The sequence below is a fragment of the Microbacterium sp. NFH-22A-Y genome, from assembly GCF_021401375.1.
Lineage (GTDB): Bacteria > Actinomycetota > Actinomycetes > Actinomycetales > Microbacteriaceae > Microbacterium > Microbacterium hominis.
The window spans coordinates 1-57324 of record NZ_JACBGF010000001.1; the positions used below are offsets into that span (position 1 = coordinate 1).

Here is a 57324-nt window from a genome sequence, read left to right on the forward strand (position 1 = left end):
CCCGTCGGCCTCGGCAACATCCCATCGATCAGAGACCACTGAGCATCCGTAAGCAACCGAAACCGCGTCACCGCTCCAGCGTCTCAACCGATCCCCTCAACCTTTGTCAGACACGCCCTAGTCTTGACCGTGCCGGTGATCCACGCGGAGAAGTGGCAGGCCGTCGCGGCGGAGTTGGAACGCACGCTCGCGTTCCTCACCGGCGACCGGTGGACTCTGCAGTTCGCCCGACTCGCCGCCTCCGAGACGAGTGGTGTGCTGGTGCCCGACACGGCCGCTCGGACGGTTCTGGTCAGCGGCGGCGCGGACTCCGCATCCGGCGCGCTGGTGTCCGCGGCATCGCTCCGGTCCGGGGAAGGGCAGCGGCTTGTCTCCCACTCAAGCTCGGGTGCGGGAGCGAGCGCCCCGCAGCAGCGTGTCGCCGCCGCCCTGGAGGCGCTGTTCAGCGGGACGACCATCCACCATTACCAGGTGCATTTGCAACGCAGAACACATCGCCTCAACGGCACACGATTTCGACGGGAACCGTCGAGCCGCTCGCGATCGTTGCTGTTCCTCGCGCTCGGGCTGGCAGTGGCAAGCCAGAGTGGCCGCGGCCTGTGGATCGCCGAGAACGGCTTCGCCTCCATCAACCCCCCACTTGGCCCAGAGCGGGTGGGAGCATTGTCGACCCGCACGACGCAGCCTTGGTTCCTCTGGCGCGTGGGCTCACTGTTGACAGATCTGGGCGGGTACGGCGAAATTGAGAATCCCTTCCAAGCCTTGACGAAGGGCGATGAGTACCGACGCGTCGTCGAGCTGGTCGGCGCGGATCGTGCCGCGGCATTCCTCAGCGCAACGAACTCCTGCTCGCACAGCGACCAGCAGTACTTGGGTCAGGTCGCCAGTGGTTCGCACTGCGGAAAGTGCTTCGGCTGTGTCCTTCGTCGCGCCGCGTTTGCCGCGGCAGATCTTTCCGATGCCACCCCGTACCTCGCCGACCGCGGAGGACGCTTCGCGAAGTATGCGGAGCAGCGGTCGATCGAAAACGCGGTCCGAGACTTCGTCGATGCGGGCGTGGACGAGAGCTTCCTCATGACAACCCCACTGCCCCCAGCCCTCACCGTCGCCGACGCGCGGACCCTATACGCACGGGGCTTGGCCGAGTTGGAAAACTATCTGGGATGAGACGCCTACCTCCCCTGGACACGCACGCGCACGTCGCGTTGGACATCGCGCCGTTCGAGCTTGAAAAGCTGGGCGCGGTTGTCCTGATCGCTACCCGGTCACTCGACGAATACGCGCAAGTGGAGTCGCGTTCGGATCGCGCCAGCGTATGGGGGGTGGGGTGTCACCCGGGTCTCGTCGGCGCCGATCGTGGATTCGATCCGGATCGCTTTGCGACCATGCTCCAGTCGACCTCATATGTTGCGGAGGTGGGACTCGATGGCGCGTCCCGCGTTCCACGCGACACCCAGCGGGCGACGTTCGAACGCATCGTTAAGGCGGTCGAGACCTCCCCTCGGATCGCTTCAATTCATAGCTACCGGGCGACCAGCGCTGTACTTGAGGTGTTGCGTGCATCTCACCTGCGTGCGGGGGCCGTTCTGCACTGGTGGTTGGGCACGCCTGAAGAGACTCGGGAGGCTGTCGCGTTGGGCTGCTACTTCTCGGTCAACTATTCGATGACCCGCTCGCCCGACGTGCTCCGAGCTATCCCGCGAGAACGTCTACTTGTCGAGACCGATCATCCCAGCGGTGATCGTTTCTCCCAAAGCCCACGCCGACCAGGCCGGGTGGAACCGGTCGAGGCCGGGATAGCGCGGGCGCTCGGCCTCGCGCCCGCGGTTGTCCGTACTGTCGTCTGGTCGAACTTCGCCGCGCTGGTCGACGACACAGGAGTCGATTCCCTGCTCCCCGCCGCGCTTCGACAAATGATCCAGTCCGCGAGGTGAGACGCGTGGTTCCGCGCGCAGACGGTCGGGCGGGCCTAGCCCGTAGGTGACCGTCGCCGTCAGGACGCGGAACGCTCCTCGGCTGTGCTCTGCTCCTCCACGTACTGGCTCGCCGCATTCCACCAGGGATTCCCGCGGACCCGGTACAGGATGGTCCGCTCTCCGGGCACGCGCTCGACGAACTCGATGAAGTTCGCTCGGCGGAGCTTCTGGATCAGTGGGTGCACGATGCCAGGGGAGAGCCGCGTGGCGTCGGTGATCGTCTTCGATGAGAACTTCTCGCCGCGTAGCCCGGCGATCTCGACCATGACGCTGTACATGTAGCTGTTGCCGAAGACGAGCCGGGATTCCTCCGGCGCGATGGGCTCCAACATGGTCATGTCCTTGAGTGTCGCACACGCGGCCGACGTGGGCTTCAGGCCGGCCTGTGGGCGTTGATTTTGTGGTCCCTATATTTGTATCCCTGACGGTGACTTGTTATCTATGTGACGTCCACTACAGTGAATGTCACATTCACTAGTATTCGTGACTCGCATATACCGAATTAACCCGTGATAGCAAGAGTGAGATCCTGAATCGTATTTCGCGAATCTATGGCGGCAGCGTGCATTCTCCCGGACCGATTCGACCCTCACGCTGGCTTCATGACGGAGCGCGAGCAACTCGGGACGCGGGGCGGAGCGTTCCCGGCGGATGTCGGGCTGATGGTTCGCAAAGCGGGTGGCGAGGTGGACGTTGTTCCGCTGCAGTCAGCTCGATTGAGCGTCTTCGACGCCGCCGTCCCGTGGCGTGATTTCCGCTGGTACCGGGGGCAGCGGCATTTCTCGGGCAGCTACTGGTCGGCAACCATGCAATCGCATGTCGGATACGAGTCGCGGCTCGAGTACGCGAACCTGCTGTTGGCCGACTTCGACCCTCGCGTCGACTGGATCCTGTCTCAGCCGTTCCTCCTCGAGGGGGAGGACAAGGGCACACGCCGTCGCCACATTCCCGACTATCTGATCGTCCACGCGGACCAAACCGTCTGCGTGGTGGATGTGAAGCCCGCCGCGAAGCTCACCATCCCGAAGGTGCGTGACTCGCTGAGCTGGTCGCGGCGCGTGATCGAACCCCACGGGTGGGAGTACCGCGTCCAATCCGAGCCGGATGAGGTGTTGCTGCGCAACGTCGAGTTCCTTGCCGGCTACCGCCGACCCTTCCAGTTCGCCGACGGCGACGTCACCGGCGCGCTCGGCGAGCTGAGATCGCCCATGGCGTTCGGCGAGGCGGTGCGCGCGATTCCGGCCGTCGCCGGCGGGCTTCTCGCAGCACGCGCGCTTGTCCTGCACCTGCTGTGGGCTCGCCGGCTGAGCACCGACCTGACTCGACTTCTGAGCGCCACGAGCATCGTGACGCGGGCCTGAGATACCACCCCCTCAACACCTGAAGGAGATAGCGATGAGCAGCACGTGGACCCTGAAACCCGGCGTGGACATCGTCTACGACGGCGATGCCTGCACCGTTGCGGAGATCTGCGAGGGCGCGGTCATCGTCCGTACCCGAACTGGGCAGGTTCGGCGCCTGCGGATGATCGACCTCCTGCGCCCCCGCGCTGAGGGAGGTACGACACGCATCCCCGGAAACAGTCGCGATGAGGACGCGGCTCCACTGGGTGTCGTCTGGGCCGATGCCAGCGACGCGGCCCGCGCGGTGTCCGCCGAGCGCGCTGATCATGTGCGAGAGGTCCTCACCGGCTACCGGTCGGGGGCGGCCGAGATCGCACGTGAGGGCGAACCGAAGCTCGCCTACCATCCGGAGCGTCGCATCGAGGAGCGGATCGCGGCGAAGGCGCTCGAGCTCGGTAAGGGTCGCCGGACCGTCGCGAGGTGGGTGGCGCGGTATAAGGATGCCGGCGAGATCGGACTGATCGATCACCGCAAGGCGCAGCCGGGCAATCTGCTCGTCAACTTCGACGACCGCTGGGTCACGGCGGCACGTGAGGTCATCGATGAGCAGACGCCGGAGTCGAAGGTCGCGAAAAGCATCATCATCGCGAGAGTCAACGCCCGAGCCGACCGCACCCACGGGCCAGGTATCGTCGCCGCCCCTTCTCGAAGCGCCGCATACAAGATCCTCGACGAGCTCTCCCGTGGCCGCGCGACCTTCTCCGGGAGCACCAAGCGCAAGCGCTCCAACGCGAACCGGCCGCCCGCTCCGTACGGACGCCTGCACGCCACCGCGCCCGGCCAATACGTTCTCCTCGATACGACGCCGCTCAACGTCTTCGCCGTGGCCCCGGTGACGGGCAAGTGGGTCGCCGCAGACCTCACGGTCGCGATCGACCTCTACTCCCGCTGCATTCTCGGCATGCGGCTGACGCCCGGCTCAACGAAATCCATCGACGTATCCGGCGTGCTCATGGAAGCGTGCCAACCCTTCGACACTCCCGCGGAGTGGGGCACGAGCGCACGATGGCCCTTCCACGGTGTCGCCGGTTCCGTGCTCGTCGACCCGACGCGCATCCGCGTCCCGCGGTTCGTCCGTGCGGGGATCCTGCCCGACACGATCATCGTCGACCACGGCGCACCGTACCTCTCGGAGCACGTGACCAGCGCGTGCGCACGCCTGGGCATATCCATCCAGCCGGCCCGCGTCTACCAGCCCACCGACAAGAGCCCTGTCGAGAGGTTCTTCCGCACCCTCGACACGTTCCTCCAGGAACTCCCTGGCTACAAGGGCGCGGACGTCGGCGGCCGCGGCGACGACGTCGAAGCCGACGCGGTCTACACGGTCCCGCAGCTGGAGCAGATCATCCGCGAATGGGTCGCGACGGTCTACCACCTCCGACCCCACGACTCCCTCGAGGATCCCCGCCTCCCCGGCGTCAAGCTCAGCCCCGCCGAGAGATACGACCAGGGGCTCGCCGTTGCCGGGCAACTGCGGATGCCGATCGACCGGAGCGTTCTCCTCGAGCTGCTGCCGGTGGTGAAACGGCAGTTCAATCACTACGGCGTCGAGATCCACAAGCTGCGCTACACCGGAGACTCGGTCGCGAAGTACCGCAACCGCGCCCGGTCGATCCACCGAGACAAGGGCACGGAGTGGCCGTTCGTGGTCAACCCCGACGACTTGACGCAGATCTACTTCCACGACCCCGAGGACGGCACCTGGCACACCCTCGAGTGGGAGCACAAGGGAGCCTTCGACACACCGTTCAGCCTCGACGCGCTGGAGTACGCGAAGAAGATCGCGATCCGCCAGGGTCGCCCCTCTCAGGTCGACGACGTCGCCGCGCAGCTGCTCGAGGACTGGGGCGCGGGACGCGCGCTCACCCCATCGGAGAGGCGGATGAGTTCCCGCATGGCCGCGCAGCTCAACGAGAAGGATCCCGCGGCTGACGGGGTGTGGTCGCTGCGCACCGTGCAGCGGATGCTCGAGGCCGAACTGAACCCCACCACAGATCTCGGACGGGAGCTCACCGGCGAGGTCCGCGACCCACGCAAGCGCGTCGACATTCCCGAAACGGGCGATGACGACGACGAGGACGACATCGACGAGCCCACGATCCGATCCGACTACCACTTCGAGCCGATGGAGATGATCCAATGACCGCCACAGTCCCGGGCGAGCACGACGCGCCTCGCCGGCAGCGGAGCCTGTCGACCTACGAGGGATGGAAGGACTTCGCCGAACGTCCCCCGCGCGATAAGCCCGCGTTGCTAACGACCGAGCAGCTCGGATCGCTCGGCCCGGACGAGTTCGCGCGGTACAACGCGGACCGGCGGGCGTGGCACGCGAACATCCTGCTGCGCACCCGGCAGGTGCACGGGGTGCACCTGCAACTGGGCGACATCCTGGACAGCAACCTGCAGGACTCCGACCGGGTCAAATCCGCCGCCGCCCTCGACGCCCCACCGGCCCTCGGGAAGTCGACGGTGGTCAACACGTTCGGGCGCGACTTCCACCGTCAGCGGATCGCGGAAGTGGGCGAGTACCTCGACGAGGATCGCGACATCCTCCACCTCCCGGTCTGCCACATCACCGTCCCAGGGCGCCTCACGATCAAGGGCCTGCACATGATGATCCTCGGGTTCTACGCCCACCCCGCGACCGCGGGCATCCTGCACCGTTCGATGGCCGGCCGAGATCTGGCGCGGGCGGCCGCGGACTGCATCGAACGGCACGACACCCGCCTCGTGATCATCGACGATCTGCACTTCATCCAGATGCGCACCCGCGACGGTGTCGAGGTCGCGAACCAGCTGAAGTGGCTGTCCAACGAGTACAGCGCCACCTTCCTGTTCGCCGGCGTCGCGCTCCGCGAACGCGGCCTCGTCGGCGAGGGCGCGACCGGGAAGGAAGCGGCGATGGCGCAGACGTTCCGCCGCTGGACCGTGCTCAGCCTCGACCCGTACAGCCTGCGCACCAAGCAGACCCGCCAGGAGTGGGACAGCCTGCTCTGGCACATCGAACAGGCCCTCGTGCTCGCGGACGCGCACGAAGGGATGCTCGTCGACATGTCGCGGTACCTGTTTGCCCGCACCACCGGCAACATCGGCTCGCTCATGGACCTCATCCGCCGCGGCGCGTCCCGCGCCATCCGCACCGGCGCCGAGCGGATCGACCGGAAGCTCCTCGACGACATCCGCATCGACGAGGGAGCAGAAACGGAGCGCACCGAGCTGCAGGCCAAGCACGACCAAGAGGATCGGGCACGCCGTGAGCGGCGCCGACGCCGACTGAAGAGCGACGGCGCCGAAGAGACCGGCGAGGAGGCCGCCTGATGAGCGAGACGGCCGGTGCCGTGCGCGTCCTTCCGTTCCGGGTCCGCCCCTTGCCGGATGAGCCGTTCGACTCCTGGCTGGAGGCCTCGGCGGCCGCGAACCGCGCGACTGTCGCGGAGATGGCGTGCGCGCTCGGCCTGGTGGAGCAGGAGGGCGGCAGGGCGGTGTCAGCGACATCGTGGATGGCCGCGCAGTGGGCGACCGAGCTCACCGATGAGCAGGCGTCCCGGCTGGAGCGGTCGACGGGGATCCCGGCGGCGCAGTTCCAGGAGATGACGCGGATGCGGTTCGCACGCCACGCGATCCGCTACACCCGGCAGGGACGGATCAGCTTCCGCTGCCCCGTCGGCGGGATGGCGGGACGGTACTGCCCCGAATGCCTGGCGGACTCCGGAGGCAGGTGGCGGATGTCGTGGCAGTTCCCATTCACCTTCGCGTGCGTCAGACACCGCCGCATCCTCGCCGACAACTGCCCGGTGTGCCACAAGCCACCGCGTCACACCGGGCACCCGCTCGCCGGGATCCCACATCCCGGGCACTGCCACAATCCCGTCGCCGGTGCCGGGACGGGCCCGATCGCGAGCCGCTGCCGCGGCGACCTCACCGCGCATCCCGAACGCATCGCCGCACCCGACCCGGCGCTCCACGCACAGCGCCGAATGATGCAGATCCTCTCCACCGGCGAGGGCCGGTTCGGGATCTATGCGGACGCCCCGCAACCCGCGATCACCGTCCTCGAAGACATCCGTCTCCTCACCCGCGCCGCAGGAGTTACGCTCTGCGATGGCGGCGACCTCGACATGCCAGAGCTGGAAACGGACCTCCTCGCGGCGGTGCCTCGAGACAAGCATGAGTGGACGTGGGCGGGACCGCCCACAGCGGCCGGCGGCGCGGTCGGTACGACGATCGCGATCGCCGCACTCGAAGACCCCGACCGTGCGGTTCGGCTGCTGGCTGGGCGCCTCGCGGTGAGCACGTCGTACACCGGTCAGACGCCGCAGCTGCAGCGACTGATCGCCGCGTCCCTCGGACGCACCCGACGACCGACGCTGTTCCTACAAGCTGCGCCAGCCTCGGACGTAAACCCGGAAGAGCGGGCACGGAAGGTGCCCGCACAACTCTGGGATGAATGGACGAACGCGCTCACCCCACGCCGCATCAACGGCGACGTCGCCGCCTCCGCGCTGGCCGCGGCCGTCGTGTTCACCGGCACACGGCTGACCCACTCCGCTGCCCTCGCCCTCCTGGACTCGACGGCGCCCATTCGTCAGGTCACTCATGTGATGCGCGAGTTCGGGAGGCCGGGCGCGGAGACGCCCGCCCTCGCGGCGATCCTCAACCTCGCCGCCTACCTCGACAGCCACGAGACACCGATCGACTACGCACGCCGCCGCAGACTCGACTGCACTGAACTCCTTCCCGAAGAGGAATGGCAGCAGCTGTGCGCCCGACTGAATGTCCAACCCGGCTCCGGCGCCCGACACCGCCATGCGCGCGCCCACCTCTACCGGGCCATCACCGGCAACTCGATGCGACGCGCACCGGAAGCATGGGACGCGGCCGGGATATCTCCGCGGACGGTCACGACGTTCACGAAGACGCTGCCGGACACCGTGCGCCGCGAGCTGAACGATATCGGCCGCGCCTTCCTGCTCCGCCGAGGGATCGACGAGCCACTCAGCTGGGCGCCCCCGCTGTCGACGCACATCGAACCCGCCGTCCGCAGCGACCCCGTCGGTGAGTGGGCGACGGCCAGACCCGTCCGTGGCGCACTCGACACACCATCTCGCAGCCGCGAACTCATCGCCCAATACGGTGAGGGCGCGACCACCTATGAGCTCGCACGGCGGACGGGAGTATCGCGGCAGACGGTGTCGCGTGTGCTCGCCGACGGCAACAGCACCCTCCGCCGCGGACGGCCCACCACGTTCGTCATCGACGAGGCTTGGCTGCGCGAGCGGTACGAGAAGGAAGGGATGACGCTGCGACAGATCGCGGCGCTCGTCGGCTGCAGCGCTCCCACGATCGCGCACCGCATCCAAGCGGCAGGCATCACGATGCGACCCGGCCCACACGACCGCACCCCTCACCCACTGGCCGGCCGGTCACGGCTCCTCCAGCGCGCCCTCGTCGGCCGCCACCCCATCGAACGCGCGCGCCGATTCCTCATCGCCACACAGCACGACAACGTGCGCGCCGCCGCGGCGACCATCCGCACGACCCAAAGCTCACTGAGCGCCCAGCTCGCAAGCCTCGGCGCCGACGTCGGCGGGGGCCTGTTCGTTGCCGCGGCACGCAACAGGCCGATGCGCCTCACCCCACTCGGCGAACGGCTCGCTCGCGAGCTCCATCGCGCCCTCGCCGCCGACCCCCATACCCAGACCACATCACCTACCGAAGAGAAGAAGGCATCATGACCGAGAAGAAGCGGACCTCCAGTCGTCTGCAACGGGCAGCACGGGAGCGCATGAAGGTGACAGGGGAGAAGTACACCGCGGCGCTGATGGCCGTGACGGAGGACGCCGGGTCACAGACTGAGCTCAGCTCCCCGCCGACCACGCCCGCTGGTTCACTGCGCGCGTCCGTCGACCCCGAGGCGCGGCGGTGAGCCCCGGCTCTACCGAGGATGGCGAGCCGGTCCTCCAGCCCGACACGATGCAGTGGAACAACTCCGGGTGGACCGAAAAGCCGTGGTCGGCACCTCACCTGGCGCCGCTGTTCACCGAGCTCACGTCAGCGAAGAGCGCGCCGAGCTGGGCGCGTCGCGCTGTGAAGATCATCCACCGGTACACCCGCGAGCACGGCGAACCGCCGACGTTCCGCGAGCTGTTCACCGAGCTCGCCGCACAAGACCCCGACTACGCCGACCACGAGGAGGCGTGGTCGTCACGCGCAGTCCGGAGCCTCGTGATGGTGCATTGGCGAAGGCAGGGATGGGTGCGCTACCGGACCGAGACGCGCACTCTCCGATCCGGCCCCACCGCGAACGGCGACCTGTTCCCGGCTACCCGTCCGCCTCGTCGGGAGGGAGCGCGGCGAGAAGCTCCTCGAGAACGATGACGAGCTCGTTGTATCCCTGTGTGTAGAACAGCGCGTCCGAGCCCGGGGTTTCGCCGCCGACGATATCGGCGAGCACGGTGCGCGCTTCCCGAGTTGCGGCCTGCAGTCGTGTCTCGATGTCCGGCAGGCTGCGGATCCATTCGTCGATGACGGTGAAGCGGATGGGCGTGAAGTCGTGGGCGTCGACGCCGACGTGGAACTCGTGCCCGTGGGGGCCGTGATCGCGGGCATGCGTGTGACCGTGCAGCAGCGGAACGCCCTCGTCGCCGCGTGGGCGGTGCGTCGTATGCCGGTCGGTGCCGTGCGAGTCGCCGCTGTAGGGATAGTGGGATGCCAGGATCCGGTACCCGCGGCGGGTGCCCTCGATGACCTCGGGGAGTATGCTCCACCCGGCCGCCTCGTACAGCGGGGCGAATCGTTCGATCGCGCGCCTTGACTGTGTTGCCGGCGAAACTCGGTCGTGGTTGCCGGGCACGAGAAATCGTCGCCCGTTCAGGTGCTCGGTCAGCCCGACAGATTCCTCGATCGGTCCGAGCGCGAGGTCACCGAGATGAAGGACGATGTCGTCCGGTCCCACGACCTCGTTCCACCGTCGCACCAGCTCCGCGTTCATCTCTTCCACGGTCGCGAACGGGCGGTCGGCGAGTTCGCTGATCCGTGCGTGGCTGAAGTGCTGGTCCGAGGTGACGAAGTCCACCTGGTCGAAGTCAAACCACGGATACTGGCTCACACCGGCCTCCTTCGATGAGCGTGGCCCTCGAGAAATCTAGGGATATCTATCGTTTCGCTAGACGGGTGTAGATGTTCCTAGAGATCATCGAGGTCGACCCCGAAGCGCGCCGCCAGATCCTCGAGCGGTTCACTGCTCATGCCGTCGCGCTCACGCACGACGCGCTCGACCTCGCGGTCGTCGATCGCTTCGACCAGCTCCTCGAGCACCCGGTCGATGTCGCCACCGCTTGCCGCGGCGAGTCTCGCCATTTCCCTTGCCGCGTCAGCGAGCGTGTAGAGCCGCTCCCATGGGTGGTCTCCGTGACGGGCGATCGCGACGGTCTCACGTGTGTAGGCGCGTTCGTCCCCGGCGACGAGCCAGTGCTCCTCGCCCTCAGCTGTGATGAAGAAGTCGACCACACACTCCCCACACGGCATTTTGTAGACGCCCGGTTCGGTGGGTGCCGTCTCGGTCGCACGCGTGATCATCTCGCGGATGACGCCTTCCCAATCGACCGCCGGTTCATCGTCGCCCATGGGGACCTCCCGAAGTAGAACAGAGAAGTGTCTCACTTCGGCACCGCGGCGTCTAGGGCTCAGCCCCGTCGCGTTCGCGCATCAGTTCGCTTGACCACCGATGGTCTACCCGAGCTGGTGGGCAAGAATCACAGCCTGCACGCGGTCGCGGACGCCGAGCTTGGCGAAGATTCGGTTGATATGCGTCTTCACCGTTGCGGGTGAGAGATGCAGTGCCTGGCTGATCTCGCCGTTGGAGAGGCCGAGCGCGATCGCGTTGAAAACGTCGCGTTCTCGGGGGGACAGAACCGAGAGGCCCTGTCCGCCCGGGACGGGCTGGTCGCGGCCGGTGTAGGCGTCGATGAGCTGCCGTGTGATGCGGGGCGTCACGATGGCATCGCCTCGAGCGACGACGCGTACGGCGTCCACGAGTTCTTGGTGTGTCGCAGTTTTGACGAGGAACGCACTCGCCCCCGCGCGGAGTGCCCCGAAGGCGTACTCGTCCAAGTCGAACGTCGTGAGTACGATCACGCGGCTCCGCAGCCCGCCGTCGACAATTGCGCGGGTGGCGTGGATACCGTCTTGACGCGCTGTGGGTGACGGAACGCCGCACCCGACTGTCGGCCGGCTATCTCGACCGGCGGTTCGCGGAGCTGCGGGACGAGGCCGGCTTGTCAAAGGCCCTGACTCTGCACAGCCTCCGGCATTCGTACGTGACGCACCTGCTCGAGTTCGGCTACGCCGACCGATTCGTCCAGGAGCAGGTCGGGCACATGCATGCTTCGACGACCTCGATCTACGCCTCCGTCAGCTCGGACTTCAAGAACCGGGTACTCGCGGACGCATTGAAGGCCCTCATCGAAGGAGAAGCAGATGACCGTTGAGCTCGAGACCGCATGGAGCCTCCGCAGCGTGATGGCCTCGCGCGGGATCTTCCAGACCTCCAAGCTGAAGCCGTTGCTCGAGGAGCGGGGCGTCGACCTGTCCCGGGAACAGGTGTACCGACTGGTGACGCAAGCACCGCAGCGGGTTCGCATCGACGTGCTCGCCGCGCTGTGCGACGCGTTGGAGTGCTCGCTCGACGACCTCGTGCAGGTCACCCGCCGGGAGGCTGCGGCCCCGGTCGCGGTGGGTGAAGAGGCGACGCGGGGTGCGATCGGCGATCTGCGGCCCGTGCGGGCCACGATCCGTCGCCCGCGCTCGAAGTAGGCCGCGGTGGCGAAGCCTCCGCAGGAGCCCAGGGTTGCTGAGGTCGCCGGGCTCGTCCACGCGATCGCGCCGGAGATCCCGGTGGAGCGCCTTGTTGAGATCGTGGCTGAAGTCGCACCCGTGCCGCTCACCCAACGGCGTCTCGAACTCGCACTCCTCAAACAACCTGGAGTCCTCGAAGGGCGACACCGGAACGTACCGGTGACGGTGCAGGATCTGGCCCACGCTCTCGTGAACGAGGGTGCCGGGCGGGTCGTCTTGCCTACATGCGATTCCTGTGGACGTGCCGTTCGGATGCCTCACAAGACGCAGACCGGCGGTCGCCACTGCTCGCGCTGTGAACGGAATGCCCGATCGGTCGCGTGTGCCAGATGCGGACGAGTTCAGCCCGTGCAGCGCACCGTCGATGGGCAACGGTTCTGCCGGGACTGCTGGCGAGCCGATCCGCGGTCGTTCGGCGACTGCTCGCGATGCGGGCAGAACGCCACGATTATCGTCCGTCGCCCCGCGCTCGTCTGTCTCGCGTGCTACACCGCGCCGGTCAAGATGTGCGAGCTCTGCGGGGAGCCGGGCCGCGTAGCGACGCACCTGGACGGCCGACGGGTCTGCGCCCGCTGCTACTACGCGATGCGACGCCCCCAGCCGTGCCCGGAGTGCGGGCGGAAGGTGTTCCTCACTGGCTTCATGAATGGGCACAAGGTCTGCGCCGAGTGCGCAGGAGCTCCCGTGACGATGGCATGCCCGGGATGCGGGACGATCGAAGAGGTGCGCAAGCACCGGCTATGCGTAGAGTGCCGGCGACCTATCGCCATCCAGCAACTGCTTGCTGACGACAGCGGAGAGATCCGCCCCGAGCTGCACCCGCTCGCGGAGTATCTGGTGACGCACCACGGCAGTGCGATCTCCCTCGAGCGGTGGCTGTACAAGAGCCGCTGTGCGGTCGTCCTCCGTGAGCTCGCCGATGGCACGCTGCCCCTCACCGCGGACGCGATCATGACCAGAGCGCACGCCGGCCAGTCCGTGGCATTCCTGCTCTCGCTCCTCATCCGCTCAGGCGTGCTGCCCGATTTCGACATCCAAGCGGCGAGGTTCGAGCACTGGTTCCAACGGTGGCTTCCGACCGTCCCCCATCCCGAGGACCGGCTCCTCCTACGGCGGTACTGCACCTGGGAGCTGCTGCCGTCGGGCAGATCACTCAGGGGCAGACCAGCTACGGCCGTCCGATCCGGCTCCACCTATCAGAAGGTGCGTGCGGCGCTGAAGCGGTGCGCGGCCCTCCTGCAGCAGATCCGCGCGAGCGGCGAAACGCTGACGACATACCCGCAGCGATCTCTCGACGGCTTCCTCACCGGTTCGCCCTCACAACGGGATGCCCTCGCGCCGTTCACCCGGTGGCTGCGACGGCACCGCCTGAGCCGCCTCCGGGTCGAGTTCCGCAGCCATCGCCTCGAAGGGCGCGACTACGCCGCCGACCATCGGTGGACGATGGCACGCGCGTTCATCACGCGAGACGACATGGATCCCGTGACGCGAGTCAGCGGATTGCTCGTCCTGTTCTACGGGCTCCACCTGACCCGCATCGCAGCGATCACCCGCGCACAAGTCGATACGACCGCGCGCCCCATGACGCTGACGGTCGGAACTGAACCGATCGAGCTGCCCGAAGTCCTCGCCGAAGCAATGGTCCAGCTGCTCGACGGCAACCGCTCCGACACTTGGCTCTTCCCGGGCAGGAACCCGGGCCGACCGATCACCCCCGGGCCGCTCAGCCGTCGACTCCGTCAAGAAGGACTCCTCGCCGGCAGCGCTCGTGTCACCGCGCTGATGGACCTCACCCGACAACTGCATCCTCGAATCGTGTCCGACCTGCTCGGCATCACGGCGTCATCAGCTGCCGCCTGGGCACGCCTCTCCGGGGGCGAATGGTCCGACTATCCCGCGCTGCGCTCAACCTCGACCTGAGCACCAATGGCCTCCCGCTACGCTTGCGCCTCCAGTGGGACTGCCTGAATTATCGGACAGACCCCCGGGCTTGGCTACAGATAGCGGCAGACCTGATCCGAGCTGCACGTGTCGGGCTCGACGTGCTCGGCCTGGTCGCGGAGCCCGGCGAGGGTGTCGCGCAGGTCGTGGAGCTGCCTGAGCTGCTGGTCGATATCGGTGAGGCGTGCGTCGAGGAGGTCGCGGACGTGGCTGCAGGGCGCTTGGCCGTGGTCGCGGATGTGGAGGATCTGCTGGATCTGGGCGAGGGTGAGTCCAGCGGCTTGGCCGCGGTGGATGAAGTCGATTCGGGCGATGGTCTCGGCGGTGTAGTTGCGGTAGCCGCTGGGCGTGCGCCCGGCCGGCGGCAGGAGCCCCTGGTCCTCGTAGAACCGCAACGTCTTCGCCGTGGTGCCGGCCGCGTCGGCGAGCTCTCCGATCCGCATTCCCCGCCCCCCCTTTTCGCTGGTCGCAAATTTCGTGCTTGACCTTCCCCTGTGGTGGAAGGTTCATGATGAGTGTATCAGCGGGATGTTCCAAGATGTCCAGGGAGGAATAAGGATGCCATCGAGGTTTGATCTGGCCGTGATTGGGTCGGGTGGCGCGGCATTCGCCGCGGCGATCCGCGCCACCACACTGGGAAAGTCGGTGGTGATGATCGAGCGCGGCACGTTGGGCGGCACGTGCGTGAACACGGGGTGCGTTCCGTCCAAGGCGCTGCTCGCGGCCGCCGAGGCCCGCCACGTGGCCGCGGATGCGGGCTCCCGGTTCCCGGGGATCGCCGCCACCGCTGGCCCGGTAGACATGCACGGGCTGGTGGGTGGCAAGCAGGACCTGGTCGAGGCGATGCGGAGTGAGAAGTACATCGACGTGGCAGAAGCCTACGGCTGGCCGGTCCGCCAGGGCGAGGCGGCGTTCGCCGGCACGCCGGATGCGTCGGTCCTCGAGGTCACCGCCGCGGACGGCACCGTCGAAACCATCGAGGCCGCCCACTACCTCATCGCCACAGGCTCCCGCCCGTGGGCTCCTGCCATCGAGGGGCTGGACGGCGTCGACTTTCTCACCTCGACGTCGGCGATGGAGCTGTCCGAGGTGCCTGACTCGCTGCTGGTGCTCGGCGGGGGCTATGTGGCGCTGGAGATGGCACAGTTGTTCGCCCGGCTCGGCTCGAAGGTGACTCTGCTGGTGAGGTCCCGGCTGGCGTCGAAGGAGGAGCCGGAAGTCTCCAAGGCGTTGCAGGAAATCTTCGCCGACGAGGGCATCCGAGTGGTCCGCCGCGCCATCCCCACCCGCGTCACCCGCGACCCGGGCACCGGCCAGATCGTCGCCGCGGCCGAGGTCTCGGGCGGCGTGCAGGAGTTCCGTGCCGACGAGATCCTCGTCGCGCTCGGCCGCGCCCCGGTCACCGACGGGCTCAACCTCGAGACCGTGCAAGTGAAGACCGGCGCGGCCGGAGAGGTCGTGGTCACCGACCAGTTGCAGTCCTCCAACCCTCGCGTCTGGGCGGCTGGGGATGTCACCGGGCACCCCGAGTTCGTCTACGTCGCAGCCCGGCACGGCACGTTGGTCGCCGAGAACGCCTTCACTGACGCCAGCACGTCGGTCGACTACACGCGGATGCCGCGGGTCACATTCACGAGCCCTGCCGTCGGCGCGGTCGGGATGACCGAGAAGGAGGTCATCGCGGCCGGGATCCGCTGCGACTGCCGTGTCCTGCCACTGGAGTACGTGCCCCGCGCGCTGGTGAACCGGGACACCCGCGGGTTCATCAAGATGGTCGCCAACGCGGACACCGGCGAGATCCTCGGCCTGACCGCGGTCGCCAAGGACGCCGGCGAACTCGCCGCCGCAGGTGTCCACATCCTCGGCAAGACCATCACCGAGGTCGCCGACGCGTGGGCCCCGTACCTGACCACGGCCGAAGGCATCCGGATCGTAGCCAAGGCCTTCACCACCGATGTGTCGATGCTGTCCTGCTGCGCCTGACCGCGCGCCAGACAGCGGATCCACCCCATCAGAAACTGGAGCCTCGCCCGCTCCTCGATCGGCCCGCCCGGGTCGAATCGATCTCCCCGGCCAGCGGCGACACGATCCGCGTCACCGTCGACTCGACCGCCGGTGTCACTAGCGTGGAACCGGCGACCGCGGTGGTGTCCTTGGTCAGCCCCGAGGCCATGCACTCGATTCGCTCCTCGTTCTGCAACCAGGTCCACTACTTCGCTTCCCGCGAGGACGCCGCCGGATGGCTCACGGAACACCCGATGGCCCAAATCCTCACGGTCGCCGATGCCTTCGAGGTTGGCAGCACCCTGATCACCGAGATGCTCGAGCGCCCCCGGACCGGTGCCGACGAACTGTCTGGAAGCTGCTGCGGTCCCGAGACCTGCTGCTGAGACGGCACCACGAGAGGACAGAACACCAATGCCTCCCAACCAGGACGACCAGCGAGGCGGCCGTGGCCTGCTCCTTGGGGCCGTCGCCGCACTGCTCGTGGTCGGCTGCTGCGCCCTCCTTCCACTTCTCGTCGTCGGAGGCACGATCACAGGGATCGGCACCCTCCTCCGCAACCCGTGGGTGATCACGGGCGGTGCCGCACTCCTGATCCTCGCGGTGGTTGCAAGCATCGTGATGACAGCGCGTGCCAGGCGACACCGCCGCGAAAACGACCCCGACTGCTGCCCGCCCCTTCGCCCGACCATAACGAAGACAGACCCGAGGCGAAGGGAAACCGGAACCAAATGATCATGGCCATTAGACCCCGGCATGCGGCCCGCCCGATAGGCCCCTAGCCAGCAGGCAAGTCGCCGATCAACGCGCGCGAACTCTGATGTGAAATCTAAAGGTCATCCGCATGGTCCCGGATCAAGCCGTCACGCGGCGGCGACGTCCTGCGCGGTCACGTGCTTGCCTTCCGCGTCGACGCGGCGCGCAGGCCGTTGAGGATCACGATCACCTCGGCGATCTCGTGCACCAGCACCACCGCCGCAAGCCCCAGGACGCCAAAGAGGGCGAGCGGGAGCAGGGCGGTGATGATCAGCAGCGACAGGATGATGTTCTGGTTGATGATGTGCCGCCCCCGACGGGCATGGGCGAACGCGCGCGGGAGAAGCCGCAGATCGTGACCGGTGAAGGCCACGTCGGCCGACTCGATCGCGGCGTCGGAGCCCGTCGCGCCCATCGCGATCCCGATGTCCGCGGCGGCCAGCGCAGGGGCGTCGTTGATGCCGTCGCCGATCATCGCGACCGGCCCCTTCGCACCGAGCTCTGCGATCGCGGCGGCCTTGTCTTCGGGGCGCAGCTCGGCGCGGACGTCATCGATCCCTGCATGCGCAGCGAGGGCGCGGGCGGTGCGGGCGTTGTCGCCGGTGAGCATGGTCACCCCGATGCCCTGGGTCGCGAGGGTGCGGACCACTTCAGGGACCTCGGGGCGCAGCTCGTCGCGGACGCCGATCGCGGCGACCGGGACGCCGCCGCGGTGGACGATCACGACTGTCATGCCCTGCTCCTCCAGCCCCGCGACCCGGTCGCCGAGGGTCCCGGCGTCGAGCCAGCGCGGGCTGCCGACGGTGATCCGCGCGCCGGCGAGCTCGCCCTCGATGCCGTGCCCGGCCTGCTCGGTCACGCCCTCCGCCGCAGGGGCATCCGGCGCTGCGGCGGTGATCGCGGCGGCGAGGGGGTGGGTGCTGTGCTGCTCCAGAGCGGCCGCCCACGCCAGCGCCTCCGCCTCGCTCACACCGTCCACGGTGAGGACGGCGGTGACGGCGGGCTCGTTGCGGGTGAGGGTGCCGGTCTTGTCGACGGCGACGTGGCGGATCACGCCGAACCGCTCGAACGCGGCACCGGACTTGATGATCACGCCGAACTTGCTCGCCGAGCCGATCGCCGCGACCACGGTCAGCGGCACGGAGATCGCCAGTGCGCAGGGCGATGCCGCGACCAGCACGACCAGGGCGCGGGTGATCCACAGCTCCGGGTCGCCGAGCAGCGAGCCGATGATCGCGACCAGGGCGGCGAGGATCAGCACGCCCGGGACGAGAGGGCGGGCGATGCGGTCGGCGAGGCGGGCGCGGTCGCCCTTCTCCGCCTGAGCCTTCTCCACGAGGTCGACGATCGTGGTCAGTGAGTTGTCGGTGCCTGCCGCGGTCGTTTCGACCTCCAGTGCCCCGGCGGTGTTGATTGCGCCGGCGGAGACGGCATCGCCGGGTTCGACCTCGACCGGGATCGACTCCCCGGTGATCGCGGACGTGTCCAGGCTGGAACGTCCCGTGCGGACGACGCCGTCGGTCGCGATCCGCTCACCCGGCCGCACCAACATCAGCTGCCCGACAGCCAGATCCTTCGCGGCGACCTCGACCGAGACGCCGTCGCGGCGGATGGTGGCGGTCTCCGGGACGAGCTTGAGCAGTGCCCGCAGCCCGCCGCGGGCACGGTCCATCGCCTTGTCCTCCAGCGCCTCGGCGATCGAGTACAGGAATGCCAGCGCTGCGGCCTCCTCGACGTAGCCGAGGATCACCGCGCCGACCGCGCTGATGGTCATCAGCAGCCCGATGCCGAGCTTGCCCTTGAAGAGGTTCCGGATCGCGCCCGGCGTGAACGTCGACGCGCCCAGCAGCAGGCCGATCCAGAACAGCACCAGCGCAGGGATCTCCATCCCGGACCACTCCAGCGCCAGACCGGTGAGGAACGCCACACCGGAGAAGACCGGGACCATGATCCCGCGGTCCCGCCACCAGCGGCGCTCCGCCTCCTCGGCCTCTTCGCCGACTGCGGTCTCAGGCTCGTCGTGCTCGCAGCCGCACGCCGCGCTCACGCGCCCGCTCCCGTCCCGCAGCAGCCCGGCACCGTGCACGAAGCGTCCATGCAGGGCGCGTGCTCGTCCACCGCGAGCGTCACGTCCACCAGCGCGGTCAGCGCCGCCGCGAGGTGCGGGTCCGCGATCTCGTAGCGCGTCTGCCGCCCTTCCGGCTCGGCGACCACGATGCCGCAGTCGCGCAGGCAGGTCAGGTGGTTCGAGACGTTCGAGCGGGTCAGCTCCAGCTCACGCGAGAGCACCGCCGGGTAGCTGGGGCCGTCGAGCAGGGTCATCAGTATCCGGGAGCGCGTCGGGTCCGCCATGGCCCGGCCGAGCCGGTTCATGACGTCGAGACGTGGAGCAATGGTCAGCATGCACTGATCATACAGTGTTGACTGAATTAATCCCAGGATGAATAGTGCACCCTGCGACATTCGGCCCTACCAGTAACCCCGCGGGCGCGCAGCAGCAGCCCGGCGTTTTCGAGCGCGCCGAGGACGCGGACGATGCTGGTGGTGTTGCAGGACACCACCCGGGTCAGGTCCCGGCCGAGCGCGGTGGCGTAGTTGGCCTGGGCGACGAAGGAGTGCCCGGTGGTCGAGTGCGCTTCCCCGCCCTGCACGATCACCTTTACTCCCGCCGCCTGGTAGCGGGGCAGGTTTCCGGCGGCGACGTGCTTGGGGGTCGTATCGACGATCACGTCGCTCTGCGCGAGGAGATCGTCGAGGGTTCCCTCGGGGCGGATGTCGGTGTCCACCATGCCGCTGTGCGCGTCGGGGGTGGCGGCGAATACGGGCAGCCGCGGGACGGCGGATTGTATTCGCCAGTCGGTGACGATGTCCGCGACGCCCACCAGGTGCATGTCGGGTTGGGCGTGGACGGCGTCGGCGACCCTCTTGCCGATCACTCCGTACCCGTTGACGCCGACTCTGATCCTGTCCATCTTCGTCTCCTTTCGTGGTGTTCTTGAGCCGTGCGCGGGTCAGGGGCGGGGTCGGCGGCGCCGCAGCGTCCACAGCAGATAGCTGCCGAGGGCGCCGATCGTGCCGGTCCCGGCGCCGATCAGGACGCCTTCCCGGGAGCGCCATTTCGTGTTCCCGCCGACGAGGGTGCCGATCCCGCTGATCAGCGCGGCGGCGATCATTCCCGCGACGACACGGTTGCCGACGCGTTCGGCGCGCCCGACGAGAGGTTCCAGCTCCGTCGCGCGCAGGTGCACCTCGAACCCGCCGTCTTCGAGGAGATGCCGGAGCCGGCTCAGGGTGGCGGGCAGCTCGGTGAGCAGTGCCCCGGTGTCGGCTCCCGCGCGCGCCCATCGCCGGGCCAGAGCCGGCAGGGACAGCTGGGCGCGGGTGAGCTGCTCAGCGTAGGGCTGCAGGGCGTCGAGCATCTGGAAGTCCGGATCCAGCCGCGCCGCGGTCCCTTCGGCCATCATCAGCACTTTGAACAGCAGCGCCGTCTCCTGCGGAAGGTGCAGCTGGTGCTGCTGCAGGATGCCGAGCAGCTGCTGGAGCATGATTGCGAGGCTGATCTCCGACAGCGAACGGCCCCGGTAGCGGGCCGTGAACGCGGTGATCGCCTGCCGCAGCCCTGCCCGGTCGACGACGTCGGCGGTCCGGGAGAGTTCTATCAGGGCGGTGGTGAGGGTGTCCGGGTCGTCGCGGGTGAAGGCGAGCACGATGCCGGCGAGGCCGTCCGTGGTCTGTTCGGTGAGCTCCCCGACCATCCCGAAGTCGATCAGCGCGAGCGCGCCGTCGGGCTGCACGAACATGTTCCCGGGATGGGGGTCGGCATGGAAGAACCGGTTGTCGAACACCATCGTGAGCACGATGTCGGCACCCAGCCGCGCGAGTGCGACCCGGTCGATGCCGGCGGCGTCCAGGCCCTCCAGGTCGTCGATCCGCACCCCGCTCATCCGCTCCAGGGTCAGCACGCGCGAGGTCGTGGTCTCCCCGTGCACGCGGGGAATCCGCACCCGCGCCGCGTGGGCGAACTCCTGCGCGAACCGTTCGGCGTTGCGGGCCTCCTGCAGGTAGTCCAGCTCGGCACGCAGCGTGCGGGAGAACTCCTCCACCAGCCCGGGCAGGTCGTACTGCCGGATGGCATCCCAGCGCCGGTCGGCGCGGTCGGCGAGGTTGCGGAGAATGTCCAGGTCTTCATGCACCTGCGCGACCACGCCGGGCCGGCGCACCTTCACGACGACCTCGGTGCCGTCGTGAAGAGTTGCCGCGTACGCCTGCCCGATGGACGCCGCCGCCAGCGGCACCGGGTCGAACTGGGCGAACACGTGCTCTGGGTCGGCGCCGAGCTCTTCACGGAGCACGTCCCGAATGCCCTCCCACGGTGCCGCGGCGACGTCGTCCTGCAGTTTGGCGAACTCGGCGACCCATGCCGCGGGGAGCAGATCGTGCCGGGTGGAGAGGATCTGGCCCAGTTTCACGAACGTCGGCCCGAGCTCCTCCAACGCGACCCGCACATGCTCGGGGTTCGTGTAGGGGTCCTCCTGCCGGGCGTGTCCGAGGGCGCCGCGGTGGAACGGCACCAAGCCGCCCAGGCCCAGCACGCCGGCCAGGACGCCGAGTCCGTGCCGGCGCAGCACGGCCCCGATCTGCCGGTACCGGCTACTCCCCGCGCCCATCAGCTCACGCCCCTCTCGGCTGGAGTGCCGGCCGATGCTCGTTCGAGGATGAAGTCGACGCGCGCGTCGGGGGCGAGTGCGGGGACGGTGACGACGGGAAAGCCCAGCTCCTGGTACACCAGCCCGAGCAGGTCGTGGATGCGCCGCTGCGCGGCGGGGTCCTCGGTGCGCGCGTAGTCGGACGCCAGCGGGAGCAGGTCAAGCAGGAACACCGTCGCGTACCGGGCGCCGGCCAGCGCGCCCAGCAGGGCGGTGCCGGGGGCGAGGCCGAGGAAGCGGTAGTAGGCGAGCGAGTCCGGCAGAGCACGGTCCAGGAACACGGTCTGTTGCGGGTCGAGGGAGCGTTCCTGCTCGATCTGCATGTCGACGACGGTGCGCTGGAACTCGCTCTGCCGTGCCCGCACCTCCGCGGTGCTGCGCCCGGTGATCCGTTGCAGGTCGATGTAGTGGCGGGCGTGCTCGATTGTGGTCGTGTACCCGCGGCCCCGCAGCAGGTTGACCGTGGTGGTCTTGCCCGAGCTGGGACCGCCCGTCACGACGTGCCAACGGGTGGTCTGTGCGGGCCGCGGCTCCTGGATGCCGGTCATGACCTCACCCTACACCCTGTACCCCTACAGGGTATGGTAGATTGTGGGTGGAGGTGCGAGATGGCACACGGGTATGTGGACAACAAGCCGGCGCTGCTGGCGCGGCTGAGCCGCGCGGAGGGTCAGGTGCGCGGGATCGCGCGGATGATCGACGAGGACGTGTACTGCATCGACGTGCTGACCCAGGTGTCGGCGGCGACGAAGGCGCTGGAGTCCGTCGCGCTGTCGCTGCTGGAAGACCACCTCGCGCATTGCGTCGCGCAGGCGACCGCCGAAGGCGGCCCGCTCGCGGAGGAGAAGCTCCGCGAGGCGAACGCCGCGATCGCGCGCCTCGTGCGCTCCTAACGTCGTCCCCACTCACATCGTTCAACGCTCTTGAAGGGAGCACATCATGACCGGACAGGGATTCCAGGACCTCGGCCTGCAGGCGACCAGCACCGGCGGTGGCTGCGCCTGTTGCAGCCCCACCTCCCACGCCACGGCAGCCACCGACACCGGCGCGCCGGCGCAGCAGACGGCGGCGGGTGAGACCATGTCGGCGCAGTTCCTGGTGGAGGGGATGACCTGCGCGCACTGCGTGCGTAGCGTCACCGAGGAGGTCTCCGCGATCGACGGTGTCTCCGACGTCGCGGTCGATCTGCACGCCGGTGGCGTGTCCACGGTGACGGTGTCCAGCGCGACGCCGGTGGATGCGGAGCGGGTGCGGGCGGCGGTGGAGGAGGCCGGGTACAGCCTCGCCGCAGCCTCATGAGCACGCTGGACGTCGATCTCGACATCACCGGGATGACCTGCGCGTCGTGCGCGACGCGGGTCGAGCGGAAGCTGAACAAGCTGCCCGGGGTGGAGGCGACGGTCAACTTCGCCACCGAGAAGGCCCGCGTGCACTCGGAGGCCCCGGTGCCGGTGGAGGAGCTGATCGCGGCGGTCGAGCAGGCGGGGTACGGAGCGAGCCTCCCAGCCCCGCCTGTGCCCGACACGGCTGAGCAGACCATCCCGCGGGACGATGAGCTGGCGTCGCTGCGGCAGCGGCTGATCGTCTCGGCGGTGCTGGCGGTGCCGGTCGCGGTGCTGTCGATGATCCCCGCCCTGCAGTTCACCTACTGGCAGTGGCTCACGCTCACCCTGGCGGCACCGGTAGTGGTGTGGGGGGCGTGGCCGTTCCACCGTGCCGCGGCGATCAACGCCCGCCACGGGGCGGCGACGATGGACACCCTGATCAGCCTCGGCGTGCTGGCCGCGTTCGGCTGGTCCCTCTACGCCCTGTTCTTCGGCGGTGCCGGGATGCCGGGGATGCGGATGAGCGTCACGTTCGTCGGTACCCCGCAGGCCGGCGGCCACGAGGTGTATCTGGAGGTCGCCGCCCTGGTGACGGTGTTCATCCTCCTCGGCCGCTACCTGGAGACCCGCGCGAAGCGGCAATCCGGGGAGGCTCTGCGCTCCCTGCTGGAGCTGGGTGCGAAAGACGCCGTCGTCCTCCGCACAGGTAGCGAACAGCGCGTCCCCGTCGCCCAGCTGGTGCCCGGCGACATCGTGGTGGTGCGGCCCGGGGAGAAGATCCCCGCCGACGGTGTCGTCACCGAGGGTGTCTCCGCGGTGGACGAGTCGATGCTGACCGGCGAGTCTGTCCCCGTCGAAGTCGCCCCCGGCTCGAAGGTGGTCGGAGCGACCGTGAACACCGGCGGCCGACTGCTGGTAGAGCTCACCCGGGTCGGCGCGGACACGGAGCTGGCCCGGATGGCCAGGCTGGTGGAGGAGGCGCAGACCGGGAAGGCGCAGGTGCAGCGCCTCGCCGACCGGGTCTCCGCGATCTTCGTCCCCATCGTCATCGCCCTCGCCATCGTCGCGTTCACGGTGTGGCTGCTGGTCGGCGCCTCCCCGGAGGTCGCGTTCACCGCCGCGGTGACGACGCTGATCATCGCGTGCCCCTGCGCGCTCGGGCTCGCGACCCCGACCGCGCTGCTGGTCGGCACCGGGCGAGGCGCGCAGCTGGGCATCCTCATCCGCGGACCGCAGGTGCTGGAGCAGACCCGCCGCATCGACACCGTGGTGCTGGACAAGACCGGCACCATCACCGCCGGCACCATGACCGTGACCGCCACCCACCCCGCCGCAGGGACCGACGAGACGGAGCTGGTGCAGGTCGCCGGGGCGCTCGAGCACGGCTCCGAACACCCCATCGGCCGCGCCATCACCAACGCGGCCAGCGGCCCGCTCGCGGCAGTGGAATCGTTCGCCGCGGTGGCCGGGCAGGGCGTGCAGGGCATCGTCGACGGCCGCCTGGTCGCCGCCGGCCGCGCCTCCTGGATCACCACCCAATGGGCGCTCCCCATCCCCGCCGAGCTCGCCGACACCATCGCGGCGGACGAGGCGGCGGGAGCGACGGTCACGGTGGTGGCGTGGGACGGGCAGGTGCGCGGGGCGATCAGCGTCGCCGACACCATCAAACCCACCAGCCGTGAGGCGGTCACCCGGCTCCGAGAGCTCGGGTTGACCCCGATCCTGCTCACCGGCGACAACCCCGGCGCCGCCCGCGCGATCGCCAACCAGGCCGGGATCGAGGACGTCCGCGCCGGGGTCACCCCACAGGGCAAGCTCGACACCATCCGCGACCTGCAGGCCGCGGGCCGGGTGGTCGCGATGGTCGGCGACGGCGTCAACGACGCCGCAGCCCTCGCCGCCGCCGACCTCGGGATCGCGATGGGTACCGGCACCGACGCGGCCATCACCGCCGCGGACCTGACCATCGTCTCCGGCGACCTGATGCTGGTCCCGGACGCGATCCGGCTGGCCCGCCGCACCTTGGGCACGATCAAGGGGAACCTGTTCTGGGCGTTCGCGTACAACGTCGCCGCGATCCCGGTCGCGATGCTCGCCCTGCTCAACCCCATCCTCGCCGCCGCGGCAATGGCGTTCAGTAGCGTGTTCGTCGTTACCAACAGCCTCCGCCTGCGCCGCTTCCGCCCCCTGCCCACCCCAACCCGTGCCGGCGCCCCCGCCACCCGAGAGCCCGCGCCCGTCCAGGCCTAACCATCGCTCGAGAAGGAGACACACCATGTCCCACGACCACGACCACGACCACTCCGGGCACGACCACACGCACGGGCACGACCATGGAGGACACGAGCATGGTGCGCACGAGCATGGTGCGCACGAGCATCACCATCACGAGCCGCCGGCGGGGGCGACGAACCTGGTGACCTGTCCGGTGATGCCCGGCAACCAGGTCGACCCGGCCTGGGCCGAGCAGCGCGGCCTGTTCCGCGACTACCAGGGCAGCCGGTACTGGTTCTGCTGCGCCGAGTGCGGGCCGCTGTTCGACGCCGACCCGGCCCGCTACGCGCACGCCGCCTGACCGGCCAGATAACCCGGTCGGAGATAGAGGGTGGACACGGCGGTCGGGCTGGTGCAGGCGTACCTGCGGGTCAACGGCTACTTCACCGTCGCCGAATACCCCGTGCTGGACGCCACCGGTCCCGGCGGTCCCCGCACCATCACCGACCTGGACATCCTCGCCGTACGGCTGCACCGCGCACCGGGAGCGTCCGGGACCGTCGACGCACCGCTGGACCCGGCCCTGGGCGCCGGGGGCGGAGCGGACATGATCCTCGGCGAGGTCAAGGAAGGCCGCCCGCACCCCAACCCGGCGATGCGGGACCCGGCCGTGCTGGAAGCCGCGTTCACCCGGTTCGGGTGCTGCGCCCCGACCGATGCCGCCCGGCTGGTCGCCGAACTGCTGGAAACGGGACGGACGGTGGCGCCGGAAGGGCACACGATCCGCACGGTCGTGTTCGGCAACCCCACCTCCCCGCCCGGGGCGGGGGCGCCGTGGCACACCGTCCCGTTCGCCCGGGTGCTGCGCTACCTCGAAGACCACCTCAGCGCGCACTGGGGCATCCTCGGCCGCACCCAGATCAAGGACGACACCCTCGCCCTGCTGGCCCTACGGGAGAAGGCCCACCGCGCCGCGACCGGCGCCTCCCGCCAGGGCACGGACCGGTAGGGCGGGTCATGGCGGGGGAGCGTGTGCACACGCAGGGGGAGCCGGTGTGGGTGCGCACCCGTGACGAGCGCGCCCTGTAAACGATGGTGCTGCCCGCCCCGGCCGGGACCCCCGGGGCGCCGACGGTGGTGTTCGAGGCGGGATGGGCGGCGACCCGCTCCACCTGGGCGTTGCTGCAGACCCGGGTCGCCGCGTTCACGCGGGCCGTGGTGTATGACCGGGCAGGGCTGGGCCGGTCCGCCCCGGATAGTGCAGGGCGCACCCTGGACCGGATGGCCGACGACCTGAACGATTTGCTGGACGGCCTCGAGCCGAGCAGCGGGTTCGTGCAGGTGGGGCATTCCGCGGGCGGCCCGATCGTGCGGCAGGCAGCAGACCGGCCGCCCGGACCGGGAGGCCGGTCTGGTGCTGGTGGATCCGACCGACGAGGCAGCGACCCAGCAGTTCGGTGTGCCGTTCCGGGTCGGGGAGAAGATCGTGATCGCCGTGGAGTGGGTGCTGGCACGGGTGGGGTTGCTGGAGCGGTTCTTCCGGTTCCTCGGGGAGGGGATGCCCGAGGATGTGCGGGCGGATCTTCACCGGGAGGCGTTCCGGCCCGCGGTGGTGGTCACCCAGGGTCGGCAGGCGCGCACGTTCCTCACCGAGCTGCACGCCTGGCGCGGCGACCCGCCGGTGCTGCCCGATGTCCCGGTCACCGTCATCTCCGGCAGTCTCGCGGACGGGATGCCGCGACGGGTCCGGGATGCCGCGACCGCCGCCGGGCGGTATCGGGCCGCACAGTCCCGGCAGGGCCGGCACGTGGTCGCTGCCCGCTCCGGCCACTACATCCCCGCCACAGAATCGGACCTGATCGCTGCGGAGATCCGCCGCCTCGTCCTCCCGCCCGTCGGATAGCCCCGGGTTGTCTGGCGGGCATGCCTGGTCAGGCCACGGCAGGGGGGCGTCGCCGCCGGGCGATCGCACCGGTGAGGGCGAGACCACCCAGCCCACCCCATAGGGTGACAGTGGAAACGCCTTGCCCGATGAGGACGGCGGGGGTGAGCCCGGCGCGCAGGTCGGTGTCGGCGATCATCGCCCCGGCCTGTCCGGCGGGCAGACCGGTGAGGGTGCTGCCGTCGGGGCGGATGATCTGGCTGGCGCCGACGGTGGAGACGTTCACCACGGTGCGGCCGGTCTCCACCGCGCGGATTCTGGCGACCGCGAGCTGCTGCAGGTTCTCGTCCGTGCCGCGGAAGTCGGCATTGTTGGTCTGGAACACCAGCAGCTCCGCGCCGGCGGTGACGCTCTCGGCGATGACTTCGTCGTAGATCACGTCGAAGCAGATCGCCAACCCCACCGGCACGTCGCCGACGGTGACCATGGGCAGGTCGGTGCCGTGCGCGTAGTCGCGTTGCAGCAGCCCGACCAGGTCGGGGGCGAGCAGGGTGTAGAACGCCCGGTCGGGCACGTACTCGCCGAACGGCACCGGGTGGCGTTTCGCGTGCGTCTGCACCTGCTCCCGCTGCGGCGTGGCACCGGTGGTGGCCGGGTCCCACAGGAACGACGTGTTGTAGATGTTGCCGCCCGCCGTGGTGGCCGCGTTCGCCAGCAGCGGGGCACCTGCCCGGGTGCTGATGCCGGTGAGGTACTCCGCCAGCCACGGGGTCTGGAACGGGTCAGCATCCAGCCCTTCCGGCCACACCACCAGATCCACATCCGCGTCGAGCACCGGGCCGGTCGCGTCTCCCTGCGCCCGGGCGATCGCCCCCACGGTGCGCTGGTCGAAGTACCCGGACGGGCCGTTGCCTTGCACCGCCCCGACCCGCATCGTCCCGGCCGGTGTGGTGGGAAACGCCGGGACCAGGACCAGCATCAGGGTGGTGACGGCGGGTACGGCGGCGGGGAAGGGGCGACGCCACCGGCCGGTCCGGATGGTTTCGATCGCGGCGGCGACGGTGAAGACCATCAGGAAGGTGAGCCCGCTCACCCCGACCCAGGACACCGTCTGAACGAGGGGGCTGTCGGCTTGGGTGATCCCGAGCCGCGCCCACGGCAGCCCCCCGTACGGCCAGGCGCCCAGCAGCACCTCCCGGCCCGTCCACAACGCGGCCAGCAGGCCCGGCAGCAGGAGCAGGCGTCCGACCGGGCCGGGGGCGGCGCGCGGCACCCACCGGTAGGCGAGTGCCAGCGGGATGATCCCGACCGCGGTCAGGGTCCCTTCCACCACGGTCAGTGCCGCCCACGGCACCGGCCCGAGATACCGGGTCGTCCAGGACACCAGCAGCCCGAAGAACAGCAACCCGAACACCGCCCCGACCGCCACCGCCCCCCACACGCTCCGGCCGATCAGGGCGAGAAGCAGCAGCCCGGTCGCGGCGAACGCGGCCGGCCAGAATCCCACCTCCGGGTAGGCGAGATCCATCAGCACCGCCGCGGCTGCCGCGACCGGCAACGCCATCGCCAACGGCATCACCGCCCGGGCGCGGCGGTTCGGCGGGGTGGGTTGGGGGCGTCCGTGCGGGTCCTGGAGGGTCGTCGGGGTGGCGGTCATGGCCGGTCCGCGATGGTGCGGGCGATTACGGCGGCGTCCCGGGACACCCCGGCGAGGGTGTCCGCTCCGGGGCGGCTGTGGGCGGGGATCCCGGCGACGAACAAGCCCGGCAGCCCGGTCATCGCCGGGCGGGACCGGGCTGCGGTCGCCTCGGCGGGGAGCCAGTCCTCGCCGGGGTCGTACCCGGTGGCGAGGATTACCGAGTCCGGGGCGAGGGTGCTGCCATCGGCGAACGTGACCTGCCCGCCGTCCGCGCCGGTCACCGCCGGGGCGACCGCCACACCCGCGTGACGCAGCGCATGGTAGCTGTCGCCGAACACCGGCTGCACGGCGGGTGGGCGACCCAGCCAGGACGAGCCTGCCCGGGCGTGGACGGGGAAGGTACGGGCGGGTCGGTGCGGCCGTCGGGTGCGGACCGCGAGGGTGACCTCGTGGGAGGCGGACAGCTCTCGCGCCAGCTGCACCCCGCTGTTCCCTCCGCCGACGATCAGCACCCGCCCGGTGGGCACCTGCCGGGGGAACTGGTAGTGGGCACTGTGCAGCACCACCCCGGGCACCCGCAGCTGCTGCGCCCACGCAGGGATGCGGGGGTGGGTGGCGGCGCCGGTCGCGCACACCACGTTGCGGGTCTGCACGTCGCCCTCCGCGGTCTGCAGCTGCAGCACCGACCCGTGACCGCGGTGTTCCACCCCGACCACACGCAACCCCCAGAACGGGTCCACCCCCAGGGTGTGCTGCACCTGGTCCAGGTAGTTCGCGATCTCATCGGCCCGGGGATGCTCGTGCGGGTCCAGCGGCAGCGGCCGGAGCGGAAGCGTGCTGTGGCGGGCGTCGGACAGCAGCCGCATCGAATGCCACCGGGACGCCCAACTGCGTTGCCGGTCCGTGGCGGCGTCGACGACCACGAACTCCTGCTGCGGCCGGAACCCCAACCCGATCAGCGCGGCGGCCACCGCGAGCCCGGCCTGCCCGGCCCCGACGATGATCGCCCGCCGATGCGTCAACCCCGACCGCATCACCACCCCCTCCCCGCACAAGAGGGCCGGGGCGGGAACGGACGGAGGATGATCGCGCCGGCGCCGCGGCGGGACGGGGCCGGACGGGGCCGAGCGGGGCCGGGTGGGCGGCGGTGACCGGCCGCAGCCGTCGGCACTGGACCGGCGACGGGGGCCGCCGTGATACGGGTCGTCAAGACATTCTCCAAACCTAGAAATCGGCATCACACAGCGCCCGCACACGGGCGGGCGGGAAGATGCCGCCCATGGGTGGGCGGCATGCCGGATCTCAGGTTCGGGAAATCGACAACAGCAGCAGTGAGGGCGCGGCCGGACGCCGCGACACGGGCACCGGCACCAGCAGCGGCGCGCGCACCGGACGGGATACCCGCAGTATCCGCAGCCGGCTCTGTAACCGCAACCCCGTCACGGCCGCCAGTACCAGCAGCGTGCACACCACCCCGATCAGGCACCCCCACGCCCCGGACGCATCGACGGACACCCCCGCAGAGGACGACGCCGTCCGGCCCTCCACCGGTGCCCCCGAGTGTGGGGTAGAGCCGGTCGCGACGGGGGAGCCCGCACTGGTGTCGGCGTGCGCGTCAGCCGTGGTGTGGGAGGTGGTCCAGCCGCCGATGATGAGCACAAGTGCCAGGCCCAGGATGGTCAGCAGCCGCCCCGACCACCACCCCGCCGCGATGACCCGGTCGGGCCGGGATCGGGGGTCGCGGGGCATAGTCCCTCACTGTACCAATCCGACCTTTGCGTCTCCCGGATCCCGCCCGCAGGCCCTCCACGCCTTCGCCGACAGAGCAGCCACATCGCGTCCACCGGCACGTCGTTCTCGATTATCGCCGAACGACGTCCGTCTCCTGAGCGGAAGGATCAGTGCCCTCGGGGTGCGGTGGTGTCGGTGAAGGCGGGCAGCAGGATCGCCGTGATGCCGTCGGGGTCGAGTCTGCCGGTGCGGACTTCTTCGGCGGCGCCGTTGAGGACGGCACGGGTCGCTGAACTCCGCCGCGATCGTCTCGGCTGCGTCAGGTTCGCCCCACCGGGCACGTGCACCCGTCGGCACCCGAGGCGGCGCCGATTGAAAGAATACCTATAGGGGGTATAAGGTGTGGGGGAGTCGTGTGCGAGGGAGAGGCGGGCGAGGTTGATTCAACCGATCGACTATTTCCTGGTCGCCTGGTTCGTGCTGGTCGCGATCAGCACCGTCTGGGTCGGGGTGGACCAGTTCCGTCACAACCCGGAGCCGGCGGTGATGAAGTGGGGCTTCATCCTGGTCACCCTCTATCTGGGGCCGATCGGGGCGCTGCTGTATGTGCTCGCGGACAAGGAGCCACGGCCGGGAGAGCATGAGGAGTTCACCCGGCCGCTGTGGAAGCAGGGCATCGGCTCGACCATTCACTGCGTCGCGGGCGATGCCACCGGCATCATCGTCGCCGCCGTCGTCGTCGCGTCGCTGGGCCTGCCGATGTGGCTGGATCTGATCATCGAGTACGCCGCCGGGTTCGCGTTCGGGTTGTTCGTGTTCCAGGCCCTGTTCATGAAGAACATGATGGGCGGCAGCTACTGGCAGAACGTGCGCCGCTCGTTCCTGCCCGAGTTCATCAGCATGAACCTGATGATGGCGGGCATGGCGCCGGTGATGTCGCTGCTGATGATGGGCCGCGACATGCGGGCCATGCTGCCCACCGAGTTGCTGTTCTGGGCGGTGATGAGTTTCGGGATCGCGGTCGGGTTCGTGCTCGCCTACCCCGTGAACGTGTGGATGGTGAAGAAGGGCCTCAAGCACGGCCTGATGACCGTCCGCCCCCAGCCCGCCAGCCACCCCCAGGAGCACGACGCGCACGCGCAGCACAACCCGCAGCCGCCGGAGGCGCACGCCGGCCACGACCAGGCGGCGGGCGGTGCGTCATCGCCGGGGTCGGGGCATGAGGCGCACCAGCCGTCTGGCGCCGGCCGGGTGACCGTGCCGCAGCTGACCGTGGTCGGCGCGTTCTCCGCGATCGCGCTCGTGGTCGGGATGGTCGCCCCCGCGAACGCCGTCAACATGACTCTGAGCGCGCACGACGTCGGTGGGCTGATCATGCCGCCCGGGATGATCATGACCCGTGACACTCCCGCCGAGGCGATGCGGGACATGGCCGCCGTCGACCCGCGGGCCGCGACCGCCGCGTACGACGTGGACACCCGCGGTGATGAGGTGCTGGAACCTGCCCGCATCGAGGACGGGGTGAAGGTTTTCGAGCTGACCGTGTCGCAGATCCGCTGGGAGATCCTCCCCGGCGTCACCGTCGACGCGTACGCGTACAACGGGCAGATCCCGGGGCCTCGGCTGCAGGTCACCCAGGGCGACCGGATCCGCATCGACGTGACCAACGAGCTCGACGAGTCCACGACCGTGCACTGGCACGGCCTGGACGTGCCCAACGAGATGGACGGGCCCGCCGGGATCACCCAGGATCCCATCCAACCCGGCGACACCTACCGGTACGAGTACACGGTGAAGCAGTGGGGCACGTTCTTCTACCACTCCCACGATCACGCCGACCGGCAGCAGGCCCTCGGCCTGTACGGGGCGCTGATCATCGACCCCGCCGACCCTGGCCTGCAGCCGCCTGCCGATCGCGAGTACACGATCCAGCTGCAGGAGTGGCTGTCCCGGGAGGGGCTGACCTATCCGGCGATGCCGATGGAAGGGGGCATGCCGAACTACTTCACCATCAACGGGAAGGCGTACCCGGGCACCGAGACCATCGACATGAAGGTGGGGGAGACCCTCCGGGTGCGGTTCATCGGCTCGAACACCAACGACATCCACCCGATGCACATCCACGGCGGCCCGTTCACCGTCGTCGCCCGCGACGGGGCGGCCCTCACCACGGCGCAGCAGTTCCAGGCCGACACGATCAACGTCGGGCCGGGACAACGCTACGACGTGCTCTGGAACGCGCTCGAGCCCGGCCAGTGGCTCATCCACTGCCACATCAACCACCACACCACCAACAACAACGTCGAAACCGACGGCGCTGGCGGCCTGACCATGATCATCAACGTCACCGAATAACCCCACGAACCGAAGAACCGCCGCCGTTGTGGTCGCCGTTGCCGCGTCGAGTCACGTCCGCGCCCTCCGGCAGCACAGCAGGCGGATGCCAGGGGTGCCCAGCTCATCGTGCCCGACCGTTTCGGTTGCCGGAGGCCGAGATCGCCCGCCCGCCCGCAACGGGGCGCGGTGACCTCGCCGTGGTCAGGTGGTCGCGGGAGGGAGGACGCGTCGGCGGCGGGCGACGGTGACGGCCGCGGCGACCGTGAGTGCCGTCGAGACGGCGAGGAGCACGGCGCCGAGGATGATCTGCCCCGGTGACGGGGTGAGGGCGGTGACGGGCTGGTAGAGGTTGCGCTGCTGGCTCTGCGGGCCGGTGAGTTGCTGATCGACGGGCACCCACACCTCGAGGGTGCGTTCGCCGGTGGCGAACTGGGCGTACACGAACCACAGCCCCGGTGACGGCAGTGCCAGTTCCCCGGTGAAGGTACCGGGAGGCGGGGTGCCGGGTTGTGCGCGCAGCGGCGCGGTGAGGTCCTCTCCGGTGCGGCGGGCGACCAGACGGGACGGGGTGAGGTCGGTGTCGTCGGTGAGGCGGATGCCGGTGATGGTGACGGTCAGCTGCCCGGTGCCGTCGCCGGTGACGGTCATCTGTGCGGTGCCGTAGGCGGTGCCCTGGCCGGGGTCGTGCGCCTGCGCGGGTGGGGGCGGGGCGAGGGCGACCAGCAGAAGGGTGAGGGCCGCGGCCGCGCCGCCGGATCGGAGGCGAGTCCCCGGCCGCACGGTGAGGGCGATCATGCTGACGATGATCACCGTGGTGGTGCCGACGGCGGACCAGGCGACGGGGGTGGGTGGGACGCTGCTGATCCCGGTCCCGGAGGCCAGCAGTTGCAGGGTGGTCACGGCGAGGGCGGCCACCGGCCACCGCCACCGGGGGACGGGCAGGGCCAGCAGGAAGAGCCCGGCCACCGCGACCGGCAGGTCGGGGGCGAGCCACCCAGAGGTGGTGAGCAGCACCCACAGCACCACCCGGAACACCAGGTACACGGCGACGACGAGGACAAGGCGGGTGCGGCCGGGGACCAGGGTGGTGATCACCCATGCCGCGCCGAGCGTGGTCGCCAGCAGCAGCGGCAGGTACAGGGTCTCGGTGAACTGGGGCACGTCGGTGTCGTATTCCATCACGATGATCAGCGCCGCCCCCAGCACGCCTGCGGCCAGGGCGATCCGCGGCGGGGCGGGCACGTGCCGGTCGGTGCCGGTGAGCAGGCCGATCAGCACGCACAGGGTGCCGATCACCGACAGCAGGTGCGGGGGGCGACCAGAGCACCGCGTCACGCCCGAACGCGGTGTGCCAGAACGCGTCGGCGGGCGCGGCCGCCGCGGTCGCGACCGCCGCAGCGACCGCGAGGGCGAACCCGGGAGTGCGGAACACGGCGGCCACGGATCGTGTCGCGGCCAGCCGCCGCCACCCCCAGCCGGCGATCACGACCCCGACGGTGAGGATCGACGCATACAGCAGCAGGTGCGGAGGGATGAAGGTGCTGTCCCGGCCGAGGGTGGTGTGCCAGGAGTCGTCCCAATACGCCGACCCAACCCCGGCGGCCGCGGCCGCTGCGGCGACCCAGACGCCCCCTGCCCCCAGCGCCGGGGAACCGCGGGCCGGGTCCGGCTCGGACGGGATGGGGGCGCGGTCACGGCTGCCGTGTGGTCGCATGGTCTGTCCTTTCTGTGATGCGGCAGGGAGCCGGTCCGGCCCTGGCGGCTAACGCCATGGCCCCGCTCCCGGCGGCAGCGGGGTGTTAGAGGTGTGTTAGAGGGGGAGCACGGTGGCTCCGATGAGGTTCTGGATGCTGGAGGTGAGGAGTGTCCAGGCTCCGCTGATCATCGCGATGCCGGTGGCGATCATGAGGACCCCGCCGGTGATGTTGATGGTGCGGATGTGGCGGCGCAGGAACGTGATGCTTCCGGTGGCCCAGTTCAGGCCGGCGGCGGCGGCGATGAAGGGCAACCCCAGGCCCAGGCAGTAGGTGACGGCGAGGAGGGCGCCGCGGGCGGGGTTGCCGGTGGTGAGGCTGAGGGCGGAGATCGCGGCGAGGGTGGGGCCCAGGCACGGGGTCCAGCCGAGCCCGAACGCGATGCCGAGCAGGGGAGCTCCGGCCAGCCCGCTGGGTGGGTGGATGGCGGGTTTCGCGGTGCGTTGGAAGAGCCGGAACACGCCGAGGAACACGAGCCCCATCAGCAGGACCACGATCCCGAGGATGCGGGTGAGGAGATCTTGCCAGCGGATGAGCCAGGCCCCCAGGGCGCCGAACGCGGCCCCGTAGCCGATGAACAGGACGGAGAAGCCGAGGGTGAACAGTCCGGTCCCGGCCAGCGCCCGCCACCGGGAGACCCCCGCGGTGGTGGTGGTGCCGGTGAGGTAGCCGAGGTAGCCGGGCACGAGGGGGAGCACGCAGGGGGAGGCGAAGGACACCAGCCCGGCGAGGAGGGCTAGGGGGAGGGCGGCCCAGATGCTGCCGGCGGTGATGATCTCCCCCATCAGGGGCTCGTCTCGGCGAGGACGGTGTCGATGAGGGCGGCGAGGGTGGTGCGGGTAGGCAGTTGCCCGATGATGCGGGCGGCCATCCGGCCGGTGCGGTCCAGGACGATTGTGGTGGGCACGGCGCCGGGGGCGGCTTTCCCGGCGAACGCGGCTTGCACCGTGCCGGTGGTGGCGTCCAGGATCGACGGGTAGGTGATGCCGAACTGGTTCTCGAACGCGGCGGCGGTGTCGGCGCTGTCGCGCACGTTGACGCCGATGAACACGACACCGTCGGGCTGGTAGGTCTGGGCGAGGGCTTCCAGGTCGGGCGCTTCGGCACGGCAGGGCGGGCAGGCGGCGTACCAGAAGTTCACCACAACGACCGAACCCGCCCACGCGGTGGAATCCGCCTGCTCCCCGGTGTCGGTGGTGCCGGTGAAGGTGACCGGGTCGTCGCGCTGGTCGGCGGGGATCTCCCGCACGGTCTCGTCCGCGGACAGATACCCCGGGGACGGGGAGGAGGACAACAGGCCGGGCGTCTGGGCGGTGCACCCGGCCAGAAGCAGGACGAGCGCGCCGAACACGGCGACCGCGGCGGCGGTGACGGCGCGGCGGGGTGGGCGTGTCAGGGTGGTGGGGGTGCGCATGCGGGATCACTCCGGTCGGTCAGGTGTTCGTGCTCTTGCTGGTGGGGCGGCGGCGGCCGGCGAGGATGGCGCCGGTGATCAGCAGCAGCGCCCCGGTCGGGTACCCGGCGACCAGGTCGAGCCAGCCGGAGGGCTGGCCGGGGCCGAACACTTCCAGGTGCGCGAGCCAGTGGATGATCGCGACGATCGCGCCGGCGGCCATCAGGGCCTGGCCGACCCGGACGAGCAGGCGGTGTCGCCGCCAGGCGCGTTGCGGGTCCTCAGCTGGGGCGGGGCGGGGGGTGGTGCGGGTCATGAGCGGTCCTTTCGCAGGGGGCGGGTCACAGTCCGGAGTAGGAGTGCAGCCCGGTGAAGAAGACGTTGACGACGCCGAAGTTGAACAGCACGGCGGCGAAGCCGACGATGCACAGCCAGGCGGCGCGGGTGCCGGCCCAGCCGCGGGTGGCGGTGGCGTGCAGGTATCCGGCGTAGAGCACCCAGATGATGAACGTCCACACCTCTTTCACGTCCCACCCCCAGAACCTGCCCCAGGCGCGGCCGGCCCAGATCGCCCCGGCGATCAGGGTGAAGGTCCACAGGATGAACCCGACGATCGTCAGCCGGTATGCGAGTCGGTCCAGATCCTCCGGCCCGGGCAGACTGTCCCGCAGCCGGGTGAGCCGGGAGGGGAGGCCGCGGCGGCGGGTGGTGAGCAGGTAGGTGAGGGAGACGAGGAACGCGAGCCCGAAGAACGCGGTCGCCAGCAGCGCGACCAGCACGTGGATGACCAGCCACCCGGACTGCAGGGCGGGCATCAGGGGGACGACGGGGACGTAGAAGCTGACCGTCGCGACGCCGAGCAGCAGCACGGTCAGCCCGAGCACGGCGCTGCCCAGGTACGCCAGCCGCACCCGCAGCGACACGGCCAGGAAGGTGGCGATGATCAGGGCGGTGCCGGTGAGGGAGAACTCGAACATGTTCGCCCACGGCACCCGGTCCGCGGCGACCCCGCGCAGCACCACCCCGGCAAGATGGAACACCCAGCCCAGCACGGTCAACACGAACCCGACCCGCGCCGCCTTCCCCGCCCCCCGTCCGCCCCCCGGGGCAGCGGCGGCACCGGGTGCGGTGTCGGGGGCGGGGGCGGTGGGTGTGCCTGCCAGGTCCGGGTCGGTGGTGCTGGTGGCGCCGGCGGTGACCGGCACCCGGACGGTGACCGGGACGGCAGGGGTGCTGGCGCGGCGGGCGAGGTGAAGGGTGTAGGCGACGAATGCGGCGGCGTAGATCGCGATCGCCGAGTACACCAGCAGCAGGGACAGGGCGTCAAGGAACGGGGTCATCAGAGCCTCCTCGAAGGGGTGCGGGGGAAGGGGTGAGGCGGGTGGCGAGGGTGTCGACGGTGGGTTGCAGGCGGGGGTCGTCGCCGCGGGCGAGCCCGGCGACCTCAAGCACCGTGCCGCCGTCCCGGCCGGTGGTTGCGCGGACCCAAAGGCGGCGGCGGGGCACGAACAGGGACAGGGCCAACCCGGCCATCGCGACGACCGCGGCGATCAGAGTGGGGGTTTGGGTGGGGTCGGCGGCGATCTCCAGCGACGCGAATCGGGGGATCGGGCCGAGCTCGATCGTGCCCAGCTCGTCCGGCAGCGGAACCGGGGTGCCGGGGACCAACTGCAGGGCGGGGGTGGGGGTGCCGCGCCCGGCGATCTGGGTGAGGGTGCTGGTGTCCAGTGCGTACACCGACACCGGGACCCCGGTGTTCAGGCCCAGGTCGCCGACGTACACGTTGAAGGTGACGACCGGGTCCAGCAGGTCCGGGTAGCTGGACGCGAACGCCCCAGAGGCGGTGGTCGCGCGGGTGGGGTACAGCATCCCGACCAGGCCGACCTGCTCGGCCAGCCCGTCGGGAACCTTCACGATGCCCAAGCTGGTCAAATTCGCGTCCTGCGGCAGGAACGGGACCGTGTCACGGAACACGATCTTCCCGGCCGGGTTTCGGACGGTGAGGGTGGGGGCGTACCCGTTGCCGAGCAGATAGATGTCGGTGCCAGCCACCGACAGCGGCTCGTTGACCCGGATGCTGGAGGCCTGCCGGGTGCCGCCAGTGGTGGTCGTGACCTGCGCGTCGAACGTCTTCGGCATGCCGAGCGCGTTGACGTTGTCCAGGACGTAGTCGACGCGGAACCGGTCCAGGGTGAGGGAGAACGTCGGGATCTGCGTGTCAGTGATGAACCGGCCGGCGGTGAACGAGTCGTACGCGATCCGGGTGGACGCGAACGTCTGCCCCTCCACCAGCACCCGCTGCCCGGTGAACCGGAACCCGCCGCCGACGCCGACCACGACCAGCACCGCCAGCAGCGCCACGTGGAACAGCAGGTTCCCGGTCTCCCGCAGGTAGCCGCGCTCGGCTGCGACCGAGTCCCGTCCGTCGTCGCCGCGGACCCGGCGGGTGCGGTACCGCTGCCGGCGCAGCGCCTTCTCGGCCGCGTCCAAGACCGCACCGGGGGGCGTGTCGGGGAGGACGCGGCGGGTGTGGGCGGGCAGGCGGGACAGGTTGCGGGGGGTGGCCGGGGGCGGGGCGAGCAGCGCGGTCAGGTGGTGGCGGATGCGGGGGATGACGCAGCCGATCAGCGACGCGAACAACAGCAGGTAGATCGCGGAGAACCACACCGACCCGAACACGTCGTGCAGCTGCAGCAGGTCCACCGCCCACATCCAGCCCGGGTTGGTCTTGTCGAACTGGATCACCCCGTTCGGGTCGGAGGAGCGTTGCGGGATCAACGACCCGGGGATCGCGGCCACCGCGAGCAGCAGCAACAACACCAGGGCGGTGCGCATGCTGGTCAGCTGCCGCCACGCCCACCGCGCCCACCCCGACACGCTCAGGCGCGGATTCGTGGGCTCGTCCACCGGCCGGTCGACGTGATCGGCGGGCAGCTGCGGGGCCTGCTCACTGCGGATCGACACGCGCATCCCCCCTCCCCCGGACGGGTGCGCGGCGGCGGGCGCGCCAGGAGGCGTGGGCGAGCAGCCCGACCCCCAGTACGGCGGCCACCAGGGCGGTGAGCACGTTCGCTTTCAGCCCGCCGGCGAGCAGCTCGGTGGGATCCAGCCGGATGGACTCCAGCACCGCCCGCCCCGCCCCGTACCACAGCAGGTACACGCCCAGACTCCGCCCGGCGCCCAGCGTGATCCGGCCGTGCCGGCGACGGTGATGCTCGAGCAGCACGATCACGGCGGCACCGGCCAGGTTCCACAGCAGCTCGTACAGGAACAGCGGATGAAACAGGGTCCCCGCCGGGGTCCCCGGCGGGATCGCGGGGGCTGAGGGGTCGATCTGCAACCCCCACGGTAAGGCGGTGGGCGGGCCGAACAGCTCCTGGTTGAAGTAGTTCCCCAGCCGCCCCACCGCCTGGGCGACCAGCATCCCCGGCGCGAGCGCGTCCAGGAACAGCAGCACCGGGATCCCGGCGCGACGGGTGCCGATCACAATCCCGACCAGCCCGCCCAGGATCGCACCGAAGATCGCGATCCCGCCCTCCCAGATGTAGAGCACCCGCCACAGGTCCGCGCCAGGGAAGAAGTAGTCGCCGGGATGGGTGAGCACATGGTAGATCCGGGCGCCGAGGATCCCGAACGGCACCGCCCACATCGCCACATCCACCACGACCCCGGCCGGGTGCCCGACCGCCCGCAGCCGACGGCCGGTGATCAGCACCGCCAGCACGATCCCGGCCAGGATCGCCAGCGCGTAGAACCGGATCTGGAACGGACCGACCTGCACGAAGCTGATCCCCGGGCTCGGGATCAGCGCCGGAGCCACAATGAGGAGTGCGTCCATCAGGACCTCACCCTCGCCGGAAGCCACGCCAGCGGGTCCACCGCTTCGCCTCCGGTGCGGATCTCGAAGTGCAGGTGTGCGCCGAAGCTGCGTCCACTGTCCCCGACCCGGCCGACCATCTGCCCCACCCGCACGGTCTGTCCCGGGGTCAGGGCGAGGGACCCTTCCCGCATGTGCGCGTACGCGCTTTCCACGACCTGCCCGTCGATCTCGTGCCGGATCACCACGTACACCCCGTACGCGCCGCCCTGCTCCGTCGCGGTGGTGACCACCCCGTCGGCGATCGCCTGGATCGGGGTGCCGATCCCGGGGGTCATGTCCAGTCCGGCATGGAAATTTGAGCAGGACGGGCATGGCGGGGTGCGGTACCCGAACGTGCTGCTGATCGGCACTCCCACGGTGAACGGCCACTGCACCGCCGATGCCGGGTCGTTGGTGAATGTGTCCGCGGTGTGCGCGTACGACTCGGTCCCGACGGGGGCGGTCACCGCCACCGTGTAGTCCCCGCGCACCATCACCGTCCCGGTGACGGTGTCGGGGGTGGTGAACGACTGGGCGCGCACCGGGGTGCGGGTCGCCTCGACGGCGAACACCGGCTCCGGCGTCAACGGGATCAGCAACGGCAGTCCGGCGATCGACGCGACCGGGAGCATCACCGCGCCGGCGAGCATCCGGGATCGGGTGAGCGTGCGGCGCGGCGCGTGTCGAGGTGTCCGGGCGGCACGGGTGGGCCGACGGCGTCGATCGCGTCGCGTCTGGACGGGTGGGGAAGACAGGGCGGCTCTCGCCGCACGGCGCGTCCCGGTACCGGGAGTCGGGGTGGAGGGGGCGGGTTCGGGCATACAAGACTTTCCTGGATGAGGGGGACGATGAAGGTGCGCACGGTCGCCGTCACACGGTCCAACCGGGAGCCGCGGCCCGGAGTGCACGGCGAGAATCCGGGATCGGATCACCCATGGCGCTGCCGCAGACGGGTCGCGCTCGCCTGCGGGCCGCACATCGTGGACCGTCGGCGACATCACGCGCCGGCGGCGGCTCAGGCGGCGGGCGCGGGCGGGGTGCTGATCAGGTGCGGCTGATCGACAGCACGATCAGGGAGGGCCGCAGAAGAGGCGACCCGGACGTGAACGAGCCCGACCTGCCGGGGAGGGATCGCAGCCACGCCAGCAGCGACATCCACCCGTCCCGGGCCGGGAGCACCAGGATGAGCAGGGTCAGCAACGCGAGCAGACACGTCACGGCAGCGAAAGCATGAGACGTCCCGCAGACCGTCTCATCGCACGAGGGCGTCGCCACCCCGCTGACCAGGACATCAGCGGCGGCATCGGGGGCCGCAACGACTGCGGAGGCGGACACGACAGTGCCCGCCTGGTCCTCTTCCAGACTCAGCGAATGCATCGCAAGCAGCCCCGCGATGATCGCGGTCACCGCGGCCAGGTAGAACCACAGGGCACGCCGGGACCCGAGTGCCCGCCGTCGCGCCACCACCTGGTTCACCGTCGACGCCCCTTCCTCGATCACGCCCAGCATACCCCGGGCGGGTAGCCATCCCCGAAGCGATACCCATCCTGGATACCCCGGATGGGTATATGCTGAGTGGTAGGGGGCACCCGCTCCCGTGCGTGGTGTTCTGACCGTGTCGCGGAGGCAAGGCACCGCTACCCTGGACGGGAAGGAGGTCGGTCGTGAACGTGATTCGCTCGCACGCGCGTCTGACCCCCGGGGTGCGACGGCTCCTGCTGGCCGCTCCGATCGCCCTGGCGATCATCACCGGGCTGCTGTCCATGCACGTCCTGACCGGTTCCCACCAGCCCGACCTGGCATCAGAGACCAGCGCGATGAGCACGCACAGCCAGGTCGGCTCCGCACCAGCCGCCGCCGACGATACGCCGATGACCGCAGCTGCGGCGGAGGGCGCTGGAGGGCATTGCCAGGACGGGTGCGGCAGCCCTGCGGGGATGCCGGATCACTCGATGCTGATGATGGTGTGCGTGCTGGCGCTGCTGGCCGCGGTGATCGTCCTGCTCGCCCCGACGTCCCGTGCCCTTCTCACATACGCCGTAGCCCGCTCGCGCTCCCATACCCGGACTCTGCTGGCCGGATTGCCGCATCCCCGCCCGCCTTCACTGCTTGTCCTGTCCATCAGTCGCACCTGATTCCGCCTGAACCCCGGCGACCCTTGCCGGGGATGCTGCACCCTGCCCTCCCGGGCACTGATCAGACCCTCACCGACTGAATAGACAAGGACACCCCTGATGCGTTTTCGTACTCTCACGCTGACCGCCGGCGCCCTGGCCACCGTGCTCGTGCTCGCCGGCTGCGCCCCCACCGACGGCACCATGCCCGGCATGGACCACGGCTCCGGGGGGATGACCAGCACCGCCCCCTCCCAGTCCGCCGCCGCGTTCAACGCCGCGGACGAGATGTTCGTGACCATGATGATCCCGCACCACCAGCAGGCCATCGAGATGGCCGATCAGATCCTCGCGAAAGACGGCATCGACGAGCGAGTCGTCTCCCTCGCCGAGCAGATCAAGACCGCACAGGACCCGGAGATCCAGACCATGAAGGGCTGGCTGGAGGAGTGGGGCGTCCCGTACGACGACTCCATGTCCGGGATGGACGGCATGGACATGGGCGGCGGGATGATGTCGGAGGACGACATGGCCGCTCTGGATGCCGCGACCGGGGTCGAGGCGACCCGCCTGTTCCTGAACGGCATGATCGCTCACCACCAGGGCGCCGTGACGATGGCGCAGTCGGTGCTCACCGACGGACAGAACACGGACGTGGCCGCCCTCGCGCAGCAGATCATCGACGGGCAGACCGCCGAGATCACCACGATGCAGGACATCCTCGCCAGCCTCTGACCCGGTACCCCTCGGACGGGACCCGCGCTCCCGTCCGAGGCCCCACCCTCGACCCCTGTGCGGTCACCGGTATCCGGCGTACCCGCACGGAAAGGCCCTCCGTTCATGATCTCTCCCACCACCCGCAGACTGGCGATCACGGCCACCGTCACCGTCGCGCTGCTGCTCACGGGCTGCAGCACCACCCCTGCGGAGCCCGATGCACCCGCGAGCACCGCGGCCGGGTTCGGGCATGTGCACGGCATCGTCGACGACGGTGACGGCACCGTGCTGCTGGGCACCCACACCGGCCTGTACACGCTGGGCGAGGACGGCACCGTCACCGGCCCGGTCGGTGGCATCGATCTGGACGCGATGGGACTGACCGCTACCGGTGACACCCTCTACGCGTCCGGACACCCCGGCCAGTCCACCCCGGCGGAGCTCGGCGCCCCCAACCTCGGCATCATCCGCAGCCTCGACGCCGGCGCCTCGTGGGAACCGGTCGCGTTCACCGGGGAAGAAGACTTCCACGTCCTCACCGTCACCGGCGACGGCACCCTGTACGGGATCGGATCCTCCCGCCCGCTGCTGCGCACCAGCAGCGACAGCGGGCAGAGTTGGGCGGACGGTGCCGAGCTGCCCGCCGTCGACCTGGCCGCCGCGACCGACGGCACCCTGTACGCCGCCACCCAGGACGGGCTGCAGCACAGCACCGACGGTGGCGCCACCTTCACCCCGGCGCCGGACGCGCCAGTGCTGTACCTGGTGGAGACCGACCCAACCGGTGGGGTGGTCGGAGTGGACACCGACGGGATGTTGCGACGTCTGGTCGGCACCGGTTGGGAGGACGTCGGCACCACCACGGGAACCGTCCAAGCCCTCGGGGTCACCGGGGACGGTGCGATCGTCCTGGTCGATGACCGCGGCGTGGTCTGGATCCGCGACACCACCGCCACCGTTCTCATCCCGGCGGCAACACCATGACCACCGTCATTCGCACCTGGCGCGACCCGAGCGGCCGCGGATCGGAAGGAGACCGACCATGACCCCCACACCGGCACCCCCCGCGTGGGCGCACCGCACCACTGATGCCACCGCCGAGCAGTTGGCGGCGGTGGATGCGTGGTGGCGGGCGGCGAACTATCTGAGCATCGGGCAGATCTACCTGCAGGGTAACCCGCTGCTGCGCCACCGCCTCATCCGGGACGACATCAAGCCGCGGCTGCTGGGCCATTGGGGCACCACCCCGGGCCTGAACTTCCTCTACGCCCACCTGAACCGCGCCATCCGCGACCGCGACCTGAACACCCTGTACGTGACCGGGCCCGGGCACGGCGGACCCGGCATTGTCGCCAACGCCTACCTGGACGGCACCTACACCGAACGCTACCCGGGCATCGACCGCACCGAAGAGGGGCTGCGGGCGTTGTTCCGGCAGTTCTCCTTCCCGGGCGGGATCCCCTCGCACGCGTCCCCCGAGACGCCGGGGTCGATCAACGAGGGCGGGGAGCTGGGCTACTCCCTGGTGCACGCCTACGGGGCCGCGTTCGACAACCCCGACCTGCTGGTCGCCTGCGTGATCGGTGACGGGGAGGCAGAGACCGGGCCGTTGGCGACCGCGTGGCACGGTAACAAGTTCCTCAACCCCGCCGCGGATGGGGTGGTGCTGCCGATCCTGCATCTGAACGGGTACAAGATCGCCAACCCGACCGTGCTGTCCCGCATCCCCGAGGAAGAGCTGGTCGCGCTGCTGCGCGGCTACGGCCATCACCCCCACGTCGTCACTGTCGGCTTCGATGGCGAGACCCCGCAGGAGTCCCACGCGACGTTCGCGGCGGTCCTGGATGCGGTGCTGGATGAGATCGCGGACATCAAGGCCGCCGCGGCGGCCGGGACGTTGGAGGGGCGGCCGGCGTGGCCGGCGATCGTGCTGCGCAGCCCGAAGGGGTGGACCTGCCCGAAGATCATCGACGGTCTGCCGGTGGAGGGCACCTGGCGGGCACACCAGGTGCCGCTCGCCGAGGTCCGCGACAATCCCGAGCACCTGCGGATCCTCGAGGACTGGCTGGCGTCCTACCGCCCGCACGAGCTGTTCGACGTGACCGGCGCCCCCCGCCCGGCCACGGTCGCGATCGCCCCGGACGGGGATCGGCGGATGAGCGCGAACCCGGCCGGCAACGGCGGACAACTCACCGTCCCGCTGCGGCTCCCGGACTTCCACAAGCACGCGCAGCCGGTCGACCCGGCCGAGCGGGGTGCGGGAACCGGGGAAGCGACCCGCGTGCTGGGCGAGTGGCTGGCGGGGGTGATCCGGGACAACCCGGACAACTTCCGCATCTTCGGCCCGGACGAGACCGCCTCCAACCGGCTCGCCCCACCCGTCTACCAGGCCACCGGCAAGCAGTGGAACGCGGCCGTGGAGCCCGTCGACGAGCACCTGGCCCCGACTGGGCGGGTGATGGAGGTGCTCAGCGAGCACCAGTGCCAGGGCTGGCTCGAGGGCTACGTCCTTACCGGCCGGCATGGGCTGTTCAACTGCTACGAGGCGTTCACCCACATCGTCGACTCGATGTTCAACCAGCACGCCAAATGGCTCGAAGCGGCCCGGGAGGTGTCGTGGCGGGACCCGATCCCGAGCTTCAACTACCTGCTCTCCAGCCACGTCTGGCGGCAGGACCACAACGGGTTCTCTCACCAGGACCCCGGGTTCATCGACCTCGCCCTGAACAAGAGCCCCGACATCGTCCGCGTCTACCTGCCGTTCGACGCGAACACGCTGCTGTCCACCTACGACCACTGCCTGCGCTCGGCCGGGTACATCAACGTCGTCGTCGCCGGGAAGCAGCCCGCCCCGCAGTGGCTGACGATGGACGAGGCGATCGAGCACTGCACCCGCGGGCTCGGGATCCTGCCGTGGGCGGGCACCGAAACCGAAGGCACCGAGCCGGATGTGGTGCTCGCCGCCGCCGGCGACGTCCCCACCCTCGAGACCCTCGCCGCGGCGGCGCTGCTGCGCGAGCACATCCCCGACCTGAGAGTGCGGGTGGTGAACGTGGTCGACCTGACCCGGCTGCAATCCGAGGACCAGCACCCGCACGGTCTCCCGGACCGGGAGTTCGATGCGATCTTCACTCCCGACAAGCCGGTGATCTTCGCCTACCACGGCTACCCGTGGCTGATCCACCGACTCACCTACAAGCGCGCCGGACACCAGAACCTGCACGTGCACGGCTTCCAGGAGCGCGGCACCACCACGACCCCGTTCGACATGGTCATGCTCAACGACCTCGACCGGTACCGGCTGGCGATCGACGTCCTCGACCACGTCCCGGGCCTCGCCGCCCGCCACGCGGAGCTGCGGCAGGAGCTGCAGGACGCCCGCCTGCATGCCCGCGCCCACACCCGTGAGCACGGCACCGACATCCCCGCCGTCGCCGACTGGCAATGGCCCCACCCCGACACCACCGACCCCGCCATCCGGAAGGAACCGAAATGAGTGACACCAGAACCGTGACCCTGCAGGTCAGCGGCATGATCCGCGCGACCTCCAAGAACGTCACCGAAGCCCACCTGAGCCGACAACCCGGAGTGATCGCTGTCGACGCGAACCCGGTCTCACAGACCGCGACCGTCACCTACGACCCCGAGACCACCTCGGTCGCCCACCTCCAGCAATGGGTCATCGACTGCGGCTACCATTGCGCCGGCCAGTCCGTCCCCGACCACATCTGCCCTCCCACCGGCGACGCACACGACCACGGCGCCCACGACCACGCCGGCCCCTCAGCCGACGGCGCACAAGAACCGCAGGCGGGTCACGACGCGCGCCAAGGCCACACGGATCGCACAGGCCACGCAAACCACGAGGGTCACGCAGGCCATCACGACGACCCCGTCCACGATCACGCCGCTGGCCACGACCACACGCACGCCCCGTCGGCGACGGCGGATGACGGTGAGCAAGCCGGTCACCACGTCGAGCACGCCGGTCACACCGCGGCCGCGGGTGGGCACGATCATGGTGCAGCGTCGGGTCACAGTGCGCAGGAGATGATGGGCCACGGTGGGCACCACGGCGGGATGTCGATGGACGCGATGATCCGCGACATGCGCAACCGGTTCCTGGTCGCGCTGATCCTGTCGATCCCGATCACCCTATGGTCTCCGATCGGGCGGGAGGTGATCGGATTCGAGGTGCCGGCCCCGTTCGGGCTGCGCGATGACGTGTTCATGCTGATCCTGTCGCTGCCGGTGATCTTCTACTCCGCGTGGATCTTCTTCGACGGCGCCTACCGGGCGCTGCGCGCGAAGACCCTCGACATGATGGTGCTCGTCGCGGTCGGAGTCGGCGCCGGCTGGCTGTACTCCCTCGCGGTCACCCTCACCGGCGGCGGTGAAGTGTTCTACGAAGCCGCCACGGTGCTTGCCACCTTCGTGCTGCTGGGGCATTGGGTGGAGATGCGCGCCCGCGGCGGCGCGAACGACGCCATCCGCACCCTCCTGGAGCTCGCACCCTCGCAGGCGGTCGTGATCCGTGACGGGCAGGAAGTCGAGATCCCCACCAGCGAGGTCGTCCCGGGGGATCTGATGCTGGTGCGGCCGGGGGCGAAGATCCCCACCGACGGTGTCGTGGAATCCGGAGAGTCCGAGGTGGACGAGTCGATGGTTACCGGCGAATCCATGCCGGTGGACAAAGCGCCCGGGTCGGAGGTGATCGGAGCGACCGTGAACACCGTCGGCACCCTCCGCGTCACAGCCACCAAAGTCGGGTCGGACACGGCGTTGGCCCAGATCGTGAAGCTCGTGCAGGAGGCGCAGAACTCCAAAGCCCCCGGACAGCGCCTCGCCGACCGGGCAGCGTTCTGGCTCGTCCTGGTCGCCCTGATCGGCGGCACCCTCACCTTCCTGGTGTGGCTGCTCGCCGGCGCTGCAATCCCGATGGCGATCCTGTTCGCCATCACCGTCGTCGTCATCACCTGCCCCGACGCCCTCGGATTGGCGACGCCGACGGCGATCATGGTCGGCACCGGGCTCGGCGCGAAACGGGGCGTGTTGTTCAAGAACGCCTCCGGGATCGAAACCGCCGCCCACATCGACACGGTCGTGTTCGACAAGACCGGCACCCTCACCAAGGGGGAGCCGGAGGTCACCGACTACATCCCCGTCGGCAGCGACGAGCTCGAGACCCTCTCCCTCGCGGTCGCGTTGGAGCGGGAATCCGAGCATCCTCTGGCGAAAGCGATCGTGAATTACGCCGACACCCGCGACATCCCCCGTCGCACCGCGACCGCGTTCCGAAACGTCACCGGGCAGGGCGCGATCGCCACCGTCGACGGTCGACAGGTCGTCCTCGGCAACCCGCGCCTTCTCACCGGGGAGGGGATCGACATCAGCGGGGTGCAGGCCGCTCAGCAGGACCTGGCTGGGTCCGGCCGCACCGCGATCCTGTTCGCCGTGGACGGGCAAGTCGCCGGGATCATCGGTCTCGCCGACGCACCCCGGGACACCGCAAAGACCGCGATCGACGCTCTCCACGAGCAGGGCGTCGAGGTCGCAATGCTCACCGGGGACAACAAGCCCACCGCCGACCGGATCGCCGCTCTCCTCGGCATCGACACCGTGATCGCGGATGTGCTCCCCGAGGACAAGTCCGCGAAGGTCGCCGAGCTGCAGAAGACGGGCAAGAAGGTCGCGATGGTCGGCGACGGCGTCAACGACGCCCCCGCCCTCGCCCAGGCCGACCTCGGCATCGCGATCGGCGCCGGCACCGACGTCGCCATCGAGACCGCCGACGTGGTCCTGATGCGCTCGGACCCGCTCGATGTTGCGATCGCACTCAAGATCGGCAAGGGCACACTGCGAAAGATGCGGCAGAACCTGGGCTGGGCCATCGGATACAACGCCGCCGCCCTCCCCATCGCCGCCGGCGTGTTCTACCCGGCGTTCGGGATCATGCTGTCCCCGGAGATCGCCGCCCTGTCGATGTCCGGTTCCTCCGTGATCGTCGCCGTCAACGCCCTCCTCCTCAAGCGGCTCCGCCTGCCCGCCCAGGCGCCCGCTGCGACGACCATGCAGAAGGAGCCCGAACATGCCTGACCGTCCGCTCTCTCCCACACCGTCCTCCCCGATGCTGCTGACCCGACGAGGTGTGCTCGGACTCGGACTGGGCGCCGTCGCGGCAGCCGTGCTCGCCTCCTGCACCCCCGCGCCGCAATGGGTGACACCCACCGGCGCAGCGGTGTCCGGCACGGAGAAGAACCGCGGCGGCACCGGCCGAGTCACCACCGTCGACCTCACCGCCGCCCCCACCACGCTCGACCTGGCCGGTACCGCCGCCGCCACCTGGGCGTTCGGAGGTATCCCCGCCCCGGTAATCCGGCTCACCGCAGGCGACACGCTGAAAGCGACCGTCCGCAACCAGCTCGACGCGGACACCTCCGTGCACTGGCACGGACTCGCCCTCCGCAACGACATGGATGGGGTCCCTCCGGTCACCCAAGCCCCCATCGCCCCGGGCGGACAGTTCGCATACGAGTTCGTCACCCCGCATCCGGGCACCTACTGGTTCCACCCCCACGTCGGCCCGCAACTGGACCACGGCCTCTACGGTGCGCTCATCATCGACGACCCGGACGAGAAGGTGACGTGGGACGACGAATGGGTGCTGATCCTCGACGACTGGCTCGACGGCGTCACCGCCACCCCGGACCAGGTCCTCACCGACCTCTCGAAGGGCATGGGAGACATGGGCGGGATGGGCGACATGTTCATGCGGATGGGGAACCTGCTGATGGGCGCCACCTCCGACCTGCTCGGCGGCGACGCCGGCGACGTCTACTACCCGCACTACCTCATCAACGGCAAACCCAAAGCCGACCCCGCCCAATTCACCGGCACTCCTGGTGCCCGGGTGCGGATCCGTGTCATCAACGCCGGCAGCGACACCGCGTTCCGGTTCGCGATCGGCGGCCACACCCTGACGATCACCCACACCGACGGGTTCCCGGTGGATCCTGTCGAGGTCGACAGTGTCCTGATCGGGATGGGCGAACGCTACGACCTGCAGGTCACCCTGGACGATGGGGTGTTCCCTGTCGTCGCCGACGCGGAAGGCAAGCAGGATCGCGCGTTCGCGCTCGTTCGCACCGCCGCTGGCACGGCTCCGGCCAGCGACGTCCCCGTCGCCGAGCTCGGCACCGGCAGGGTCGGCACCGCTGCCGGACTGAGCGCGACCGCCTCCGTCACCCTGCACCAGGCGTCCCCCGACCGGGTCGTGCACCTCGCGCTGACCGGGGGGATGGAGGCGTACGACTGGGGGATCAATGGGCGCCGGTTCGACATGAACGACCCGTTGCGGGACGCGCACGCGGTCAGTATGGGGGAGCGGGTGCAGTTGCGGATCCGCAATGACACCGAGATGTGGCATCCGTTCCACCTGCACGGCCACACCTACCAGCACGCGAACGGCGGCCCCCGGAAGGACACCTCCATCATCCTCCCGGGCCAGACCCTGACAGTCGACTTCGACGCCGACAACCCCGGCCAGTGGGTCGCGCACTGCCACAACATCTACCACGCCGAGACCGGCATGACCACGGTGCTCGGATACCAGTCATGAACCGCGCGTTCATCCCCAGCACGGGAGGATGATCGCGCGGGCGATCGGACGGCGGCGGCGGACGTCAAGTCTAAGTGGACTTCCTACTCTTATGTAGGGATCTGCCATTTCGCGCGGAATCCTGCTGACGAAACTGCTGCCAATTAGCGTGGAATCCCCGAGTTCTCCGCCACCTTGACCGGGAACCTACAGTAGGCGTCGGTTCCGCGCCGAAGTGGTATAGGTCGCAGGTCGTAGAAGGGCGCTTCGCCCTCAAGACCGTTGGTGAGGATGGGCTTTGTTCCTCAGAATTCATCAGTGAGGGAGCTCGTGCGCATCCTGGGCACAGTCATCAGGCGTCGAGACGGATGGTCAAGGGCGCACCGCTCGTCGATGCCGCTTCTTCTGCATGTCAGTCTCGCTGGGCTTGCCGGCGTGTCATATAGCGATGCCTCGCGATCGACTACTTACTCGGATCGATGCCCGACGGCTTCGACATCCATGGCCACACTCGGGACATCATCACGGCCGGCGGCTTGCACGACCCAACCCACCGCGGCCGGCGGTCGCTATAGAGTTCACCAGAGGGGGTTTAGTGAACAACGTCTTCTTTGCATACTCGTCCGCGGACGCCCTGCGGGCCGAGACTATGCGGAACTCGGCGGGGTTGCTCAGGGCCACTGGCATCGCCGCCACGACATGGGAGGATCTCGACATTGAGGGTCGCGGGCTGATCCCGACAATCTGCTCCGCGATCCAGGATGCCGACCACGTGATCGCGGAGGTGAGCGATCTCAACAGCAACGTCCTGTTCGAAGCTGGGTATGCGCTCGCCCTCGGGAAGCGTGTCTGGCTGGCAGTCGACGAGACTGACGCAGACGCAGCGCGCAACTGGCGCGATCTCGGGATCCTGGCAACAGTTGGTCGGCTGAACTACCAGGGCAACAGCCACTCGGTCGCGGGGCGATTTGCTCAAGCACAGGCCATCGATGACGACACCACTTTGATCGATAGCCTCCTCCTTAACGGGAAGCCACGGGAGCCGGACGCGTTGTTCGCTCCATCGACGCCTTTCAAATTCGAGGCGACCTCCTCGCTCGAGAAACACCTCGATCGCCAGGGCCACATCAAGATTCTTGGGGCGGCCGACGACTTGGGGCTTGCGCCGTTGGATTTCTATGTAAAGGAGATTTACCGGTCTTCCGCAACTCTTTTCCACCTCATGGCGCGCCGGAGGGTGAAGTCGACCGAGCACAACGCGCGAGTGAGCTTCTTGGCCGGGATTGCTCACGGCTTCGAGCTCCCAATCCTTCTTGTCGCAGAGAAGGACGGCTCGATCCCGCTGGACTACAAGGATTTGACATTCGAGTACAGCGGCTCGGCTCAATTGATCACGAGGGTCGACCGCTGGCTGAGCGAACTCCCGAAGTCTCCGGGATCGAGTCGTCGGCTCGGACGCTTGGCCCTCGACATTGAACTTCCGATTCGATCTTTTGGTGAGTATGTTGCTGAGTACGAGCGGGTAGAACTCGCTAACTACTTCATAAGCACGAGCGAGTTTCAAGCCGTCCTAGCAGGTCGAACGAAAGTCTTCGTTGGCCGCAAGGGCACTGGGAAGACTGCGACAATGACGCAGACGGCGGAGGAACTACGCCGTGATCGTCGGATCTTGGTTGTGCCGATCAAGCCTTCTGCATATGAGCTGTCTGGACTAGCTGACGCGATTCGTACGCTGTCGACGCACGGCACGTCTGACTACCTTGTCATCAGCCTTTGGACATATCTGCTCTACACCGAGATCGCTCTAAGGATGGTCTCCTTCTCCCGTGAACGTGTCGGGTTTATGGGAGTGAGTCGGGAACTCGAGGAACTCGAAGCCGAAATCGACGAACTCGGTCTGGATCCGTCAGAAGATATGGCCACCAGGCTGGAGAACGTGTTGAATGACCTCACGCGTGAGGCCAAGCGTCACGGAGAAGGTGCGACTGAGTTTGTCTCTCGTCAGCTGCGCCTGCACCGCGTAAATCGACTCAGAGGACTTCTTGGGGCCAACCTCAAGGAATTTGATCGTGTTGCAGTCCTGATTGACAATCTCGACAAGGCGTGGGAGAAGGGCGCAGACTTCGAGACGTTGTCAAAGTTCATCTTGGGGCTGCTGGTCGCCATCGGGCAGCTCGAAAAAGACTTCGCGAAGCCAACTCAGAGCCACTCGTCGGTAAATGTGACGATGGCCGTATTCTTACGATCTGACATTTACGACTCGCTGAAGCGATTCGCTCGAGAACCCGACAAGATCGGCGTCGCAACCGTGCATTGGAACGATGAGGAGCTCCTAGCACGGGTGCTTGAGGAGCGTTACGCGGCGAACAAGGAGCGGCGCCGCAACGGCAAGGTCTTCGATATGTGGTCCGAGATCTTCGATCCGGAAGTCCGCGGGCTCCGCACGCGCGACTACCTAATGTGGAAGGTGCTCCCAAGGCCGCGCGACCTCATCTACCTTGCGAACGAAGCACTGACCACAGCAATTAATCGCAAGCATCGTCGAATCACGGCCTCCGACATCCTCTTCGCGGAAGAGCAGTACTCCCGTTTCGCCGTCGAGGCGTTGTTGGTGGAGAGCGAAGCGGAAGCTTTCGATCTCGACGCTGCGCTGTTCCGACTCGCTGGCCTCAATGCCACCTTCACCGAGGATGATCTGCTGATCCTGCTCGCCGATGTGCCACGCGGAGATGAAGCGCTCAGTGGCTCGTCCAGAGTTCGATTCTTGGCATCGAGACGAGGCCGGGGGAGTTCTTGCACGTCGAAGGACGCACAGACGCGGAACGTCAGCTCCTCGTCGCTCGCCGAATGGCTGAATCGACATCAAGGCCAGTTCGGTTTAGGGTCCATCCCGCAGTTCGCAACTATCTCTTGATTCAGGACGACGATCTCCACGACGACTCGGTCGTGGACGCGACACTCTCCGAGTCGAGCTGACGCACTCAGATCGTCCCAAGCGCATCGAACCGCCACTAGCGACGGCACCGACGCAACGCGTCGAAGTACGTGCTGGAGGTCACACACCACTTCCACTTGCGGACATTGCGCGTTAGGGGGTCGTTGCTGCGACTGGCCTAAGCGCGGCGCTCATCGCCGCCGAGGAGCATTTCGGCGGCACCGACGTGCTGGGGTTATCGCCCGCCGATGCTTCGGCGGGGTCATTGGCGATCCTCGGAATCCTCGTCTGGGTCTGACCGCGCACCGTCGGCTCGGCACCCTCGAGCGTTGCTCAGTGTGAGTTCCCGAGCGCCCGTCGGATCAACGTGACCTGAAGCGGCAGCCGCACCAGCGATACGGCGAACGCGGCCCATGCCGTCGGCGTGCGTCGGCGCGCTGCCCGGCGGCCGAGGTCCACGCTCATCTGCATGTTCGCGGGCCAGACGGCGGCGAGCACCACCGCACTCGCTCGCCCGGCGGCGACGCGCGTCGCCGGCACGATCAGCCCCACCGCGCACGCCAGCTCGGCGAGCCCCGAGACGATCACCAGCGGCCGATCCCACCGGCGCAGCACGCGCGGGATGATCGGCGTGAACACGCCCGGCCGCACGAGATGGATGACGCCCGACACCGCGAACGGCACCATCACGATCCAGGGGATGGTGGCCGTGGGCTTCTTCGCGCGATGGGTCATCACGCCATTCTCCCCGCCCGCCGACGCGCGGGGCCGCCGCGCGAACACCTCCGTTGGCCGCGTAAGCAGATGCTCTCCCCCTCAATCCTGGAGCGAGCCCGACCGGCACCTCGCCGTCGCCTGGGCCGCCGACTGCGCCAGCTGCGGGTGCAGGGTTCGCAACTCGCGCAGCCCATCACCCAGCTGCACGACCTCGACGACGATCACGCAGGCATGATCGGTGAGCAGGATCACGGCATTCAAGCCGCGGTGCGCCCGGGGCCAGCCCGCTGGCTGAGCCGCGCGATCGACGAGAGCCCGGGCGCCGCGGACATCGATCCCGACACCGCCACCTGGCGATGAGGGTCATGTCCGCGGCGTCCGGAATCACCGATCGGTGCGGAGCACGAGCGCTTCGCGGCGAGAAACTGAGGTCCACGCGCGCTGCACGATGAACACCAGTAGCGCCAGCTCCGCCCCGATGGACAGCACGTAGAACGGTAGCCACTCGGCAGTCGATCCGGCGATGTTGAACGCCGAGTACGGCACGTACAGCGACGCCACTACGACGTTCACGATGGGGTTCGCCCGCGGCGGGAGGGTCACCGACAGTACGATCATCACCGCCGGGACCATCACCGAGGCGAGCATCCCCGTCAGCAGCGGCGGGTTCACCTCGAACTGCCAGACCATCCCGTCGAGGATGCCGGCGACGACATGCGGTTTGTAGAAGTTCAAGACGTCGACGTAGACGTACAGGAACATGAAGCTGGTCCAGGCGGCGGCGAGCTTCACCGGTGTGGGGATCGATGCGACGTCGAGTGCGGCGCGGGTCTTGAGCGTGGTGCACATGGGTTCTCCTTGGCTGTGGTGGGTGTGGTCCAGGGATGCCGCGTCACGGGATGACGACGAGCTTGCCGCGCGTGTGCCCGGTCGCGACCCGGCGGAGGGCGTCGGCGGCATCCGTCAGTGCGTAGCTCCGATCGACGACCGGCGTGATCTCGCCGCTCGCGAGCATCTCCGCGAGCGCGACCAGATCGTCACGGCGGCCGAGGGAGGTGAACGGCCGCAGTCGCTGGCGCGTCAGCGCTGACAGCAGACGCGCGCGGGCGATGCGACCGAGGGGCCCGATCCAGGCGCCGCCGCGACCGCTGTTCGGGATGAGCGTTCCGGTCGGGGTGAGGATCCGCCGCATCGCCGCGAGCGGCTTCGCCTCCACACTGTCGAGGATCACGTCGAACCGCGTGCTCCCGCCGGTCACGTCGGTCGTCTCGTAGTCGATGACGTGATCGGCGCCGAGGCGGCGGACGAGCTCGGCGTTGCGCCCACTGCAGACGGCCGTGACCTCGGCGCCGAGCGCTTTCGCGATCTGCACCGCGAACGACCCCACGCCGCCGGAGGCCCCGGTGATCAGCACCGTCTGCCCGGCCGTCAACCGCGCCACGTCGCGCAGCGCCTGCAGCGCCGTCATCCCCGATGTCGGGACCGCGGCTGCGTCTGCCGCGGCGACGCCCGCGGGAACCGGCGCGAGATGATCCTCGCGGACGGTGGCGTACTCCGCGAGCGCGCCCGTCGTCGTCCACCCGAACACCCGGTCTCCGACGTGCACCGAGGTCGCCTCCGCACCCACCGCTCGGACGATGCCGGCCAGGTCCATACCCGGGGTGCGCCGGCGAGGCCGCCGCAGTCCGAACGCCAGTCGCACCAGGCGCGGCCGGCCCGTCATCACGAAGTAGTCCCCCGGGTGCACGGATGCGGCGCCGACCTCGACGAGCACCTCCCGCCGGCCGGGCGTCGGGACCTCGACGGCCACGAGCGACAGCACCTCCGGCGTCCCGTATCGCTCCTGCACGAGCGCCTGCATCCGCCCCGGAGAGGTCACGGCAGCCGACGGATCCGGCGAGGCGGGGGTGGTCATGAGATCTCCTGGTGGTCGTGAGCGGCGGATTCGTACACCGTACGTCGTACACCGTACTATCGGACGTACGCTGTACGATTGTCAAGTCCTTCGATGCGATGAGGAGCCCGATCGATGGCGCGACGACGCCCGCCCACGCCTGTCGGCGCCGGTCTCAGCAAGGAGCGCGTCGTCGCCGAGGCGATGCGCATCGCCGACCGCGAGGGGGTGGAGCGACTCAGCATGCGCGCACTCGCCGCCGCGCTCGACGCCGGCGCCATGTCGCTGTATCACTACGTCGCGAACAAGGAGGAGCTGCTCGACGCGATGATCGATGTCGTCTTCGACGAGATCGCGCTGCCCTCCCTCGATGTCGACTGGACGGTCGCGATGCGCGCCGAGTCGGTCTCTGCGCACGAGGTGCTCGCCCGGCATCCGTGGGCGATCAGTCTGATGGAGTCGCGCACGTCGCCCGGGCCCGCGAACCTCCGTCACCGCGAGGCCGTGACCGCGTGCCTACGCCGCGCCGGGTTCTCGGTCGAGATGGCGACCCACGCGAACTGGCTGCTCAGCAGTCATGTCTACGGCTACGCGCTGCAGGAGGCGAGCCTGCCGTTCGGCACGGCCGAGGAGCTCGCCGACATGACCGAGGAGGTGTATCTCCCCCAGGTGCCGGCGGAGCTGTATCCCTCGCTGCACGAGTCCGGTGCGCACCTCCTGGCGATCGGGTACGACCCGTCCCAGGAGTTCCTCTTCGGGCTCGATCTCGTGCTCGCCGCCCTCGAGGCGCTCCGCCCGAAGCCCTGACGGCGCGGAGGCGTCGGCCTCAGGGCTGCATCGGCGGGTGCATCCCGTCGTCGATGCGCGCGAGGAGGCGCATCGCGGCGTCGAGCTCGCGTTCGTCGACATCCGCCGGCAGCGCGCGCGCCAGGCTCTGCGACCACCACGCGCGCAGTCGTCCGATGTTCTCGATGGCCAGGTCGGTCGGGAACAGCTGCACCTGCCGGCCGTCGTTCGGCGCGCCGCGCCGTTCGATCATCCCCTTGCGCTCGAGCTCCCGCAGCGCGGTGCTCAGGTTGCTGCGCCGCAGCCCCGTGGCAACGGCGGTGGCGCTGGGGGATGTTCCCGGATGCCCGTCGATCCAGCGCATCGCGAGGATCTCCGTGCCGGTGAGCGCGACGACGTCCGGCCCGGCCGAGACGCCGTGCGGATCGAGCTCGCGGGCCACGCGGAGCACGAGCTCGGCGAAATCACCCCACATGGCATCCGGCACCGACGTCACTCGGACAGCTTACCTCCGCCGTGAGAATTAGTTATAGTTTCATAACTATGACTTCTTCTTCATCCACCGCCGAACGCGTCGCCCTCCCGGACGCGAACTCCGACGCATCCCGCCCCATCACGCCCGCTCTGCTGGTGGTGCTGGGTCTGCTCAGCGCGATCGCGCCCTTCGCGACGGACCTCTACCTGCCGGCGTTCCCGGAGATGGCCGCCGATCTGCAGACCTCCGCGACCGCCGTCCAGCTCAGCCTCACGTCGTTCCTGCTGGGAGTCACCGCGGGCCAGCTCGTCTT

55 protein-coding genes and 1 pseudogene (1 of these 56 only partly in view) are annotated in these 57324 nt (G+C 69.2%); 29 read left to right on the plus strand and 27 right to left on the minus strand.

The window, feature by feature from the left end:
- Positions 1-129 precede the first annotated feature (129 nt).
- A complete protein-coding gene (locus tag L0965_RS16675) occupies positions 130-1167 on the plus strand; it encodes a 7-cyano-7-deazaguanine synthase (RefSeq protein ID WP_234057896.1) in 1038 nt (345 codons plus the stop codon).
- Positions 1164-1934 carry a TatD family hydrolase gene (locus tag L0965_RS00010; protein WP_101305224.1) on the plus strand — a complete coding sequence of 257 codons (771 nt, stop codon included), beginning with the start codon at positions 1164-1166 and terminating at the stop codon, positions 1932-1934. The genes L0965_RS16675 and L0965_RS00010 overlap by 4 nt, the downstream gene beginning before the upstream one ends.
- Before the next feature lie 59 nt (positions 1935-1993).
- Here the strand turns inward: L0965_RS00010 and L0965_RS00015 are convergent, their stop codons facing one another.
- Complete coding sequence (locus L0965_RS00015) at positions 1994-2314, minus strand: hypothetical protein (RefSeq protein WP_113681778.1); 321 nt, start codon at positions 2312-2314, stop codon at positions 1994-1996.
- Positions 2315-2578: 264 nt separating this feature from the next.
- Between L0965_RS00015 and L0965_RS00020 the strand changes: the two genes are divergently transcribed.
- Genes L0965_RS00020 through L0965_RS00040 form a run of 5 tightly spaced genes read left to right on the plus strand, consistent with a single transcriptional unit; the run spans position 2579 to position 9305 of the window.
- Entirely contained in the window at positions 2579-3337 is a 759-nt protein-coding gene (locus L0965_RS00020) for a TnsA-like heteromeric transposase endonuclease subunit (RefSeq protein WP_198553656.1), read from the plus strand.
- A 34-nt stretch (positions 3338-3371) separates the two neighbouring features.
- On the plus strand, positions 3372-5522 hold the full coding sequence (locus tag L0965_RS00025) for a DDE-type integrase/transposase/recombinase (RefSeq protein WP_101305226.1): 2151 nt from the start codon (positions 3372-3374) through the stop codon (positions 5520-5522).
- Positions 5519-6697, plus strand: coding sequence for an AAA family ATPase (locus L0965_RS00030; RefSeq protein ID WP_101305227.1), 1179 nt, complete (start codon positions 5519-5521; stop codon positions 6695-6697). Before L0965_RS00025 ends, L0965_RS00030 begins: the two co-directional genes overlap by 4 nt.
- Complete coding sequence (locus tag L0965_RS00035; protein ID WP_101305228.1) at positions 6697-9114, plus strand: TniQ family protein; 2418 nt, start codon at positions 6697-6699, stop codon at positions 9112-9114. The genes L0965_RS00030 and L0965_RS00035 overlap by 1 nt, the downstream gene beginning before the upstream one ends.
- A complete protein-coding gene (locus L0965_RS00040) occupies positions 9111-9305 on the plus strand; it encodes a hypothetical protein (protein ID WP_101305229.1) in 195 nt (64 codons plus the stop codon). The genes L0965_RS00035 and L0965_RS00040 overlap by 4 nt, the downstream gene beginning before the upstream one ends.
- 396 nt (positions 9306-9701) lie before the next feature.
- On the opposite strand, the gene L0965_RS00045 is transcribed toward L0965_RS00040, so the two are convergent.
- The 3 genes from L0965_RS00045 to L0965_RS00055 form a co-directional block, all read right to left on the minus strand.
- Positions 9702-10487, minus strand: coding sequence for a hypothetical protein (locus L0965_RS00045; RefSeq protein WP_101305230.1), 786 nt, complete (start codon positions 10485-10487; stop codon positions 9702-9704).
- Positions 10488-10564: 77 nt separating this feature from the next.
- Positions 10565-11005, minus strand: a complete 441-nt coding sequence (locus tag L0965_RS00050) for a zinc ABC transporter ATPase (RefSeq protein ID WP_157831539.1) — start codon at positions 11003-11005, stop codon at positions 10565-10567.
- A gap of 105 nt (positions 11006-11110) precedes the next feature.
- A complete protein-coding gene (locus tag L0965_RS00055) occupies positions 11111-11515 on the minus strand; it encodes a response regulator transcription factor (RefSeq protein ID WP_051498749.1) in 405 nt (134 codons plus the stop codon).
- Positions 11516-11541: 26 nt separating this feature from the next.
- Between L0965_RS00055 and L0965_RS00060 the strand changes: the two genes are divergently transcribed.
- From L0965_RS00060 to L0965_RS00070, 3 genes are all read left to right on the plus strand, one after another.
- Positions 11542-11868, plus strand: coding sequence for a tyrosine-type recombinase/integrase (locus L0965_RS00060; protein WP_275587390.1), 327 nt, complete (start codon positions 11542-11544; stop codon positions 11866-11868).
- Positions 11858-12193, plus strand: a complete 336-nt coding sequence (locus L0965_RS00065; protein ID WP_060960789.1) for a helix-turn-helix transcriptional regulator — start codon at positions 11858-11860, stop codon at positions 12191-12193. The genes L0965_RS00060 and L0965_RS00065 overlap by 11 nt, the downstream gene beginning before the upstream one ends.
- Before the next feature lie 390 nt (positions 12194-12583).
- Positions 12584-14155 carry a hypothetical protein gene (locus tag L0965_RS00070; protein ID WP_234057897.1) on the plus strand — a complete coding sequence of 524 codons (1572 nt, stop codon included), beginning with the start codon at positions 12584-12586 and terminating at the stop codon, positions 14153-14155.
- Between the two features lie 74 nt (positions 14156-14229).
- Here the strand turns inward: L0965_RS00070 and L0965_RS00075 are convergent, their stop codons facing one another.
- A complete protein-coding gene (locus L0965_RS00075) occupies positions 14230-14619 on the minus strand; it encodes a heavy metal-responsive transcriptional regulator (protein ID WP_017828519.1) in 390 nt (129 codons plus the stop codon).
- A 115-nt stretch (positions 14620-14734) separates the two neighbouring features.
- Between L0965_RS00075 and merA the strand changes: the two genes are divergently transcribed.
- Positions 14735-16159 carry a mercury(II) reductase gene (gene merA, locus L0965_RS00080; RefSeq protein WP_036286088.1) on the plus strand — a complete coding sequence of 475 codons (1425 nt, stop codon included), beginning with the start codon at positions 14735-14737 and terminating at the stop codon, positions 16157-16159.
- Positions 16069-16566 (plus strand): organomercurial lyase, encoded by a 498-nt coding sequence (merB, locus tag L0965_RS00085; protein WP_025104814.1) that lies wholly within the window; start codon positions 16069-16071, stop codon positions 16564-16566. The genes merA and merB overlap by 91 nt, the downstream gene beginning before the upstream one ends.
- Before the next feature lie 503 nt (positions 16567-17069).
- Here the strand turns inward: merB and L0965_RS00090 are convergent.
- From L0965_RS00090 to L0965_RS00110, 5 genes and pseudogenes are all read right to left on the minus strand, one after another.
- The gene (locus L0965_RS00090) at positions 17070-18983 is read right to left on the minus strand and encodes a cation-translocating P-type ATPase (protein WP_198553658.1); all 1914 of its coding nucleotides are present in this window, start codon (positions 18981-18983) and stop codon (positions 17070-17072) included.
- Positions 18980-19339, minus strand: a complete 360-nt coding sequence (locus L0965_RS00095) for a helix-turn-helix transcriptional regulator (RefSeq protein WP_060960787.1) — start codon at positions 19337-19339, stop codon at positions 18980-18982. Before L0965_RS00095 ends, L0965_RS00090 begins: the two co-directional genes overlap by 4 nt.
- Positions 19340-19416: 77 nt before the next feature.
- Positions 19417-19908: pseudogene (locus L0965_RS00100) on the minus strand (type II glyceraldehyde-3-phosphate dehydrogenase); the annotation flags it as partial.
- 39 nt (positions 19909-19947) lie between these two features.
- On the minus strand, positions 19948-21603 hold the full coding sequence (locus L0965_RS00105; protein WP_036286080.1) for an AarF/ABC1/UbiB kinase family protein: 1656 nt from the start codon (positions 21601-21603) through the stop codon (positions 19948-19950).
- Positions 21603-22190: an AAA family ATPase gene (locus L0965_RS00110; RefSeq protein ID WP_101305233.1), complete on the minus strand. Its 588-nt coding sequence runs from the start codon at positions 22188-22190 to the stop codon at positions 21603-21605. The genes L0965_RS00105 and L0965_RS00110 overlap by 1 nt, the downstream gene beginning before the upstream one ends.
- A 60-nt stretch (positions 22191-22250) precedes the next feature.
- Between L0965_RS00110 and L0965_RS00115 the strand changes: the two genes are divergently transcribed.
- From L0965_RS00115 to L0965_RS00140, 6 genes are all read left to right on the plus strand, one after another.
- Positions 22251-22535, plus strand: a complete 285-nt coding sequence (locus L0965_RS00115) for a metal-sensitive transcriptional regulator (RefSeq protein ID WP_005049572.1) — start codon at positions 22251-22253, stop codon at positions 22533-22535.
- Between the two features lie 46 nt (positions 22536-22581).
- On the plus strand, positions 22582-22941 hold the full coding sequence (locus L0965_RS00120; RefSeq protein ID WP_101305234.1) for a heavy-metal-associated domain-containing protein: 360 nt from the start codon (positions 22582-22584) through the stop codon (positions 22939-22941).
- A complete protein-coding gene (locus L0965_RS00125; protein WP_101305235.1) occupies positions 22938-25217 on the plus strand; it encodes a cation-translocating P-type ATPase in 2280 nt (759 codons plus the stop codon). The genes L0965_RS00120 and L0965_RS00125 overlap by 4 nt, the downstream gene beginning before the upstream one ends.
- Positions 25218-25242: 25 nt before the next feature.
- The gene (locus L0965_RS00130) at positions 25243-25542 is read left to right on the plus strand and encodes a YHS domain-containing protein (RefSeq protein WP_101305236.1); all 300 of its coding nucleotides are present in this window, start codon (positions 25243-25245) and stop codon (positions 25540-25542) included.
- A 30-nt stretch (positions 25543-25572) separates the two neighbouring features.
- Positions 25573-26190: a hypothetical protein gene (locus L0965_RS00135; protein ID WP_036286071.1), complete on the plus strand. Its 618-nt coding sequence runs from the start codon at positions 25573-25575 to the stop codon at positions 26188-26190.
- A 405-nt stretch (positions 26191-26595) separates the two neighbouring features.
- Positions 26596-27084: an alpha/beta hydrolase gene (locus L0965_RS00140; RefSeq protein ID WP_198553659.1), complete on the plus strand. Its 489-nt coding sequence runs from the start codon at positions 26596-26598 to the stop codon at positions 27082-27084.
- Positions 27085-27112: 28 nt separating this feature from the next.
- On the opposite strand, the gene lnt is transcribed toward L0965_RS00140, so the two are convergent.
- The 3 genes from lnt to L0965_RS00155 all read right to left on the minus strand — a co-directional run bounded on the left by lnt (position 27113) and on the right by L0965_RS00155 (position 30451).
- Positions 27113-28720: an apolipoprotein N-acyltransferase gene (gene lnt / locus L0965_RS00145; protein WP_101305237.1), complete on the minus strand. Its 1608-nt coding sequence runs from the start codon at positions 28718-28720 to the stop codon at positions 27113-27115.
- Positions 28717-29736, minus strand: coding sequence for an NAD(P)/FAD-dependent oxidoreductase (locus L0965_RS00150; protein ID WP_101307115.1), 1020 nt, complete (start codon positions 29734-29736; stop codon positions 28717-28719). The genes lnt and L0965_RS00150 overlap by 4 nt, the downstream gene beginning before the upstream one ends.
- A gap of 268 nt (positions 29737-30004) precedes the next feature.
- Positions 30005-30451 (minus strand): hypothetical protein, encoded by a 447-nt coding sequence (locus L0965_RS00155; RefSeq protein ID WP_101305238.1) that lies wholly within the window; start codon positions 30449-30451, stop codon positions 30005-30007.
- A 420-nt stretch (positions 30452-30871) separates the two neighbouring features.
- Between L0965_RS00155 and L0965_RS00160 the strand changes: the two genes are divergently transcribed.
- Positions 30872-32788: a DUF4396 domain-containing protein gene (locus L0965_RS00160; RefSeq protein WP_101305239.1), complete on the plus strand. Its 1917-nt coding sequence runs from the start codon at positions 30872-30874 to the stop codon at positions 32786-32788.
- A 183-nt stretch (positions 32789-32971) separates the two neighbouring features.
- On the opposite strand, the gene L0965_RS00165 is transcribed toward L0965_RS00160, so the two are convergent.
- The 9 genes from L0965_RS00165 to L0965_RS00205 form a co-directional block, all read right to left on the minus strand.
- The gene (locus tag L0965_RS00165) at positions 32972-34066 is read right to left on the minus strand and encodes a hypothetical protein (protein WP_101305240.1); all 1095 of its coding nucleotides are present in this window, start codon (positions 34064-34066) and stop codon (positions 32972-32974) included.
- Positions 34067-34580: 514 nt separating this feature from the next.
- The gene (locus L0965_RS00170; RefSeq protein WP_005049586.1) at positions 34581-35309 is read right to left on the minus strand and encodes a cytochrome c biogenesis CcdA family protein; all 729 of its coding nucleotides are present in this window, start codon (positions 35307-35309) and stop codon (positions 34581-34583) included.
- A complete protein-coding gene (locus L0965_RS00175; protein ID WP_005049587.1) occupies positions 35309-35938 on the minus strand; it encodes a TlpA disulfide reductase family protein in 630 nt (209 codons plus the stop codon). Before L0965_RS00175 ends, L0965_RS00170 begins: the two co-directional genes overlap by 1 nt.
- Before the next feature lie 19 nt (positions 35939-35957).
- Positions 35958-36233, minus strand: coding sequence for a hypothetical protein (locus L0965_RS00180; protein WP_005049588.1), 276 nt, complete (start codon positions 36231-36233; stop codon positions 35958-35960).
- A 25-nt stretch (positions 36234-36258) separates the two neighbouring features.
- The gene (gene ccsB / locus L0965_RS00185; RefSeq protein ID WP_005049590.1) at positions 36259-37257 is read right to left on the minus strand and encodes a c-type cytochrome biogenesis protein CcsB; all 999 of its coding nucleotides are present in this window, start codon (positions 37255-37257) and stop codon (positions 36259-36261) included.
- Complete coding sequence (locus tag L0965_RS00190) at positions 37241-38887, minus strand: cytochrome c biogenesis protein ResB (protein WP_101305241.1); 1647 nt, start codon at positions 38885-38887, stop codon at positions 37241-37243. Before L0965_RS00190 ends, ccsB begins: the two co-directional genes overlap by 17 nt.
- On the minus strand, positions 38865-39755 hold the full coding sequence (gene lgt / locus L0965_RS00195; protein ID WP_101307116.1) for a prolipoprotein diacylglyceryl transferase: 891 nt from the start codon (positions 39753-39755) through the stop codon (positions 38865-38867). Before lgt ends, L0965_RS00190 begins: the two co-directional genes overlap by 23 nt.
- Positions 39755-40426, minus strand: coding sequence for a M23 family metallopeptidase (locus tag L0965_RS00200; protein WP_157831541.1), 672 nt, complete (start codon positions 40424-40426; stop codon positions 39755-39757). The genes lgt and L0965_RS00200 overlap by 1 nt, the downstream gene beginning before the upstream one ends.
- A 394-nt stretch (positions 40427-40820) precedes the next feature.
- Positions 40821-41276 (minus strand): DUF6153 family protein, encoded by a 456-nt coding sequence (locus tag L0965_RS00205; RefSeq protein WP_127012861.1) that lies wholly within the window; start codon positions 41274-41276, stop codon positions 40821-40823.
- 164 nt (positions 41277-41440) lie between these two features.
- Here L0965_RS00205 and L0965_RS00210 point away from each other — a divergent pair, with 164 nt between their 5' ends.
- From L0965_RS00210 to L0965_RS00240, 7 genes are all read left to right on the plus strand, one after another.
- Positions 41441-41911, plus strand: coding sequence for a DUF6153 family protein (locus L0965_RS00210; RefSeq protein WP_101305244.1), 471 nt, complete (start codon positions 41441-41443; stop codon positions 41909-41911).
- Positions 41912-42010: 99 nt separating this feature from the next.
- Positions 42011-42625, plus strand: a complete 615-nt coding sequence (locus L0965_RS00215) for a DUF305 domain-containing protein (RefSeq protein ID WP_101305245.1) — start codon at positions 42011-42013, stop codon at positions 42623-42625.
- A gap of 105 nt (positions 42626-42730) precedes the next feature.
- Positions 42731-43591: a F510_1955 family glycosylhydrolase gene (locus L0965_RS00220; protein ID WP_101305246.1), complete on the plus strand. Its 861-nt coding sequence runs from the start codon at positions 42731-42733 to the stop codon at positions 43589-43591.
- Positions 43592-43649: 58 nt separating this feature from the next.
- A complete protein-coding gene (locus tag L0965_RS00225; protein ID WP_101305247.1) occupies positions 43650-46103 on the plus strand; it encodes a phosphoketolase in 2454 nt (817 codons plus the stop codon).
- Positions 46100-48703, plus strand: coding sequence for a heavy metal translocating P-type ATPase (locus L0965_RS00230; protein WP_101305248.1), 2604 nt, complete (start codon positions 46100-46102; stop codon positions 48701-48703). The genes L0965_RS00225 and L0965_RS00230 overlap by 4 nt, the downstream gene beginning before the upstream one ends.
- Complete coding sequence (locus tag L0965_RS00235; RefSeq protein ID WP_048809213.1) at positions 48696-50225, plus strand: multicopper oxidase family protein; 1530 nt, start codon at positions 48696-48698, stop codon at positions 50223-50225. Before L0965_RS00230 ends, L0965_RS00235 begins: the two co-directional genes overlap by 8 nt.
- 574 nt (positions 50226-50799) lie before the next feature.
- Entirely contained in the window at positions 50800-53118 is a 2319-nt protein-coding gene (locus tag L0965_RS00240; protein WP_157831542.1) for a P-loop ATPase, Sll1717 family, read from the plus strand.
- Between the two features lie 354 nt (positions 53119-53472).
- On the opposite strand, the gene L0965_RS00245 is transcribed toward L0965_RS00240, so the two are convergent.
- Complete coding sequence (locus tag L0965_RS00245; protein WP_101305250.1) at positions 53473-53874, minus strand: DoxX family protein; 402 nt, start codon at positions 53872-53874, stop codon at positions 53473-53475.
- An 81-nt stretch (positions 53875-53955) separates the two neighbouring features.
- Positions 53956-54081, minus strand: coding sequence for a hypothetical protein (locus L0965_RS16480; protein ID WP_258186352.1), 126 nt, complete (start codon positions 54079-54081; stop codon positions 53956-53958).
- A 6-nt stretch (positions 54082-54087) separates the two neighbouring features.
- Between L0965_RS16480 and L0965_RS16485 the strand changes: the two genes are divergently transcribed.
- On the plus strand, positions 54088-54216 hold the full coding sequence (locus L0965_RS16485; RefSeq protein ID WP_258186351.1) for a hypothetical protein: 129 nt from the start codon (positions 54088-54090) through the stop codon (positions 54214-54216).
- A gap of 24 nt (positions 54217-54240) precedes the next feature.
- On the opposite strand, the gene L0965_RS00250 is transcribed toward L0965_RS16485, so the two are convergent.
- Both L0965_RS00250 and L0965_RS00255 read right to left on the minus strand, forming a co-directional pair.
- Positions 54241-54705 carry a DUF6326 family protein gene (locus L0965_RS00250; protein ID WP_101305251.1) on the minus strand — a complete coding sequence of 155 codons (465 nt, stop codon included), beginning with the start codon at positions 54703-54705 and terminating at the stop codon, positions 54241-54243.
- A gap of 43 nt (positions 54706-54748) precedes the next feature.
- A complete protein-coding gene (locus L0965_RS00255; RefSeq protein ID WP_198553660.1) occupies positions 54749-55771 on the minus strand; it encodes an NAD(P)-dependent alcohol dehydrogenase in 1023 nt (340 codons plus the stop codon).
- Positions 55772-55885: 114 nt separating this feature from the next.
- Between L0965_RS00255 and L0965_RS00260 the strand changes: the two genes are divergently transcribed.
- Positions 55886-56557, plus strand: a complete 672-nt coding sequence (locus tag L0965_RS00260) for a TetR/AcrR family transcriptional regulator (protein WP_060961155.1) — start codon at positions 55886-55888, stop codon at positions 56555-56557.
- A 19-nt stretch (positions 56558-56576) separates the two neighbouring features.
- On the opposite strand, the gene L0965_RS00265 is transcribed toward L0965_RS00260, so the two are convergent.
- Positions 56577-57032: a MarR family winged helix-turn-helix transcriptional regulator gene (locus tag L0965_RS00265; protein WP_232783959.1), complete on the minus strand. Its 456-nt coding sequence runs from the start codon at positions 57030-57032 to the stop codon at positions 56577-56579.
- A 47-nt stretch (positions 57033-57079) separates the two neighbouring features.
- Here L0965_RS00265 and L0965_RS00270 point away from each other — a divergent pair, with 47 nt between their 5' ends.
- A protein-coding gene (locus L0965_RS00270; RefSeq protein ID WP_101305252.1) for a multidrug effflux MFS transporter crosses the window boundary here: on the plus strand, positions 57080-57324 show its 5' end (the start). Its footprint extends 1006 nt past the window's final position; only the first 245 of its 1251 coding nucleotides appear in the window; the start codon lies at positions 57080-57082; its stop codon lies beyond the right edge, outside the window.

Bases quoted from the DNA above. Each gene is read 5' to 3' on its own strand.
- L0965_RS00010 (WP_101305224.1), top strand. From the start codon at position 1,164: ATGAGACGCCTACCTCCCCTGGACACGCACGCGCACGTCGCGTTGGAC.
- L0965_RS00015 (WP_113681778.1), bottom strand. From the start codon at position 2,314: ATGACCATGTTGGAGCCCATCGCGCCGGAGGAATCCCGGCTCGTCTTC.
- L0965_RS00150 (WP_101307115.1), bottom strand. From the start codon at position 29,736: ATGCGGTCGGGGTTGACGCATCGGCGGGCGATCATCGTCGGGGCCGGG.
- L0965_RS00245 (WP_101305250.1), bottom strand. From the start codon at position 53,874: ATGACCCATCGCGCGAAGAAGCCCACGGCCACCATCCCCTGGATCGTG.
- L0965_RS00250 (WP_101305251.1), bottom strand. From the start codon at position 54,705: ATGTGCACCACGCTCAAGACCCGCGCCGCACTCGACGTCGCATCGATC.
- L0965_RS00020 (WP_198553656.1), top strand. From the start codon at position 2,579: ATGACGGAGCGCGAGCAACTCGGGACGCGGGGCGGAGCGTTCCCGGCG.
- L0965_RS00125 (WP_101305235.1), top strand. From the start codon at position 22,938: ATGAGCACGCTGGACGTCGATCTCGACATCACCGGGATGACCTGCGCG.
- L0965_RS00110 (WP_101305233.1), bottom strand. From the start codon at position 22,190: ATGACCGGCATCCAGGAGCCGCGGCCCGCACAGACCACCCGTTGGCAC.
- ccsB (WP_005049590.1), bottom strand. From the start codon at position 37,257: ATGACCCCGTTCCTTGACGCCCTGTCCCTGCTGCTGGTGTACTCGGCG.
- L0965_RS00180 (WP_005049588.1), bottom strand. From the start codon at position 36,233: ATGACCCGCACCACCCCCCGCCCCGCCCCAGCTGAGGACCCGCAACGC.
- L0965_RS00215 (WP_101305245.1), top strand. From the start codon at position 42,011: ATGCGTTTTCGTACTCTCACGCTGACCGCCGGCGCCCTGGCCACCGTG.
- L0965_RS00220 (WP_101305246.1), top strand. From the start codon at position 42,731: ATGATCTCTCCCACCACCCGCAGACTGGCGATCACGGCCACCGTCACC.
- L0965_RS00190 (WP_101305241.1), bottom strand. From the start codon at position 38,887: ATGCGCGTGTCGATCCGCAGTGAGCAGGCCCCGCAGCTGCCCGCCGAT.
- L0965_RS00130 (WP_101305236.1), top strand. From the start codon at position 25,243: ATGTCCCACGACCACGACCACGACCACTCCGGGCACGACCACACGCAC.
- L0965_RS00065 (WP_060960789.1), top strand. From the start codon at position 11,858: ATGACCGTTGAGCTCGAGACCGCATGGAGCCTCCGCAGCGTGATGGCC.
- L0965_RS00235 (WP_048809213.1), top strand. From the start codon at position 48,696: ATGCCTGACCGTCCGCTCTCTCCCACACCGTCCTCCCCGATGCTGCTG.
- merA (WP_036286088.1), top strand. From the start codon at position 14,735: ATGCCATCGAGGTTTGATCTGGCCGTGATTGGGTCGGGTGGCGCGGCA.
- L0965_RS00095 (WP_060960787.1), bottom strand. From the start codon at position 19,339: ATGCTGACCATTGCTCCACGTCTCGACGTCATGAACCGGCTCGGCCGG.
- L0965_RS00260 (WP_060961155.1), top strand. From the start codon at position 55,886: ATGGCGCGACGACGCCCGCCCACGCCTGTCGGCGCCGGTCTCAGCAAG.
- L0965_RS00105 (WP_036286080.1), bottom strand. From the start codon at position 21,603: ATGGGCGCGGGGAGTAGCCGGTACCGGCAGATCGGGGCCGTGCTGCGC.
- lnt (WP_101305237.1), bottom strand. From the start codon at position 28,720: ATGACCGCCACCCCGACGACCCTCCAGGACCCGCACGGACGCCCCCAA.
- L0965_RS00230 (WP_101305248.1), top strand. From the start codon at position 46,100: ATGAGTGACACCAGAACCGTGACCCTGCAGGTCAGCGGCATGATCCGC.
- L0965_RS00050 (WP_157831539.1), bottom strand. From the start codon at position 11,005: ATGGGCGACGATGAACCGGCGGTCGATTGGGAAGGCGTCATCCGCGAG.
- L0965_RS00155 (WP_101305238.1), bottom strand. From the start codon at position 30,451: ATGCCCCGCGACCCCCGATCCCGGCCCGACCGGGTCATCGCGGCGGGG.
- L0965_RS16485 (WP_258186351.1), top strand. From the start codon at position 54,088: ATGATCGGTGAGCAGGATCACGGCATTCAAGCCGCGGTGCGCCCGGGG.
- L0965_RS00075 (WP_017828519.1), bottom strand. From the start codon at position 14,619: ATGCGGATCGGAGAGCTCGCCGACGCGGCCGGCACCACGGCGAAGACG.
- lgt (WP_101307116.1), bottom strand. From the start codon at position 39,755: ATGGACGCACTCCTCATTGTGGCTCCGGCGCTGATCCCGAGCCCGGGG.
- L0965_RS00120 (WP_101305234.1), top strand. From the start codon at position 22,582: ATGACCGGACAGGGATTCCAGGACCTCGGCCTGCAGGCGACCAGCACC.
- L0965_RS00225 (WP_101305247.1), top strand. From the start codon at position 43,650: ATGACCCCCACACCGGCACCCCCCGCGTGGGCGCACCGCACCACTGAT.
- L0965_RS00170 (WP_005049586.1), bottom strand. From the start codon at position 35,309: ATGGGGGAGATCATCACCGCCGGCAGCATCTGGGCCGCCCTCCCCCTA.
- L0965_RS00040 (WP_101305229.1), top strand. From the start codon at position 9,111: ATGACCGAGAAGAAGCGGACCTCCAGTCGTCTGCAACGGGCAGCACGG.
- L0965_RS00035 (WP_101305228.1), top strand. From the start codon at position 6,697: ATGAGCGAGACGGCCGGTGCCGTGCGCGTCCTTCCGTTCCGGGTCCGC.
- L0965_RS00200 (WP_157831541.1), bottom strand. From the start codon at position 40,426: ATGCTCGCCGGCGCGGTGATGCTCCCGGTCGCGTCGATCGCCGGACTG.
- L0965_RS00030 (WP_101305227.1), top strand. From the start codon at position 5,519: ATGACCGCCACAGTCCCGGGCGAGCACGACGCGCCTCGCCGGCAGCGG.
- L0965_RS00255 (WP_198553660.1), bottom strand. From the start codon at position 55,771: ATGACCACCCCCGCCTCGCCGGATCCGTCGGCTGCCGTGACCTCTCCG.
- L0965_RS00175 (WP_005049587.1), bottom strand. From the start codon at position 35,938: ATGCGCACCCCCACCACCCTGACACGCCCACCCCGCCGCGCCGTCACC.
- L0965_RS00115 (WP_005049572.1), top strand. From the start codon at position 22,251: ATGGCACACGGGTATGTGGACAACAAGCCGGCGCTGCTGGCGCGGCTG.
- L0965_RS00025 (WP_101305226.1), top strand. From the start codon at position 3,372: ATGAGCAGCACGTGGACCCTGAAACCCGGCGTGGACATCGTCTACGAC.